The sequence below is a fragment of the Janibacter indicus genome (assembly GCF_900176385.1).
Lineage (GTDB): Bacteria > Actinomycetota > Actinomycetes > Actinomycetales > Dermatophilaceae > Janibacter > Janibacter indicus.
On record NZ_FWXN01000010.1, the window covers coordinates 111,375 to 166,831 of the forward strand.

The 55,457-nt window shown below is 70.8% G+C and carries 57 protein-coding genes and 4 pseudogenes (1 of these 61 only partly in view); 22 read left to right on the forward strand and 39 right to left on the reverse strand.

The window, feature by feature from the left end; all coding sequences use genetic code 11:
* From B9B60_RS13010 to B9B60_RS13025, 4 genes and pseudogenes are all read right to left on the reverse strand, one after another.
* Positions 1–669, reverse strand: partial view of an FUSC family protein gene (locus B9B60_RS13010; RefSeq protein WP_084452014.1) — the 5' portion only. 405 nt of this gene lie to the left of the window's left edge; the window shows 669 of its 1,074 coding nt (coding positions 1–669); it begins with the start codon at positions 667–669; the stop codon falls past the left edge of the window.
* Between the two features lie 27 nt (positions 670–696).
* Positions 697–1,083 (reverse strand): VOC family protein, encoded by a 387-nt coding sequence (locus B9B60_RS13015; protein WP_084452016.1) that lies wholly within the window; start codon positions 1,081–1,083, stop codon positions 697–699.
* A gap of 25 nt (positions 1,084–1,108) precedes the next feature.
* Positions 1,109–1,333 (reverse strand): annotated as a pseudogene (locus B9B60_RS17595) (VOC family protein); the annotation flags it as partial.
* A 35-nt stretch (positions 1,334–1,368) separates the two neighbouring features.
* Complete coding sequence (locus tag B9B60_RS13025) at positions 1,369–1,830, reverse strand: Lrp/AsnC family transcriptional regulator (RefSeq protein WP_200811230.1); 462 nt, start codon at positions 1,828–1,830, stop codon at positions 1,369–1,371.
* A gap of 112 nt (positions 1,831–1,942) precedes the next feature.
* On the opposite strand from B9B60_RS13025, the gene B9B60_RS13030 reads away from it, so the two are divergent.
* From B9B60_RS13030 to B9B60_RS13065, 8 genes are all read left to right on the forward strand, one after another.
* Positions 1,943–2,710 carry a hypothetical protein gene (locus B9B60_RS13030; RefSeq protein ID WP_084452020.1) on the forward strand — a complete coding sequence of 256 codons (768 nt, stop codon included), beginning with the start codon at positions 1,943–1,945 and terminating at the stop codon, positions 2,708–2,710.
* On the forward strand, positions 2,707–3,621 hold the full coding sequence (locus B9B60_RS13035; RefSeq protein ID WP_084452022.1) for a ketopantoate reductase family protein: 915 nt from the start codon (positions 2,707–2,709) through the stop codon (positions 3,619–3,621). Before B9B60_RS13030 ends, B9B60_RS13035 begins: the two co-directional genes overlap by 4 nt.
* A gap of 12 nt (positions 3,622–3,633) precedes the next feature.
* Complete coding sequence (gene arfB, locus B9B60_RS13040; protein WP_084452024.1) at positions 3,634–4,080, forward strand: alternative ribosome rescue aminoacyl-tRNA hydrolase ArfB; 447 nt, start codon at positions 3,634–3,636, stop codon at positions 4,078–4,080.
* Positions 4,081–4,187: 107 nt separating this feature from the next.
* Entirely contained in the window at positions 4,188–5,564 is a 1,377-nt protein-coding gene (locus B9B60_RS13045) for an APC family permease (protein ID WP_084452026.1), read from the forward strand.
* Position 5,565: 1 nt separating this feature from the next.
* Entirely contained in the window at positions 5,566–6,045 is a 480-nt protein-coding gene (locus B9B60_RS13050) for a universal stress protein (protein ID WP_084452028.1), read from the forward strand.
* A 222-nt stretch (positions 6,046–6,267) separates the two neighbouring features.
* Entirely contained in the window at positions 6,268–6,450 is a 183-nt protein-coding gene (locus B9B60_RS13055) for a hypothetical protein (protein ID WP_143445584.1), read from the forward strand.
* Between the two features lie 227 nt (positions 6,451–6,677).
* Positions 6,678–7,511: an NYN domain-containing protein gene (locus B9B60_RS13060; protein WP_084452032.1), complete on the forward strand. Its 834-nt coding sequence runs from the start codon at positions 6,678–6,680 to the stop codon at positions 7,509–7,511.
* 98 nt (positions 7,512–7,609) lie between these two features.
* Positions 7,610–8,977: a M15 family metallopeptidase gene (locus B9B60_RS13065; RefSeq protein WP_084452034.1), complete on the forward strand. Its 1,368-nt coding sequence runs from the start codon at positions 7,610–7,612 to the stop codon at positions 8,975–8,977.
* Here the strand turns inward: B9B60_RS13065 and B9B60_RS13070 are convergent, their stop codons facing one another.
* A complete protein-coding gene (locus B9B60_RS13070) occupies positions 8,978–10,336 on the reverse strand; it encodes an MFS transporter (protein WP_200811231.1) in 1,359 nt (452 codons plus the stop codon). It lies immediately after the preceding gene.
* 252 nt (positions 10,337–10,588) lie between these two features.
* Here B9B60_RS13070 and B9B60_RS13075 point away from each other — a divergent pair, with 252 nt between their 5' ends.
* The gene (locus B9B60_RS13075) at positions 10,589–10,945 is read left to right on the forward strand and encodes an RNA polymerase-binding protein RbpA (protein ID WP_084452036.1); all 357 of its coding nucleotides are present in this window, start codon (positions 10,589–10,591) and stop codon (positions 10,943–10,945) included.
* A gap of 117 nt (positions 10,946–11,062) precedes the next feature.
* On the opposite strand, the gene B9B60_RS13080 is transcribed toward B9B60_RS13075, so the two are convergent.
* From B9B60_RS13080 to B9B60_RS13095, 4 genes are all read right to left on the reverse strand, one after another.
* Positions 11,063–11,518, reverse strand: coding sequence for an FxsA family protein (locus tag B9B60_RS13080; RefSeq protein ID WP_234993869.1), 456 nt, complete (start codon positions 11,516–11,518; stop codon positions 11,063–11,065).
* A 62-nt stretch (positions 11,519–11,580) separates the two neighbouring features.
* Positions 11,581–12,369: a polyprenol monophosphomannose synthase gene (locus tag B9B60_RS13085; protein WP_084452038.1), complete on the reverse strand. Its 789-nt coding sequence runs from the start codon at positions 12,367–12,369 to the stop codon at positions 11,581–11,583.
* A complete protein-coding gene (lnt, locus tag B9B60_RS13090) occupies positions 12,362–13,948 on the reverse strand; it encodes an apolipoprotein N-acyltransferase (protein WP_223277860.1) in 1,587 nt (528 codons plus the stop codon). Before lnt ends, B9B60_RS13085 begins: the two co-directional genes overlap by 8 nt.
* Positions 13,939–14,361: an Lrp/AsnC family transcriptional regulator gene (locus B9B60_RS13095; protein WP_072624604.1), complete on the reverse strand. Its 423-nt coding sequence runs from the start codon at positions 14,359–14,361 to the stop codon at positions 13,939–13,941. Before B9B60_RS13095 ends, lnt begins: the two co-directional genes overlap by 10 nt.
* A 35-nt stretch (positions 14,362–14,396) precedes the next feature.
* Between B9B60_RS13095 and B9B60_RS13100 the strand changes: the two genes are divergently transcribed.
* Complete coding sequence (locus tag B9B60_RS13100) at positions 14,397–15,329, forward strand: 5'-3' exonuclease (RefSeq protein WP_072624605.1); 933 nt, start codon at positions 14,397–14,399, stop codon at positions 15,327–15,329.
* Between the two features lie 14 nt (positions 15,330–15,343).
* Here the strand turns inward: B9B60_RS13100 and B9B60_RS13105 are convergent, their stop codons facing one another.
* The 6 genes from B9B60_RS13105 to B9B60_RS13130 all read right to left on the reverse strand — a co-directional run bounded on the left by B9B60_RS13105 (position 15,344) and on the right by B9B60_RS13130 (position 22,281).
* A complete protein-coding gene (locus B9B60_RS13105) occupies positions 15,344–18,148 on the reverse strand; it encodes a DEAD/DEAH box helicase (RefSeq protein WP_084452042.1) in 2,805 nt (934 codons plus the stop codon).
* Between the two features lie 22 nt (positions 18,149–18,170).
* The gene (locus B9B60_RS13110; RefSeq protein ID WP_084452043.1) at positions 18,171–19,076 is read right to left on the reverse strand and encodes a YegS/Rv2252/BmrU family lipid kinase; all 906 of its coding nucleotides are present in this window, start codon (positions 19,074–19,076) and stop codon (positions 18,171–18,173) included.
* 10 nt (positions 19,077–19,086) lie between these two features.
* Positions 19,087–19,944: a twin-arginine translocase subunit TatC gene (gene tatC / locus B9B60_RS13115; RefSeq protein WP_234993870.1), complete on the reverse strand. Its 858-nt coding sequence runs from the start codon at positions 19,942–19,944 to the stop codon at positions 19,087–19,089.
* A gap of 26 nt (positions 19,945–19,970) precedes the next feature.
* Positions 19,971–20,240, reverse strand: a complete 270-nt coding sequence (gene tatA, locus B9B60_RS13120; protein ID WP_084452045.1) for a Sec-independent protein translocase subunit TatA — start codon at positions 20,238–20,240, stop codon at positions 19,971–19,973.
* A gap of 92 nt (positions 20,241–20,332) precedes the next feature.
* Complete coding sequence (locus tag B9B60_RS13125) at positions 20,333–21,295, reverse strand: helix-turn-helix transcriptional regulator (protein WP_084452046.1); 963 nt, start codon at positions 21,293–21,295, stop codon at positions 20,333–20,335.
* A complete protein-coding gene (locus B9B60_RS13130) occupies positions 21,292–22,281 on the reverse strand; it encodes a helix-turn-helix transcriptional regulator (RefSeq protein WP_084452047.1) in 990 nt (329 codons plus the stop codon). Before B9B60_RS13130 ends, B9B60_RS13125 begins: the two co-directional genes overlap by 4 nt.
* Before the next feature lie 38 nt (positions 22,282–22,319).
* Here B9B60_RS13130 and B9B60_RS13135 point away from each other — a divergent pair, with 38 nt between their 5' ends.
* The gene (locus B9B60_RS13135) at positions 22,320–23,417 is read left to right on the forward strand and encodes a DUF3866 family protein (RefSeq protein WP_084452048.1); all 1,098 of its coding nucleotides are present in this window, start codon (positions 22,320–22,322) and stop codon (positions 23,415–23,417) included.
* A gap of 82 nt (positions 23,418–23,499) precedes the next feature.
* On the opposite strand, the gene B9B60_RS13140 is transcribed toward B9B60_RS13135, so the two are convergent.
* The 8 genes from B9B60_RS13140 to B9B60_RS13175 form a co-directional block, all read right to left on the reverse strand.
* Positions 23,500–23,886: an FKBP-type peptidyl-prolyl cis-trans isomerase gene (locus B9B60_RS13140; protein WP_072624613.1), complete on the reverse strand. Its 387-nt coding sequence runs from the start codon at positions 23,884–23,886 to the stop codon at positions 23,500–23,502.
* A gap of 83 nt (positions 23,887–23,969) precedes the next feature.
* On the reverse strand, positions 23,970–25,004 hold the full coding sequence (locus B9B60_RS13145; protein WP_084452049.1) for an FKBP-type peptidyl-prolyl cis-trans isomerase: 1,035 nt from the start codon (positions 25,002–25,004) through the stop codon (positions 23,970–23,972).
* A gap of 40 nt (positions 25,005–25,044) precedes the next feature.
* A complete protein-coding gene (pafA, locus tag B9B60_RS13150) occupies positions 25,045–26,463 on the reverse strand; it encodes a Pup--protein ligase (RefSeq protein WP_084452051.1) in 1,419 nt (472 codons plus the stop codon).
* Positions 26,464–26,472: 9 nt separating this feature from the next.
* Entirely contained in the window at positions 26,473–27,159 is a 687-nt protein-coding gene (gene prcA / locus B9B60_RS13155) for a proteasome subunit alpha (protein WP_072624616.1), read from the reverse strand.
* On the reverse strand, positions 27,156–27,986 hold the full coding sequence (gene prcB / locus B9B60_RS13160) for a proteasome subunit beta (RefSeq protein WP_084452053.1): 831 nt from the start codon (positions 27,984–27,986) through the stop codon (positions 27,156–27,158). The genes prcA and prcB overlap by 4 nt, the downstream gene beginning before the upstream one ends.
* Positions 27,983–28,180, reverse strand: a complete 198-nt coding sequence (locus B9B60_RS13165) for a ubiquitin-like protein Pup (protein ID WP_084452055.1) — start codon at positions 28,178–28,180, stop codon at positions 27,983–27,985. The genes prcB and B9B60_RS13165 overlap by 4 nt, the downstream gene beginning before the upstream one ends.
* A gap of 35 nt (positions 28,181–28,215) precedes the next feature.
* Entirely contained in the window at positions 28,216–29,712 is a 1,497-nt protein-coding gene (gene dop / locus B9B60_RS13170) for a depupylase/deamidase Dop (RefSeq protein ID WP_084452057.1), read from the reverse strand.
* 9 nt (positions 29,713–29,721) lie between these two features.
* The gene (locus B9B60_RS13175) at positions 29,722–30,282 is read right to left on the reverse strand and encodes a GNAT family N-acetyltransferase (RefSeq protein ID WP_084452117.1); all 561 of its coding nucleotides are present in this window, start codon (positions 30,280–30,282) and stop codon (positions 29,722–29,724) included.
* 224 nt (positions 30,283–30,506) lie between these two features.
* On the opposite strand from B9B60_RS13175, the gene B9B60_RS13180 reads away from it, so the two are divergent.
* From B9B60_RS13180 to B9B60_RS13190, 3 genes are read left to right on the forward strand one after another with little or no spacing between them, the layout of a single operon-like run.
* Positions 30,507–31,475: an alpha/beta hydrolase gene (locus tag B9B60_RS13180; RefSeq protein WP_159451210.1), complete on the forward strand. Its 969-nt coding sequence runs from the start codon at positions 30,507–30,509 to the stop codon at positions 31,473–31,475.
* A complete protein-coding gene (locus B9B60_RS13185; protein WP_084452061.1) occupies positions 31,472–32,476 on the forward strand; it encodes an alpha/beta hydrolase in 1,005 nt (334 codons plus the stop codon). The genes B9B60_RS13180 and B9B60_RS13185 overlap by 4 nt, the downstream gene beginning before the upstream one ends.
* On the forward strand, positions 32,469–33,077 hold the full coding sequence (locus B9B60_RS13190) for a DUF3054 domain-containing protein (RefSeq protein WP_234993871.1): 609 nt from the start codon (positions 32,469–32,471) through the stop codon (positions 33,075–33,077). The genes B9B60_RS13185 and B9B60_RS13190 overlap by 8 nt, the downstream gene beginning before the upstream one ends.
* A 94-nt stretch (positions 33,078–33,171) precedes the next feature.
* Here the strand turns inward: B9B60_RS13190 and arc are convergent, their stop codons facing one another.
* The 3 genes from arc to B9B60_RS13205 are packed head-to-tail and all read right to left on the reverse strand — an operon-like array spanning position 33,172 to position 37,023.
* Positions 33,172–34,833, reverse strand: coding sequence for a proteasome ATPase (gene arc, locus B9B60_RS13195; protein WP_084452063.1), 1,662 nt, complete (start codon positions 34,831–34,833; stop codon positions 33,172–33,174).
* 55 nt (positions 34,834–34,888) lie between these two features.
* The gene (locus tag B9B60_RS13200; protein ID WP_084452065.1) at positions 34,889–35,905 is read right to left on the reverse strand and encodes a tRNA (adenine-N1)-methyltransferase; all 1,017 of its coding nucleotides are present in this window, start codon (positions 35,903–35,905) and stop codon (positions 34,889–34,891) included.
* A gap of 11 nt (positions 35,906–35,916) precedes the next feature.
* A complete protein-coding gene (locus B9B60_RS13205) occupies positions 35,917–37,023 on the reverse strand; it encodes a site-2 protease family protein (protein ID WP_084452067.1) in 1,107 nt (368 codons plus the stop codon).
* Between the two features lie 77 nt (positions 37,024–37,100).
* Here B9B60_RS13205 and metH point away from each other — a divergent pair, with 77 nt between their 5' ends.
* Together metH and B9B60_RS13215 are read left to right on the forward strand one after the other, a co-directional pair.
* Positions 37,101–40,823, forward strand: coding sequence for a methionine synthase (gene metH, locus B9B60_RS13210; RefSeq protein ID WP_200811232.1), 3,723 nt, complete (start codon positions 37,101–37,103; stop codon positions 40,821–40,823).
* Positions 40,820–41,656, forward strand: a complete 837-nt coding sequence (locus tag B9B60_RS13215; RefSeq protein ID WP_084452071.1) for a RecB family exonuclease — start codon at positions 40,820–40,822, stop codon at positions 41,654–41,656. The genes metH and B9B60_RS13215 overlap by 4 nt, the downstream gene beginning before the upstream one ends.
* Before the next feature lie 12 nt (positions 41,657–41,668).
* Here B9B60_RS13215 and B9B60_RS13220 read toward each other — a convergent pair whose 3' ends face one another.
* Positions 41,669–42,358 carry an HAD family hydrolase gene (locus B9B60_RS13220; RefSeq protein ID WP_268766783.1) on the reverse strand — a complete coding sequence of 230 codons (690 nt, stop codon included), beginning with the start codon at positions 42,356–42,358 and terminating at the stop codon, positions 41,669–41,671.
* 34 nt (positions 42,359–42,392) lie between these two features.
* Between B9B60_RS13220 and B9B60_RS13225 the strand changes: the two genes are divergently transcribed.
* Positions 42,393–43,250, forward strand: a complete 858-nt coding sequence (locus B9B60_RS13225) for a PAC2 family protein (RefSeq protein ID WP_072626207.1) — start codon at positions 42,393–42,395, stop codon at positions 43,248–43,250.
* Positions 43,251–43,267: 17 nt separating this feature from the next.
* On the opposite strand, the gene mshC is transcribed toward B9B60_RS13225, so the two are convergent.
* From mshC to B9B60_RS13245, 4 genes are read right to left on the reverse strand one after another with little or no spacing between them, the layout of a single operon-like run.
* Positions 43,268–44,509, reverse strand: a complete 1,242-nt coding sequence (mshC, locus tag B9B60_RS13230; RefSeq protein ID WP_084452073.1) for a cysteine--1-D-myo-inosityl 2-amino-2-deoxy-alpha-D-glucopyranoside ligase — start codon at positions 44,507–44,509, stop codon at positions 43,268–43,270.
* 23 nt (positions 44,510–44,532) lie between these two features.
* A complete protein-coding gene (locus B9B60_RS13235; protein ID WP_234993872.1) occupies positions 44,533–45,321 on the reverse strand; it encodes an SCO1664 family protein in 789 nt (262 codons plus the stop codon).
* A gap of 2 nt (positions 45,322–45,323) precedes the next feature.
* Positions 45,324–45,851 (reverse strand): DUF3090 domain-containing protein, encoded by a 528-nt coding sequence (locus B9B60_RS13240; protein WP_084452074.1) that lies wholly within the window; start codon positions 45,849–45,851, stop codon positions 45,324–45,326.
* Positions 45,848–46,564, reverse strand: a complete 717-nt coding sequence (locus tag B9B60_RS13245) for an MSMEG_4193 family putative phosphomutase (RefSeq protein ID WP_084452076.1) — start codon at positions 46,562–46,564, stop codon at positions 45,848–45,850. Before B9B60_RS13245 ends, B9B60_RS13240 begins: the two co-directional genes overlap by 4 nt.
* Before the next feature lie 47 nt (positions 46,565–46,611).
* Here B9B60_RS13245 and B9B60_RS13250 point away from each other — a divergent pair, with 47 nt between their 5' ends.
* The gene (locus B9B60_RS13250) at positions 46,612–47,616 is read left to right on the forward strand and encodes a magnesium and cobalt transport protein CorA (protein WP_084452078.1); all 1,005 of its coding nucleotides are present in this window, start codon (positions 46,612–46,614) and stop codon (positions 47,614–47,616) included.
* A gap of 24 nt (positions 47,617–47,640) precedes the next feature.
* Here the strand turns inward: B9B60_RS13250 and B9B60_RS13255 are convergent, their stop codons facing one another.
* Positions 47,641–47,949: a primosomal protein gene (locus tag B9B60_RS13255; RefSeq protein WP_318843236.1), complete on the reverse strand. Its 309-nt coding sequence runs from the start codon at positions 47,947–47,949 to the stop codon at positions 47,641–47,643.
* A 38-nt stretch (positions 47,950–47,987) separates the two neighbouring features.
* Here B9B60_RS13255 and B9B60_RS13260 point away from each other — a divergent pair, with 38 nt between their 5' ends.
* On the forward strand, positions 47,988–48,188 hold the full coding sequence (locus tag B9B60_RS13260) for a DUF5703 family protein (RefSeq protein ID WP_072626210.1): 201 nt from the start codon (positions 47,988–47,990) through the stop codon (positions 48,186–48,188).
* A gap of 26 nt (positions 48,189–48,214) precedes the next feature.
* Here B9B60_RS13260 and B9B60_RS13265 read toward each other — a convergent pair whose 3' ends face one another.
* The 4 genes from B9B60_RS13265 to B9B60_RS13280 form a co-directional block, all read right to left on the reverse strand.
* Complete coding sequence (locus B9B60_RS13265) at positions 48,215–49,555, reverse strand: M20/M25/M40 family metallo-hydrolase (RefSeq protein WP_084452079.1); 1,341 nt, start codon at positions 49,553–49,555, stop codon at positions 48,215–48,217.
* Positions 49,556–49,605: 50 nt separating this feature from the next.
* Positions 49,606–49,851: a hypothetical protein gene (locus B9B60_RS13270; RefSeq protein ID WP_084452081.1), complete on the reverse strand. Its 246-nt coding sequence runs from the start codon at positions 49,849–49,851 to the stop codon at positions 49,606–49,608.
* 330 nt (positions 49,852–50,181) lie between these two features.
* Positions 50,182–50,862, reverse strand: a complete 681-nt coding sequence (locus B9B60_RS13275) for a type 1 glutamine amidotransferase domain-containing protein (protein WP_084452083.1) — start codon at positions 50,860–50,862, stop codon at positions 50,182–50,184.
* Between the two features lie 66 nt (positions 50,863–50,928).
* The gene (locus B9B60_RS13280) at positions 50,929–51,507 is read right to left on the reverse strand and encodes a TetR/AcrR family transcriptional regulator (protein WP_084452085.1); all 579 of its coding nucleotides are present in this window, start codon (positions 51,505–51,507) and stop codon (positions 50,929–50,931) included.
* Positions 51,508–51,692: 185 nt separating this feature from the next.
* On the opposite strand from B9B60_RS13280, the pseudogene B9B60_RS17865 reads away from it, so the two are divergent.
* A pseudogene (locus B9B60_RS17865) lies at positions 51,693–51,875 on the forward strand (MEDS domain-containing protein); the annotation flags it as partial.
* A 10-nt stretch (positions 51,876–51,885) separates the two neighbouring features.
* Positions 51,886–52,257 carry a hypothetical protein gene (locus tag B9B60_RS13290; protein ID WP_084452089.1) on the forward strand — a complete coding sequence of 124 codons (372 nt, stop codon included), beginning with the start codon at positions 51,886–51,888 and terminating at the stop codon, positions 52,255–52,257.
* A 293-nt stretch (positions 52,258–52,550) separates the two neighbouring features.
* On the opposite strand, the gene B9B60_RS13295 is transcribed toward B9B60_RS13290, so the two are convergent.
* From B9B60_RS13295 to B9B60_RS13305, 3 genes and pseudogenes are all read right to left on the reverse strand, one after another.
* Positions 52,551–53,621: an alkene reductase gene (locus B9B60_RS13295; protein ID WP_084452091.1), complete on the reverse strand. Its 1,071-nt coding sequence runs from the start codon at positions 53,619–53,621 to the stop codon at positions 52,551–52,553.
* 104 nt (positions 53,622–53,725) lie between these two features.
* Positions 53,726–54,211: pseudogene (locus tag B9B60_RS13300) on the reverse strand (transposase); the annotation flags it as partial.
* A gap of 583 nt (positions 54,212–54,794) precedes the next feature.
* Entirely contained in the window at positions 54,795–55,106 is a 312-nt protein-coding gene (locus B9B60_RS13305; RefSeq protein ID WP_084452093.1) for a putative quinol monooxygenase, read from the reverse strand.
* Positions 55,107–55,213: 107 nt separating this feature from the next.
* Between B9B60_RS13305 and B9B60_RS13310 the strand changes: the two are divergent.
* A pseudogene (locus B9B60_RS13310) lies at positions 55,214–55,457 on the forward strand (AraC family transcriptional regulator); the annotation flags it as partial.

Here is a 55,457-nt window from a genome sequence, read left to right on the forward strand (position 1 = left end):
CAGCGAGTCCTCCGCCGCGTCGATGGCCTCCGTCGCCTCGTCGCGAAGGGGGTGCAGCCGCCGGGCGTCGTGGAGCAGCAGCAGGCGGCCGGGTCGGGTCTTGCGGGAGACGAGCGCATCGGCCAGGCGTTCGAGGGCTTCTGCCGTCTCCTCCCCCAGCAGGTCGAGCGCCGTACGAGCCGGCGCCAGGGCGACGGGCGGGACGAGAGCCAAGTGCACGACGATGCCGATGACGGCGCCGATCATCGTCTCGACGATGCGGATCGTGGCGTAGTCCGGTGTCGATGCTCCGAGGGTGAGCACGAGCAGTGCGGTGATCGCGATCTGGATCCCCGATCCGCTCGTCAGCCGCAGCGCCCACGACAGCACGAGTGCCGCGCTCACCGCGAGCAGCACCACCCACGACGACGTCCCGAGCACGACCCCCATGCCGGTCGCCAGGAAGACCCCGGCCACCACGCCGACGCTGCGCTCGACCCCCTTCGTCAGGGACTGGTTGAGACTCGGCTGGACGACGAGCATCGCGGCGATCGCGCCGAAGACCGGCGGCGGACCGTCGGTGATCAGCAGGTCGCAGACGATCCAGGCGACGATGGTCGCCAGGGCGGTCTTGGCGACCTGCAGGAGTGGGTCGCGTGCGGAGGCGCGCACGGCCGCGGTCAGGCGCATGGCCTCACCGTAGGCGGTCGGTGCGGGTCATCCGCGCTTGGCCACGAGCTCGACGAGAGCGCCGGCCGGGTCCAGCACCACGGCATTGCGGTTGTCGTTGCCGGTGTCGTGCGGCTCGGTGTGGCCGACGACGCCTCGGGACGTGAGGTCCCGGTAGGTCGCGTCGACGTCGTCCACCCAGAAGACGAGGTTCATCGCCGGGCTGCCGACCTGTGCCTCGAGACCGTGCACCCGTCGTGCCGCCTCGGCGCTGCTGATCGCGAGGACGAAGCCGCCCGCGGCGAGCTCCACGTGCTCGGGCACGCCCTCGGTCGGTGTGCGGAAGGTCTCCGTGAGCCCCAGGCGCCCGACGTAGAACTCGAGCGCCTCGAGGACGTCGTGGGTGAAGACGTTGACGAGGCCCGAGGTGATCACGAGTTCACGCTAGCGCCGCGCGCGCTCAGCGCGTCGTCGGGGCGATGGAGAACTCGTTGCCCTCGGGACCGGCGAGCACGACGCACCCCTCCTCCGGGAGCTGCCCGACGTCGACATGCGAGGCGCCCAGCACCAGTGCCCGCGCCACGGTCGAGTCCTGTTCTGCCGCAGTCGCTCTCGTGAGATCGAAGTGGGCTCTGCCCAGGCCTCGACGCACGTCGGACCGTCGACGGAAGTGGATGGGGAGGTCCCTCGGGTCGTCCGGGACAACGGACTGTCGGTTGCCTACTCGAGCCCGGCAAGTCCCCCGGGATCGATCTCGAGGTCGTGCAGCACCATCCGGGACCTGATCGCCACGACGCCGTGGTCGGCGCGCAGGCGGTCGACGATCGACTCGAACTCCTCGGCGTCCCGGCAGGCCAGGCGCAGCTCGTAGTCGTAGTCGCCGGTCAGGCGCGACCCCGCGACGATCTGCGGGATGGCCGACAGGCTGGCGGCGAAGTCGCGCCGCACCGTCGACTCCCTCAGGCGCACCTCGCTGACCATGGTCAGCGGCCGCCCCAGCGCAGAGGCGTCGACCTCCGCCCGGTAGCCGCGGATCACGCCCGACGAGCGCAGCTGCCGCACGCGCTCGGCGACCGAGCTCGCCGACAGACGCACCTCGCGGGAGAGCTCCTGGTAGGTCGCGCGTCCGTCGCGCACGAGATGCCCGAGGATCTTTCGATCGAGGCGATCAAGACTACTCACCGTGACATCATCGCCCATCCTTGGATCTCGCCGCGATCATCATGGATGAATCGTCGTCAGCGTGCTGCAATCCGTGCCATCCTCGGTCACCCCGGGACGAGGGTGGTGTCACGTGGAAACCATCGCGCTCCGTCTGCTTCTCCCGCCCCTCGTCATCGCCGTCGCGAGCCTCGCGCAAGGCCGGCTCGGTGATCGCCTCGGGGGCCTCGTCGTCGGGCTCCCCCTCACCTCCGGCACCTTCCTGTGCCTGCTCCACCTGTCGCACGGTCCGGAGGCACTCGCCCACGGCGCCCTCGGCATGCTCGGGGGCCAGGTCGCGGTCGTCGCCATGTGCGTCACCTTTGCGACCGCGGCCCCACGCCACTCCCCCGCCATCGCCCTCGCCATGGCCCTCGTCGCCTGGGTCGTCGGCATCGCCCTCGTGCGCACGTTCACGCAGGGAGTCCTCGTGACGGCCGCACTCCACGCGCTCGTGGCCCTGGCAGCGCTGGCCTGGTGGCCTCGTGCCGAGGCGGTCGCGATGGCCCGGCCCGGGCGGAGTGCACGGCACGACCTCGTCGTCCGCGTCGCGATCGGCTCCGCTCTCGTCATCGCGCTGACCGCGGCCGTCGAGACCCTGGGCTCGGGTCTCGCCGGGACGCTGGCGGCGGCCCCCCTCGTCGCGCTCGTGCTCTCGCCGTCCACCCACGCGCAGCGCGGGGCGCAGGCCGTGCAGGACCTCCTGGGCGGGGTGGTCCGGGGCTCGCTCGGGGCGGCCGCCTTCGGTCTCGTCGTGGCCTGCACCGCTGGCCATCTCGGGGGGCTGGCCCTCGTCGTGGCGACAGCGGTCTGTCTCGCCACGGTCGCGCTCGTCGGTCGTGTCGATAGCCTGCGGCCATGAGCCAGCCCGTCGAGTCCGTCGCAGTCGTCGGTGCAGGAGCCATGGGGGCCATGTACGCGGCCCACTTCGTCGACGGGGGTCTGCGCACCTCACTCGTCGCCTCGGGCGAGCGGGCCCGACGACTGCGGGCCGACGGCCTGTCCGTCAACGGCGCTCCCCTGCCGGCCGGCGTGCTCGACCCCGGCGCCGATCCTTCCAAGCCGGTCGACCTCGTGCTCGTGGCGGTCAAGCACCACGACCTGCCGGCCGCGATGGCCGACGTCGCCCCCTTCGTCGGCACGGAGACGACCCTCGTGTCCGTGCTCAACGGGCTGGACAGCGAGGAGGTCATCGCCGAGCGGTTCGGGCCGCAGGGCGTGCTGCTGTGCATCGCCCTCGGCATGGCGGCAGGCCGCGAAGGGCGTGAGGTCACCTACCTTTCCCCCGGCCAGCTGACCCTCGGCACGGCCCCCGGCCTCGCGGACCCGAGCCGCGTGCATCGGGTCGCCGAGGCCCTCGACCGCGCAGGTCTGCGCTGGGAGACGCCGCAGGACATGTGCCACGAGATGTGGTGGAAGTTCATGGTCAACACCTGCATCAACCAGGCCTCCGCGGTGCTGCGCAGGCCCTACGCGGACTTCACCGTCGAGAGTCCGGCCCGCTCGCTCATGCTCGCGCTGCGCGACGAGGTCATCGCCGTCTCCGGGCCCGAGGGGGTGCCGCTGGGCGAGGCCGACTGCGAGCGGTGGGAGCAGGTGCTCGCCGGGCTGCCCGGCGAGGGGCGCACGTCGATGCTCCAGGACGTCCTCGCCGGGCGACCCACCGAGGTGGCCCTCTTCGCAGATCGCGTCGTCGAGCTCGGCAGGCGGCACGGGGTGCCCACGCCGCACAACCAGACGATCTCCCGGATCCTGCACGACTCGACGGCCTGAGACCCTGAGGTCATGAGCGAGCTGCGTGTGCCCCCGGGGCCCGGGATCCCCGGCGGGCTCGTCGTGCCCGCGGGCGAGCTCACCGAGCAGTTCAGCAGGGCCGGCGGGCCCGGCGGCCAGGGGGTCAACACGACCGACTCCCGAGTGCAGCTCTCCCTCGACCTCGCCACGACGAGCGCGCTGACCGACCGTCAGCGCGAGCGGGCGATGGCGCGCCTGTCGACACGTCTCGTGGGCACCACCCTCACCGTCGACGCGTCGGAGCACCGTGCGCAGCGACGCAACCGCAGCGCTGCACGTGAGCGGATGGGCGCGCTGCTGCGCGAGGCGCTGGCACCTCCTCCCCCGTCGCGTCGGGCCACGAAACCGACCCGAGGATCGCAACGCCGGCGCCTTGCCGCCAAGTCGCGCCGCGGAGAGGTCAAGCGGGCGCGATCGCGCCCCTCTGGCGACGACTGACGACACGCTGGGGACACCTTCCGTTTGACAGCGGGCCTCATCGGCTGTGGTGTGGATCACACATGACGCCGCCGCACCGGTGGCCCGCTCACGAGGAAGGCCAACGCATGTCCGTCGACACGACCGGACCTGAAGGCGCACCAGCGGTCAACGAGGACTCCGAGCTCAAGCAAGGGGTCAGCGGTCGCCTCCTCTACTTCTACGTGCTCGGGGACGTCCTCGGATCCGGCATCTACGTCCTCATCGGCCTCGTCGCCGGAGCGGTGGGCGGCGCCTTCTGGGCCGCCTTCGCCGTCGGGGTGACGGTCGCCACGATCACCGGGCTCGCCTACGCGGAGCTGGTGACGAAGTACCCGCAGGCCGCAGGAGCCGCCCTCTACGTCAACAAGGCCTTCAAGAACAAGACCCTGACCTTCTTCATCACCTTCTGCATGCTGTCCGCGAGCTATGCGGCGGCCGGCTCGCTCGCGACCGGGTTCGCCCAGTACTTCGGCGAGGTGTGGGAGGCGGCTCCGGCGCTCGTCGTGGCCCTGGCCTTCATCGTCGCGCTGGCGATCATCAACTTCATCGGCATCACCGAGTCGGTCGTCGCCAACATGATCATGACCTTCGTCGAGGTCACCGGCCTGATCATCGTGCTCGTCATCGGGGTCGTCGCGACCGCCCAGGGCAAGGTCGAGTTCGGGCGGATCACCGAGTTTTCGACCGATAGCAACCCTGCCCTCGGCCTGCTCGCGGGCGTGGCCCTTGCCTTCTTCGCGATGACGGGCTTCGAAAACGCGGCCAACCTCGCCGAGGAGACGCGCAACCCTCGCCGCGACTTCCCCCGAGCGCTCATCGGAGGCATGGCGACCGCCGGCGTCCTCTACGTCCTCATCGCCGTCACCGCCGCGGTCACCGTCCCCATCCAGCAGCTCGCCGAGTCCGACGCCGCGCTGCTCGAGGTCGTCAAGACGGGGATCCTGCCGCTCTCCGTCGCCGTGCTGACGATCATCTTCGCGATCATCGCGATGGTCGCGATCACCAACACCTGCCTCGTCTGCCTCGTGACGGAGTCCCGCATCCTCTACGGCATGGCGCGCGAGGACGTCGTCCCCGCCCCCTTCGCCAAGGTGAGCAGCCGACAGGTGCCGTGGCTGGCGATCCTCTTCTCCGTCGTCGTCATCGCCGCGCTGCTCGTCTCCGGAGCCGACTTGGCCCAGCTGGCCAATGTCACGGTCGTCTTCACGCTGCTGATCTACGCCCTCGTCATCGTCTCGGCGGTCAAGCTCGATCGTCATGACCGCACCGACGAGACCTTCAGAGCGCCCCGGGCACTCCTCGCGATGGGTGTCGTCGCCAACTTCCTCATCCTCGGCTACGTCATCTACGACGACCCCGGGTCGCTCCTGTACTGCGCGGCGCTGCTCGGCGTCGGCGTCGTCCTCTTCATCGCCGAGCGGCTGCTCGGCGGCGGCACCCCCACCACCGATCTGGAGAGCTGACATGCACGTGCTCATCGCCACCGACGGCTCCCGCCAGTCCCTGCGGGCCGCCCGCCACTTCAAGTCCTTCGCGGACCCGGGCAAGGTCGAGCAGATCCTCGTCCTGGCAGTCACCAGACCCTTGGCGAGTGTCTCCTTCGTCGACGAGATCTCGGCCGACGCCAAGGCCCCCAGGCAGCTCACGGGGAGCTCTTTCAAGGCGGAGGCTGAGGCAGCGGTCGCGGTCATCGCCGGGGAGTTCGACGACTGGTCGGAGACGACCAGGGTGCGGACCCGGGTGCGCAGCGGCACGCCCTCCTCCGAGATCATCCGAGCGGCCAAGGTGTCGGGCATCGAGCTGATCGTCGTGGCCAGTGGCAGCCGCGGACTGACCGACAAGGTCTTCATCGGCAGCACGGCACAGCGGGTGCAGAGCACCGCTCCCTGCCCGGTGCTCGTCGTCCGCCCGGTCCCCCGACAGCGCCGCCGCACCAAGGCGTGAATTCGGCTGGGGCACCGGTCGCTACTCGACGTGACGGGTGCCCCAGCCCTCGCTCCGGCCCCGAAGGTCGTCACGAGGACCGACCCGCTCGTCGGCGTCTTCCCTCCGAGCAACCCGGTGACCCGACCAGAGCCGTTGCGCACGGTCAGGTCCGGGCCGAAGGAGTGCTCACCGCCGGGGTCGGCGGCGTAGAAGCGCAGCGTGCTCTTCAGGGTGCGCGCCTTGCCCGAGCGCGCGGCGAAGGTCCCGCTCATGTTGGCCGAGCGACCCGTGCTCGAGACGTGGGCCGACGAGGCGGAGTTGCGCATCGGGGTCGTCGCCGCCAGCTCGCACCCGGCCGGGGCGGAACCCGTCGGGGGCACGGTGACCCCGCTGGCGCAGCGGAAGGACTCGACGTTGACGTAGTTCTGCTGGTTCTTGCCGAAGTCGGCGGTGGTGCCGCGCTTCATCAGCACGGACACCCGGTGGGTGGTGCCCGGGAAGCCGGCGAAGGCCCCGTCGTAGATGCCGACGTAGGTGACGGTCGACATCTGGGGCGGCGGATCCGGCGCCCGATCTCACTCCCCCGGGCCCGTCGTCCGGCTGCAGTATGTCCCCCTTCGCGCTCCTGCACCAGAGGGTAGGTTGCGGGCATGGACGACCCCGGCAGCTCGACCCGCATCGCCGTCCTCATCGACTGCGACAACGTCTCCGCCAAGCACACTGCCGCGGTGCTCGAGGAGCTTGCGAAGTACGGCACCCCGACCGTCAAGCGGGCCTACGGCGACTGGACGACCTCGCAGCTCGGCGGGTGGAAGCCTGAGCTGCACCGCAATGCCATCCAGCCGGTCCAGCAGTTCGCCTACACCGTCGGCAAGAACTCCACCGACAGCGCGCTGATCATCGACGCGATGGACCTGCTGTGGCAGGGCAATGTCGAGGCCTTCGCGCTCGTCTCGTCCGACTCGGACTTCACCCGGCTGGCGACGCGACTGCGCGAGTCAGGCAAGCGGGTCTACGGACTCGGTCTGCGCAAGACCCCGGAGTCGTTGCGGCGTGCGGTCGACCAGTTCATCTTCCTCGAGCTGCTGCAGGAGCAGGCCCGTGACGACGACTCCGGCCAGGACGAAGGGAGGTCCCCCTCCCCTGCCGAGGACGGCGGCGAGCCCGAGACGACGATCAACCTCCAGTCCGCGCTGACCAAGGCGATCAACGCGACCTCGGGCGACGACGGCTGGAGCGCGCTCGCACTCGTCGGTCAGCACCTCAGCCGGGCGCACGCCGACTTCGACCCACGGACCTTCGGCCACCAGAAGCTCTCCAGCCTCGTCGAGGAGCAGCCCTACCTCGAGACCCGCGCCGAGGGCTCCCAGCGGCAGGTGCGTCTGCGCACCCGCGCCCGCAAGACCGGTCCCGCCAGCCGGTCGGCGAAGAAGGCGACGGCCACGAAGACCACCTCGGGCAGGTCGGCGGCGTCCACCGACTGACCGCGAGCCGGCTCGACGAGGCCGCGGTCACGCGGACGTGTACGTGGCGCCGCGGCGGGCCTAGGATGACCCGGGTCTGACCCTTCCCAGGAGAACTCATGCGATCTGGCATCCGCCGCCGCGGCGGCGCGACCAGCGCGGCCATCGCGCTGTGTCTGGCCACCGGTCTTGCCGCCTCGTCGGCGTCGGCCGAGCCTGTCGACCCCACGACTCCCGTGACCGAGACGGTCGGGCCGACCACGGCTCCCACGACCGAGCCCACGGACGACGGGACGGCCGCCGATCCCAGCACGGCCTGGTCGGTGGACGAGAGTTCTCCCGTGGGCGATGCCAACGACACCCCGCTCTCCTCCGGGGACCTCGAGGACCAGATCGCCGAGGCCGACCGCCTGACCGCCGACCTGGTCAAGGACAACAAGGACATCGCCGCTGCGGTGAAGTCGCTGAAGTCCTACTCGACCAAGGCCAACCGCCTGTTGCAGAAGAAGGCCAAGGCCCGCGACGAGTACACCGCCGCGAAGTCGGAGGCGGACACCGCGCAGCGCGAGCTCGACAAGTACCGCAACCGCCTGGCCAAGGGCCGCAAGGACCTGCGCAGCTGGGCCTTCGACACCTACACCCAGGCCGGGGGCTACAGCGACACGATGACGATGATCGGCACGCTGACCGACGGCTCGAAGACCTCGGGCGACTCGGCCGGTGACCTGAGCTATCTGACCGACGAGCGCATCCGCACCGTCGACCTGGTCCGCGAGGACACCGTCACCAAGGCGTCGTTGACGAAGAAGAAGGACAAGGCGCTCAAGAAGGCCGCGAGCGCCAAGCGTCGTGCCGACCGGGCCAAGGAGCGCGCCGACGCGGTGCTCAAGGAGCGCAAGAGCGAGCTGGAGTCCCTGCGGCGCAAGCACGCCGAGGAGCTCAAGGAGGCCGGCCCGATCGTCAACGCCCTGATCAGCCAGCCCGACGACCGCGCCCAGGGGGCGAGCGACCGCCTGACCTCCGCGCTCAAGGAGCTCGGTCAGGACGTCAGCCAGTTCGAGGGGTCCAAGCCCTGCTCGACCAACATGGGCACCTACCCCAACGGCCAGATCCCCCCGAGCGGGCTGTGCCCGCTGCTCGGCGGGCCCGGCGAGTCGCTGCGCCCCGATGCCGCCGCGGCCTTCAACGCGATGAGCAAGGCCTACCAGCGGGACACCGGCCACCTGCTGTGCATCACCGACAGCTACCGCTCCTACGCCGAGCAGGTCGTCACCAAGCAGCAGCGTGGCGGGTGGGCGGCCACACCGGGCAGGAGCAACCACGGTCTCGGCAAGGCGCTCGACCTGTGTGGTGGCGTCAACTCCTTCGGCCACCCCGCCCATGCGTGGATGCAGCAGAATGCGCCCCTCTACGGGTGGTTCCACCCGTCGTGGGCGGCCGCCGGTGGCTCGCTGCCGGAGCCCTGGCACTGGGAGTACGCCGGCTGATCAGGCCTGGTGCGAGCCGACCTGCTCCTGCGGGGTCTTGACCGGGATGAGCACTGCCAGGCCGGCGATGAGCACGACCGCGATCCCGAGGATCCCCCAGTACTGGGTGTTGTCGTCGCCGGTGATGACGGCACCGAGCCAGATGAAGAGGGCGAAGGCGGCCGGCGACAGGAAGGACACCACGCGCCCGGTCGTCGCGTAGAGGCCGAAGATCTCACCGGAGTGCCCCTCGGGGATGACCCGGGCGAGGAAGCTGCGGGAGGCCGCCTGGGCCGGACCGACGAAGGCGGTCATCGCCAGCCCGAGCGTCCAGAAGACCGTGGCCCCACCGTCGTGGAGCACGAAGATCGCCAGTCCGAGCACGACGAGCGCCACGAGCGAGATGAGGATGACGCGCTTGGGCCCGAGGACGTCGTCGAGGAGGCCGAAGAGCATCGTGGCGACGCCGGCGACGATGTTGGCGGCGGCGCCGAAGATGATCACATCGCCGGCCGACATCCCGAAGGTCCCCGCAGCGAGCACGGCGCCGAAGGCGAAGACTCCCGCGAGGCCGTCGCGGAAGAGTGCCGAGGCACCGAGGAAGTAGACGGTGTGCGGCGAGCGAGCCCACAGGCGGCGAAGGGAGGCCCACACCAGTCGGTAGGACTCGGCGACCCCGACCCGCGGTGCCTTCTCCCGCGGCTGGTCCTTGAGCACGAAGAAGGTCGGCAGGGTGAAGAGCAGGATCCACAGGCCGCACACGACCATGGAGACCCGGATGTCCAGGCCGTCGGTGTCGGTGACGCCGAAGAGCCCGACCTCGGGCTGGATGAAGACGAAGTACAGCAGGAGCAGCACGAGGATGCCGCCGAGGTAGCCCATCCCCCAGCCGAAGCCGGAGACCCGACCCACGTTGCTCGGTGAGGCGACCTGCTCGATCGAGGCGTTGTAGTTGACGCTCGCGATCTCGGAGATGATCGAGCCGGCGCCCAGTAGGACCAGCCCCAGGACGAGGAAGCTCGGGTCCGGCTGGACGAGGAAGAGCGCGGCCGACACGGCCGCTAGCACCCAGGTCTGCACGCGCAGGTTGCGCACCGTCCGACCGGACCGGTCGGAGTTCTGCCCCAGGACCGGCGCCAGGAGCGCCACGAGCAGCCCGGACAGGGCGGTCGCGATCGCCAGCGCCGTCGACGTGGTGTTGGTCGGACCGAAGCTCGAGCTGGTCAGGTAGACGGAGAAGACGAAAGTCGTGATGACGGTGTTGAAGGGCTGCGAGCCCCAGTCCCACATCGCCCAGCCGAGGATCCGGCCGAAGCCGCCCTGCGGCTCGGCTCGCAGCGCGGTCGTCGGCTCCACGGGGGATGTCGTCGCATCGGTCACGAGGCGAGGCTAACCGCCCCGAGCGCCTCGATGTGCGCGACACGGTGGGGAGACGCTATCCTGTGGGGTCGCCCCAGGTCGTGCCGCGAGCCGACCACCAGATCGGGCCCATCCGGAAGGCCCGCCATGGGCCACGGCGCCGCAACGACGCGAGCAGCCGGAACAGATGATGCTCATTGAGCGTTGTCATGTGACGAGGGGCCCGCGCGGCAGGGGCGCGGACATCGCGAGAGACACCAGGAGACTTGCAACATGGCAGAGCGCACGCTGCGCGGAACGCGCATGGTCAGCTTCAGCATGGAGACGACGGACAACGTCGTCCCGAGCGACCGTCAGATCACGACCTACGTCTGTGACGACGGCCACCGCACCGAGCTGCCCTTCTCCGTCGAGGCCGACATCCCCGGCACCTGGGAGTGCCGCTGCGGCAAGCTCGGCAAGCTCCTCGACGGCCCCGAGCCGGAGCTCAAGCCGGCCAAGCACGTCCGCACCCACTGGGACATGCTGCTCGAGCGCCGCTCGATCCCCGAGCTCGAGGAGCTCCTCGAGGAGCGCCTGGAGCTGCTGCGCGCCTCCCGTGGCGAGAAGCCGCGCAAGCGCAGCGCCTGAGCCTCGGCTCCCCGCACCACGAAGGCGCCGCACTGAGGAGCGAGCGCCAGCGAGCCTCGAAGGGGGCGGCCCACCGATCACGGTGGGCCGCCCCCTTCGTCATGTCGTACGCACCCCTCAGTCGTCGACGATCTCGCCCTCGACGACGTCGTCATCCCCACCGTCGTGGCGCCGCCGACGCCGCACCCGCGCCTCCCCCGGCGCCACCGGCATCCCCGCGGCGAGCAGCCGCCGGGCGATGACGGCCTCGAGCCCGATGCGGGCCACCGGCCGGGTGAAGGGCAGCACGAGCACGAGGCCCAGCACGTCGGAGACGAAACCGGGCAGGGTGAGCAGCGCGCCCCCGAGGAAGACGAGGATCGCGTCGGCGATCTCCCGCGAGGGCATCTCGCCGCTGCGCAGGGCGACCCGCAGGGACTGCCAGGTCCGGCGCCCCTCGCGTCGCAGCAGCCACACGCCGAGCGCGGACAGCGCGACGAAGAGCAGGAGCGTCCAGCCGACGCCGATGAGTCGTGCGAGGCCGTAGACCGCGAGCACCTCGACGACGAGCCACAGCACGATGGCCAGCGGCACCCACGCCACCCGACGGCGGCGGCGCGGTGCGGGTCCGGGCCCCGTCGGCCCGGACCCGAAGATCACAACCGGTGCCACGTCGGCTCTCGATCGACCAGTCGGCGCAGCTGCTGGCGGCGGTGGGCCAGGCCCCAGCGGGTGATCCGGGTCATCGACTCGCGCACGACGTCGCCGTCCATCTTGGAGTCGCCGATCTCTCGCTCGACGAAGGTGATCGGGACCTCGACCACGCGCAGCCCGGCACGCACCGTGCGGACCGTCAGGTCGGTCTGGAAGACATAGCCGGCGCTCTCGACCTCGTCGAGGCCGATCGTGCGCAGGGTCTCGGCGCGGTAGACGCGGTAGCCGGCGGTCGCGTCGTTGACCGGCATGCCCAGGACGAGCTTGATGTACATGTTGCCGGCCATCGAGATGGCCTTGCGGTCGGCGGGCCAGTTGACGATCTTGCCGCCGCGCACGTAGCGCGAGCCGATCACCAGGTCGGCGTCGGCCGCGACGTCGAGCATGTGCGACAGGTGCTCCGGGCGGTGGGAGCCGTCGGCGTCCATCTCGACGATGGCGTCGTAGCCGCGCTCGAGCGCCCACCGGAAGCCGGCGAGGTAGGCGGCACCTAGGCCCTCCTTGCCCTGGCGGTGGATCACCATGACCTGCGGGTCGGCTGCGGCCATGGCGTCGGCGACCTCGCCGGTGCCGTCGGGAGAGTTGTCGTCGAGGACGACGACATCGGCGGCAGGCACCGATTCGCGGACCCGCTCGACGATGAGCGGCAGGTTGTCGCGCTCGTTGTAGGTCGGGATGAGCACCGCGACCCGCTCGATCGGCGGTCGCTGGGCGTGGGGCTGGTCAGGCACCGGTGGTGGCTTCCTCGGTCTGCTCGGTCGGGCTCGGGTCGGTCCGTGGCTCGCCTCCGACACTACCCGTCGCCCGGTGGCGCAGCCGCCACCCCACCGCGACGAGCAGGCCGAGGCCGCAGGCCCACTCCACCCACGGCCCGAGCCGGTCGGAGAGCGTCAGGCCGCTGCGCAGCACGACGTCGTCGACGGGCTGGGCGGCGGTGAAGAGCTCGGTGGTCGGCGTCGTGCTGCCGTCGGGGTTGACGAATCCGGAGACGCCGACGGTCGACACGTGGGCGACGCTGCGGCCGTGCTCGATGGCCCGGATCCGGGAGATCGCGTACTGCTGCGTGGACTCGGCCGTGTAGCCGAAGGTGGCGTTGTTGGTCTGCACGACGAGGAGGCTGGGGTCCCCCTTCGCCTCCGCGTCCTTGACAGCCGAACGCATCAGACCGTCGTAGGCCACCTCGAAGCAGATCGTCGGCACGGCGGAGAAGTCACCATCGCGGCCGGGGACGGTGAAGGCGGCGTTGCGGTCTCCCTTCGCGAAGCCGACCCGCACGAGGTCGACCTTGGAGCTGAAGAGCCGGTAGAAGTCGCGGTGGGGCACGTACTCGGCGAAGGGGACGGGGTGCTGCTTGACGTAGCGTTCCGGCTCCCCTCCCCCGGGCCGGTAGTACAGCGAGGCATTGGACACCGCCGGGGCCGGCTCGTCGAGGATCGCCCCGACGATGACCGGTACACCGGCCGCCTCGAGAGCCCGCTGCACCTGGGCTGCGGCGTCGGGGTTGCGCAGGGGGTCGATGTCGGAGGAGTTCTCCGGCCAGATGACCAGGTCGAGGTCGTCGTGCCGCTCGGCGAGGCGCTCGGTCCCGACGACGTGGTTGTCGAGGACCTTGCGACGCTCGGCGTTGAAGTCCAGGCCCGTCCGCGGCACGTTGCCCTGGACCAGCCCGACCCGGGCACTCGCGTCGCCGCTCGTCGGCACGGGCACGACGAAGGCGCCGGCCGTGGCCGCGACGGCCAGCCCGAGGGCCACCCACGGCGGGCGGCGGGTGACGACGACGAGGACGAGCGGTACCGCGACGAGGGCGACCGCGAGCGTGATGAGCGGCGCTCCCCCGACCGCGGCCCACCGGGCGAAGGGAGTGTCCGCCTGGCTGAAGGCGATGCGGGCCCACGGGAAGCCGCCGTAGGGCAGCGTGCCCCGCACCCACTCCTGGAGCACCCACATCACGGGGACGAGCAGCGCGGCCGGCAGCGGGTGCCCGCGGCGCAGCAGGGGCCGCTGCACCGCGGCGAGGACCGCGCCCATCGCGGCGACGTAGAGGGACTCGGTGACGGCCAGGGCCATCCACGGGAAGGTCCCGACGAAGATGCCCGACCAGCTGAGGGTGGGGACGAAGCAGCCGAGCCCCGCGACGAGCCCGAGCAGCGCACCCACGCGCGCGGTGACGTCCCACATGGCGATGCCGATGAGCGCCACCCCGACGACCGCCATGAGGGCCAGGTCGTGGTCCGGGAAGGAGAGCCACAGGCACAGGCCCCCGACGAGGGCCAGGGCCAGACGTACCGGGAGCCGCGAGATCACTCCCACGGCGTCGAGAGCACGACCGTCGTGCGGGTCGAGACGCCACCGCGGTTGCGGACCGTGGCCAGCAGCTCCTCGAGGTCCTGCGGGGTGCCCACCCGCACACGCAGGAGGTAGTTGGCGTCGCCGGCCACCGAGTAGCACGCGTCGATCTCGGGGATGTCGCGCAGGCGGTCGGGGATGTCGTCGGGCTCGCGCGGGTCGAGAGGCGTCACCGAGACGAAGGCGGTGAGCGGCGTGCCCACGGCGGAGGGGTCGACGACGGCCGCGTAGCCGGTGATGGCCCCGCGCTCCTCGAGGCGCCGCACCCGCTGGTGCACGGCAGAGGTCGACAACCCGATGGCCTTGCCCAGGTCGGTGTAGCTCATGCGTCCGTCCTCGCGCAGGAGGTCGATGATCCGTCGATCCGCCGCTTCCATGGATGAAGCATAAGCGAGAGCCGTAGGGTCAGGGCATGTCCGACTCGGCGCCCCGCCTGCTCCTGCTCGACTCCGCCTCCCTGTACTTCCGCGCCTTCTACGGCGTGCCGGCGAGGGCCGAGGTGCCGTCGGGCATCCCGACCAATGCCGTGGCCGGATTCCTCGACATGATCGCCACGCTCATCACCCGCTACCGCCCCACCCACGTCGTGGCGTGCTGGGACGACGACTGGCGGCCGCAGTGGCGGGTCGACGCGATCCCGACCTACAAGGCGCACCGCGTCGCCGACGACCCCGCGGAGGGCGAGGAGGTCCCCGACGAGCTCAGCCCGCAGGTGCCGGTCATCGCCGAGGCCCTCGCTGCCATTGGCATCCCCCGCATCGGCGCCGCCGGCTACGAGGCCGACGACGTCATCGGCACGCTCGCCATGGCGCACCGCGGGCAGATGCCGGTCGACGTCGTCACGGGCGACCGCGACCTCTTCCAGCTCGTCGACGACGCCTCGGGCACGCGGGTCATCTACACCGCCCGGGGTGGGGTGCGCGACCCCGACGTCGTGACCCAGACCTTCCTCGCGGACAAGTACGCCGTCGCCTCGGGTGACGCCTACGCCGACATGGCCGCGCTGCGCGGCGACACCAGCGACGGGCTGCCGGGGGTCAAGGGCATCGGCGACAAGACCGCGGCCGCGCTCATCGCGGACTTCGGATCTCTCGCCGGGGTGCGCGAGGCCGTCGCCTCCGGTGACCCCCGGATCAAGGGGGCGCGCCGCGCCAACCTCGAGGCCGCGAGCGACTACCTCGACGTCGCCCCGCTCGTGGTGCGGGTGGCCCACGACGTGCCGATCCCCGACGTCGACCTGCGCCTGCCGTCCGACATCGCCGACCCGGCCACGATGAGCCGGCTCGCGGTCGACCACGGCCTGACCTCCCCCTTCGACCGGATCGCGACCGCCCTGCGGGGCTGAGGCCGAAGGGGAGGTCAGTCCAGCCGGTCGGCGGCGACGACCCCGCGCATCACCTTGTCGACGGCCGTGCGGGCCACGCCCCGCAGGTGCGGCTCGGGCGCGGCGTCGGCCACCTGGTCGAGCAGGTCGACGACCTGCTTGCACCGCCGCACGAAGTCACCTGCGGTGAGGTCCGACCCCGACAGCACCTCGTCGAGCCGGCGCCCGCTGGCCCACCGGTGGACCGCCCAGGCCAATCCCCCGTCGGGCTCGCCGGTCGCGGGCAGGGCATTGGCCTGCTCGAGGTCCTCGAGCTCGCTCCAGCGGCGGACCATGTCCTGCCACGCGTCGGAGACGTTGTCCGTCGGCATCCTCGGGAAGGGGTCGTGCTCGTCGTGCCGGGGCTCGTGGACGAGCATCGAGACGACGGCCGCCAGCTCGGCGGGGTCGAGGCGCTTCCACGCTCCCCCGCGCAGGCACTCGGCCGCGAGCAGGTCCTTCTCCGTGTAGAGCCGGCGCAGACGGGTGCCGAGGTCGGTGACGCTCTCGCCGTCGTCGCCGAGGTAGCCCATGCGGGTCAGCACGACGCAGATCCGCTCGAAGGTCTGCGCCACGGAGTTGGTCCGGTGCTCGACCTTGCGCTGCAGGGCGGAGGTCTCCCGCTTGAGCTTCCACCAGCGCGCCGCCCAGCGGGCGTGCTCCTCGCGCTCCGGGCACTGGTGGCAGGGGTGCGACTTCAGCTCGCGGCGCAGCTGCTCGAGGCGCTCGTCCTCCCCCTTCGCGCTCTCGACGGCGTGCGCCCGCACACTCGGGGCGTCCTCGTGGGGCGCCTTGATCCGCAACGTGGCGGCGAGGTCGGACCGCTGCTTCGCCGACTTCGGGTTGAACCCCTTGGGGACGGCCAGCCGCCCGAAGGGGGTGACCGGACCGTCGAGGTCGGCGGCGGTCAGCCGGCGGATCTGCTGGTGCTCGGTGAGCACGGTCGGTGCCGTCAGCTCGCCCTTGTAGGAGCGTGGCGGGGCGACGACGATCGCGATGCCCGACCGGCGGCCCCCGATGCGGACGATGTCGCCGACGGACAGGGCCTCGAGCGAGACGGCGATCTCGGCGCGACGGTTGGCATTGCGCTTGCGCGAGCCCTCCTTCTCGACGTCGGAGATGCGCCGCCGCAGCGCGGCGTACTCGCGGAAGTCGCCCAGGTGGCAGTGCATGGCCTCCCTGTAGGCCTCGAGCGACTCCTGCTGCTCGCGCACCTTGGTCGCCAGCCCGACAACGGCGCGGTCGGCCTGGAACTGCGCGAAGGAGGTCTCGAGCACCTCCTTGGCCGTCTGGCGGCCCACCTGGGCGACGAGGTTGACGGCCATGTTGTAGGTCGGCCGGAAGCTGGAGCGAAGGGGGTAGGTCCGGGTCGATGCGAGACCGGCCACCGACATCGGGTCCAGCCCGCGTGACCACACGACGAGGGCGTGACCCTCGACGTCGATGCCGCGACGGCCGGCGCGTCCGGTGAGCTGCGTGTACTCGGCCGGGGTGATCTCGACGTGCGACTCGCCGTTGAACTTCACCAGCTTTTCCAGGACCACCGTGCGCGCGGGCATGTTGATCCCCAGGGCGAGCGTCTCCGTCGCGAAGACCGCCCGGATGCGTCCCGCGGTGAACAGCTCCTCGACGATCTCGCGGAAGAGCGGGAGCATGCCGGCGTGGTGGGCGGCGAAGCCGCGGGAGATGCCCGCGACGAACTGGTGGTAGCCGAGGACGTCGAGGTCCTCCCCCTCGAGGACGGCAGCCCGCTCCTCGACCGTGCGTCGGTTGAGCTCGCCGTCGCGCTCACTCACCAGACGCACGTCGTTGCCCAGCAGCTGACCGACGGCGCCCTCGCACCCGGCCCGGCTGAAGATGAAGGTGATCGCCGGCAGCAGCCCGTCGCGATCGAGCTCCCGGATAACCTCGGTGCGCGAGGCGGCCCCGCCGAAGCGTCCGCCACCGCCACGTGGCCCCGGCCAGTGACCGCCCCTGCCCCGGCCGCCGTCCCGGCGGTGACCGCCGCGTCGGTCGCGGCCACCTCGCGGTCCGCCTCGCCCGCGCCCGTCGTCGTCGGTGCCACGGACCCGGGCCCGGATCGCGTCGAGCAGCTCGGGGTTGACCTTGGCCGGGGTGCCGGCGGACCCGTCGTCGACGAAGAGGTCGTGCACCTCGCGCCCCACCTGCATGTGCTGCCACAGCGGGACCGGACGCTCCTCCGAGACGATGATCTCGGTGCCGCCGCGCACCTCGGCGAGCCAGGCGCCGAACTCCTCGGCGTTGCTCACGGTCGCCGAGAGGGAGACGACCTGGACCGAGCGGGGCAGGTGGATGATGACCTCCTCCCACACAGCGCCTCGGAAGCGGTCGGCGAGGTAGTGCACCTCGTCCATGACGACGAAGGCCAGCGTGTCGAGGGTCGAGGAGCCGGCGTAGATCATGTTGCGCAGGACCTCGGTCGTCATGACGACGACCGGGGCCTCGCCGTTGACCGAGACGTCACCGGTGAGCAGACCGACCCGGTCGTAGCCGTGGCGGGCCGCGAGCTCGTGGTACTTCTGGTTGCTCAGGGCCTTGATCGGCGTCGTGTAGAAGGCCTTCTGCCCGCGCGAGAGCGCCAGGTGCACGGCGAACTCGCCGACGATCGTCTTGCCGGCGCCGGTGGGTGCCGCGACGAGCACGCCGTGACCGGCCTCGACGGCCTCGCAGGCCTCGCGCTGGAAGGTGTCGAGCTCGAACCCGACCCCCTCGGCGAAGTCGGTCAGCTCCCCTTCGCGACGGCGTCGGGAGGCGGCATAGCGTTCGGCGGGCGAGGACATGACCCCACGCTATGCCAGCGCGTCAGCGCACGATCGACAGCGCGCCGCGGGCCGCCTCGACGGTGGCCGGCAGGGGTGCGACGCGCTCGCCGTCGGCGTAGCTGACGATCCGCTCGGTCGCGATGCTCACCCGCGCGCCCCGCACGATCTCGACGGCCGGGTGCGTCGTGTGGGTACCGGAGAAGACCTTGGGGAAGACCGACAGGAAGGTCGGGATGGGGATGTCGTGGACGATGACGACGTCGAGCAGACCGTCGTCGATGTCGGCTGCCGGGGCGACCTTCATGCCGCCGCCGAAGGCCCGGCCGTTGGCGATGCACACGAGCATCCCGTCGACCTCGCGCTCGACACCGTCGATCGTCAGGTCGTAGTGGATGGCACCGAAGACCGGGAGCTCACGCAGGATCGCGAGGTTGTACCGCTGCGGCCCCCGGGGCCAGGACATACGGTTGGCCCGCTCGTTGACCACGGCGTCGAAGCCGCAGGACAGGACGCCGAGGTAGTCGCGGACCGGTTCACCGTCGGGGCCGCTCACCCGCCCCAGGTCCATGGTGCGCACCGAGCCCTGCAGGATCCGCTGGACCGAGGTCTCGACGTCCTGCACGGGCAGCCCGAGCTCACGGGCGTTGTCGTTGCCGGTGCCGACCGCCACGATGCCGAGCGGGACGTCGGTGTCGGCGCAGATGTTGGCACCGAGCCCGGCGGCCCCGTCACCGCCGGCGACGGCGAGCAGGTCGATGTCGCCCGTGGCCACGGCTCGGCGTGCCTTGGCCTCGGCCCGCGCGGCGTCGAGGCCGGTGAGATCGACGACCTCACGTCCGCCGGCCTCGAGGAGGTCGGCCACCCGGGTGCCGATCCGCTCCCCGCGGTGCTTGCCGGCGGTGGGGTTGACAAGCAGGCCGATGCGTTCGGGGGTCACACGGGTCATGGACCCGACCCTAGGTCAGCGGCGAGGCCTGGTCGTCCGGGAGGTCCGACCAGTCGGGCTCCTCGCCCCGCTCGACCCGGCGGCGGTCGATGAGCAGGCAGACCCCCACCGCCGCGAAGTACAGCAGGACGAGCGGACCCGCCAGCAGGAACATCGTGAAGGGGTCCGGGGTCGGCGTGATGACCGCCGAGGCGATGAAGATCAGCAGGACCGCCATCCGCCAGGTCCGCAAGAGGCCCTTGCCCGTGAGGACACCGATGGCGCACAGCCCGACGAGGAAGACCGGCAGCAGCCAGGCCAGCCCGAAGGCGAGGATGAAGCGGGTGATGAAGGTGAAGTAGTCGCTCGCCTGCTGGATGTTGCTCGACTTGCCGTCGTCCGGGGTGAAGCCGAAGAGGATGAGCAGCGCCTTGGGCAGGGTCTGGTAGGCGAAGAAGCAGCCCGCGAGGAAGAGCGGCAGGGCGGTGCCGAAGACACCGAGCGACATCCGCTTTTCGCGCTTGGTCAGGCCCGGGAGGATGAAGGCCCAGATCTGCCAGACCCACACGGGGCTGGAGATGATGACCCCGGTGAAGAGCGAGAGACCGAGCTGGGTCGTGAAGGCCGAGGTCGCGTTGCCGAAGTTCAGCGTGACGACGCTGTCCGGGTTGCTCGCCTTGTACTCGTCGAAGGGGTAGGTCAGCTGCTTGTAGACCCCGGCATAGCTCCACGACCCGATCTTCACGCCGTCGTAGATGATCCACCCGATGACCGCACCGACGACGATCGCGGCGGCAGCCTTCATCAGCCGGTTGCGGAACTCGAGGAGGTGCTCCTTGAGCGGCATCCGCCCTTCGGGGTCCTTGGGCGTGCGGGGGCTACGAGCCATGCGGGTGGAGGGCGAAGGGGATCGGGTCAGGAGACCGGGCCGGACTGGTTGTCCGTCCGGGGCTTGGCCTCATCGATGACGGCATTGCCGTCAGCGGTGGGCGTGCCGGTCTCGCGGGCTTTCTTGGCCTCCTCGCGCTGCCGGTCCTCTTCCTTCATCTCGTTGACCTCGGACTTGAAGACGCGGGCCGACTTGCCAAGGCTGCGGGCGGCATCGGGCAGCTTCTTGAAGCCGAAGAGCAGGAGGATGACGAGGGCGATGAGGATCCACTCAGCGCCGCCGGGCAGAAAGCCCATGACAGTTCCCTTCGATTGATCTCGCCGTTCCCCTCGAGCATACGCGCTGCGGTAGGACGGTCGGCGTCGGTCTCATGGCCTGCGGACGGGGCTCAGCCGACGTCGTAGGCGGCCAGAGCCTGCGTCGCGTGTGCCGTGACCGCGGTGCGCAGCGCCTCGGGCTCGACGACCTCGGCCGCGCCGCCCAGACGCAGCACGAGCCGGCGCAGGAAACCCTCGTTGCTCGTCGGCAGGGTGACGACGAGGTCTTCACCGGACGTTTCGCGAGATGTCACCGGGTAGTACTCCGCGACCCAGTGGGCGGACGGTCCCAGGCGCAGGGTGACGGGCAGGTCGCCCTCTCCGCGCTGGTAGGCGCCCGCGCTCAGGTCGCGACGCACGGCGTCGGCGGGCGGCTCGGAGGGAACGTCGAGCACCTCGACCGACTCGATCCGGTCGGTGCGGAAGAGCCGCACGTCCTGCGCCCGGTGGCACCACCCCTCGAGGTACCAGTGGCCCTCGACCCGGGCCAGGCGCATCGGGTCGACGTCGCGCTCGGTGCGTTCGTCGCGGCTGGGCACGTGATAGGTCAGGTGGACCCGGCGACCGGCGGAGAGCGCGTCCTGCAGGACCGAGCGGGTGCGCCCGGCCTCGGTGTCGTCGTCGACGACCATGACGCGCTCGACCCCGGGGATGGAGCCGGCGACCTCCTCGAGCTTCGCCAGGGCGCGCTCGACGGCACCGGACTCCCCCGCCCCGAGTGCCGACAGGGAGCGCAGCCCGACGATGAGCGAGATCGCCTCGTCAACGCTCAGGCGCAGCGGTCGGGCGATGGTGTCGGCGTTGGTGACGAAGACCCGCCCGCCCTCGTAGCTGACCTCGATGAGCTCGTCGGTCATCGGGCCGTAGCCGCACACGAAGAGCAGGTCGAGGTCCTTCTTCAGCTGGTCCTCGCTGATGCCTAGACCTTCGGCGGCCCTGGAGATCTCGATGCCCTGGCGGCCGACGAGCCACGGGACCATGGTGAGCAGCCGCTCGACCCGGCTCGTCGCGGTCTCGACCTTGGGACGGCTCATCGGGCGCTCCCTTCATGGGCGGTGGCGACGGCACGCAGGCGGCCGATGACGGCCTCGCGCAGCTCGCTCGGCTCCTCGACGACGACATCGCCGCCGTGGCTGACGACCTCGCTGACGAAGCCGTCGAGGTCGGCCCCGTGGACGTCGACGTGGTCCCACTCGTCGTCGACCCGCACGACCTCGTGGGCCCGCCGACGCAGCCCGTGGCCGGTGCCGACGCGCACGCGCAGGCGCGCCGCGACGGTCTCGGAGGGGCTCGGGTCGGTGGCGGCGATCATCCGCACCGGGTCGACGTCGTCCGGCACCGGCACGGTGAGCGCGTCACCCGTGGCCGTCACCGACGAGGTGATCCGGCTGAGTCGGAAGACGCGCGCGGCCTCGCGGTCGAGGTCGTGCCCGACGAGGTACCAGCGGCCGTGCCAGGCGGTGAGGTACCACGGCTCGACGTGACGGGGCCGCGAGCCGCCGGTGCCGGGGCGTGCGTAGTCGAAGCGGACGGCCGTCGACGACAGCACCGCGTCCTTGAGTGGCTCGAAGGCAGGCTCGGTCCCGCCGAGCTGCGGCTCCAACCCGACGAAGGGGTCCTCCCCCACCTCGTCGCCCGCAGCCACCTTGCGCCAGGCCGTCGCGGCGGGGCCGGCCATCGTCGCGTGCGCCCACACCCGGCTGGCCAGCCCGACGACGGCACGCTCGTCGGCAGCGAGCTCCACGGGCGGCAGGGCGTAGTCGCGCCGGTCGATGCGGTAGCCCTGCTCGTCCTCGAAGACCCCGATGTCCTCGGTGACCAGTGGGATCCCCATGGCCCGCAGGTCCTCCTTGTCACGCTCGAACATCCGGTCGAAGGCCTCGTCGGACTCGATCGCCCGATAGGCCTCGACCATCTGGCGAATCCGCTGCTTGGGCGCCGGCATGCGGGCGTAGAGCAGGGTCATCGTGAGGTTGAGCAGTCGCTCCGTCTTGGCCGCGGGCGTGTTGGGTGCTGCCACGTCGCTCCCTTCGTCGTCCTGAGGCTAACCTGCCGCACATGATCCACTGGCGCAGCGGCACGGTCCGCGAGATCGGCGGCGCCCGGCGTGGCGCGGTGCGCCTGACCGTCGTGGTCGACGGTGCCGACACACCCGCCCTCGCCCTGCCGGAGCTCGTGGGCACCCCCGAGATCGGCGACACCGTCCTGCTCAACGTCTCCGCGCTGCGTCGTGGGCTGGGCACGGGCGGCCACGCGCTCGTCGTCGCCAATGCGACCCGTCCTCCGGCCGACCCGCCGCCGGCTCCCGGGCACATCGTCAAGGCGCGCTACACGCCCCTGCAGCAGATGGTGCTGGCGCTCGAGGAGCAGGAGTCGCCGCACCACGAGGCGATGCGCGAGCACCCCGCGGTCGCCGCCGGCGACCTCCAGGGGATGCCGGTCGTCGTCGCCGAGCTGCACTCGGCCCTGCCAGCGGTCCTCGCCGGCCTGCGGTCTGCCCAGCCGGGCGCACGCGTGGGCTACGTCATGACGGACACGGCAGCGCTCCCCTTCGCCCAGTCCGATCTCGCTGCCGGACTCGTCGACGCCGGCTGGCTCGACACGACGATCACGGCGGGGCAGGCCTTCGGCGGGGAGCACGAGGCGATCACCGTGCATTCGGCTCTGCTCGCCGCGAGGCACGTGCTCGGCTGCGACGTCGCGGTCGTCGCGCAGGGCCCCGGCAATGCCGGCTCGTCGACGACATGGGGCTGGTCGGGGCTGGCCACGGGTGACGTGCTCAACGCCGTGCACGTGCTGCGCGGTCGGGCCGTCGTCGTGCCGCGGGTGTCCGCCAGCGACCCGCGCGAGCGTCACCTCGGACTCTCCCACCACACCACGACGGTCCTGTCGCGGGTGCTGCTCGGCAGCGCCGACGTCGTCGTGCCCGACGACGCCACCGCACCGTGGCCGCAGGTGCGGGCCCAGCTCGACGCCGCCGTCGCGTCCTCGAGCGGGACGCCGCGGGTCGTGGAGCTCCCAAGTGCGGGAGTCGGCGACGACCTCGCGACGAGCCCGGTGCCGCTGTCGAGCATGGGCCGGAGCGCGACGCAGGACGTCACCCCCTTCGCCACGGCTGCCCTGGCCGGCCGCCACGCCGCCGCCCTCCTGACCTAGCCGACTCCCGTCCCCCTCCGGACGACGAGAACCCTGCATTGCCGTAGGGCAATGCAGGGTTCTCGGGTGGAGAAGTGGCGGGTCAGCCGACCTGGACGAGGTCGACGACGAAGATCAGCGTCTCGCCGCCCTTGATCGCGGCGCCGGCGCCGCGGTCGCCGTAGCCCAGGTGCGGCGGGATGACGATCTTGCGACGGCCACCCTCCTTCATGCCGAGCAGGCCGTCGTCCCAGCCCTTGATGACCTGGCCGATGCCGGCGGTGAAGGCCAGCGGTGCGCCGCGGTTCCACGAGGCGTCGAACTCCTCGCCCGTGGAGAAGGCGACACCGACGTAGTGCGCCTGGATCGGCGAGCCGGCGGTCACCTCGGCACCGTCACCGACGGTGATGTCCTCGACGACGAGCTCGGTGGGAGCCTCGCCCTCGGGGAAGTCGATCTCGGGCTTGGTCGTGGTGGGGTCGAAGGGCATGTGGGTCTCCTTGTCGTGGGGTGGGAGGTACAGCTCGGTCCCTGAGGAGCGAGGCCGTCAGCGGCCGAGCGTCTCGAAGGGGGTCAGGGTGCGCCGAGGACGTCGATGGTGAAGACGAGGGTCGAGTTGGGCTTGATCGACCCGTCGGGCGTGCCCTCCTTGCCGTAGCCCTGGTCCGGCGGGACCACGACGAGCAGCCGGTCGCCGACCTTGGCGCCCTCGACGGCCTTGTCCCAGCCGGGGATGACGCTCTGCTGGCCGACCGGGAAGGAGAAGGGGCCGCGACCGTCCTTGAGCGAGGAGTCGAAGACCTTGCCGTCGTCCCAGGTGACGCCGGTGTAGCTGACGTAGACGGTGTCGCCCTTCTTGACGGTCTTGCCCTTGCCCTCGATGAGGGTCTCGGTGACGAGCTTCTTCGGCTTCGTCGCGCCCTCGGGGATGGTGATGTCGGCCGGCTTGCCCTCGTTGTACTTCACCTGGGGCAGGTCCTTGTCGACGGACTTCTGCTTGCCCTCGGCCTTGTCGGGGAGCTGGCCGCGCACGTCGTAGACGAGGACGAGGTTGTCCTTGCCGTCGACGCCGTACTCGGGCATGCCCTTGTCCCCGAAGAGGTCCTTGGGCGGCATGACGGAGACGCCGCTCGCGCCGACCTTCTGCCCCTGGATCGACTTGACGAGGCCCGGCAGCGCCTCGGCGTTGCCGAGGTCGAGCACGATCGGCGAGCTGGTGTAGGTCTCGGAGCCCTCGATGACCTTGCCGTCCTTGCCGGAGAACATCGCGAGGTCGACCTCGACGTAGGCGTCGTCGGACAGCTCCTTGCCGTCACCCTCCTCGCGAACGTCACGGGTGGTCTCGGAGACGCTCACCGGCTTGTCGGCAAGCGTGATCGAGGGGCCCTTCTTGCCCTTGGCCTCGGTGACCTCGATCGCCTCGACAGCCTTGGAGTCCTCCTCCTTGGGCTCGGCGAGGGTCACACCCGGCGAGGACGAGGCCGAGGACTTCTTGTCGTCCTGGCCGGAGTCCGACGAGTCGTCGGAGTCGCCTCCGCAGGCGCTCAGGGCGAGGACGGCAGCGGCTGATGCCGCGACGGCGGTGGTCAGGCGGGGAGCCTTCGGCACGGTCTACCTCAATGTGTCGGGGACAACGATCTGGCTCACCCTAACCACGGAGTCTGGGTGGTGCCTGACTCATCGGTCCGCTCGGCGTGGGCCGCGAGGAGAGGATCTCGATGAGCTTGTCGACGCGGGCGTCGACCGCTGAGAGGGGGTCCTTGCACAGCACGGTGCGCTGCGCCTCGTCGTTGATCTTCAGGTGCACCCAGTCGACGGTGACGTCGCGGCCGTGCTCGCGGGCGGCGCGCACGAAGTCGCCCCGCAGCCTGGCCCGGGTGGTCTGGGGCGGGGTGTCGACGGCCTCGGCGATGGCCTCGTCGCTCACCACGCGCGCGATCCGACCGGCCCGCTGGAGCAGGTGGTGGACGCCGCGCTGCGGGTTGATGTCGTGGTAGGCGAGGTCGAGCTGCGCCAGCCGCGGGTCGGAGATGTCGAGTCCGTGCTTGGCGGCGTAGGCGTCGAGGAGGCGGTACTTGATGACCCAGTCGATCTCGGTGGCCACGGCGGACAGGTCATCGCCCGCGATGGCGTCGAGGGTGCGCTGCCACAGGTCGAGCACCTGACGGCTCACCGGGTCGTCGACGCCTTCGCGGTCGGCGTACTCGAGGGCCCGGGCGAGGTACTCGCCCTGGATCTCCAGGGCGCTCATGCGCCGGCCGTCGGCGAGCTTGACCGGGGTCCGGCCGGTGCGGTCGAGGCTGATGTCGCGGATCGCGCGGATCGGGTTGTCGAGGGTCATGTCGGGCAGCGCGACGCCGTCCTCGAGCATGCGCAGCACGAGGTGGGCGGAGCCGACCTTGAGCAGCGTCGTCGTCTCGGTCATCGTCGAGTCGCCGACGATCACGTGCATGCGGCGGTAGTGCTCGGCGTCGGCGTGCGGCTCGTCGCGGGTGTTGATGATCGGGCGCGAGCGGGTCGTCGCGGAGGAGACCCCCTCCCAGATGTGGTCGGCGCGCTGGCTGACGGAGAACTGCGTGGTCCGGCCGGTCGACATCAGCTTGCCCGTGCCGGCGACGAGCTGGCGGGTGATGAGGAAGGGCAGCAGGCCGTCGGTCACGGCCGAGAAGTTGGAGGTGCGCGCGACGAGGAAGTTCTCGTGGCAGCCGTAGGAGCTGCCGGCGGAGTCGACGTTGTTCTTGAAGACGTAGATCTCCCCCGCCACCCCGTCCTCCTCGAGGCGTCCCTGGGCGTCGTCGACGAGGTCCTGGACGATGCGCTCCCCCGCCCGGTCGTGGGCGATGAGTGTGGGCAGGTCGTCGCACTCGGCGGTCGCGTACTCCGGGTGGCTGCCGACGTCGAGGTAGAGCCGGGAGCCGTTGGGCAGGAAGACATTGCTGGAGCGGCCCCAGGTGACGACCTTGCGGAAGAGGTAGCGCGCCACCTCGTCGGGCGTCAGACGCCGCTGGCCGTCGGAGACGGCCGTGATGCCGAACTCGGTCTCGATCCCGAAGATGCGTCGCTCCACGTCTGCAGGCTAACCGTCGGCGCGAAGGGGGGCGCTCACCCGGCGGAAGCAGCGCCGCGTCGCGGTCCGCTCGAGCACCGCGATCTCGAGGGCGGCGTCGGGCAGGAGGTCTCCCCCTTCGTCACGCAGCGACAGGACGTCGCGGGCCAGGTCGAAGGCATCGTGCAGGTCCATGCCGGGCACCCAGCGGGAGCCGAGGGCGTCGTTGAGCCGCTCGCTGTCGCCGCCGATGGCGACCCACCCGCGCTCGTCGGTCACCGAGCCGTCGTAGGCCAGCCGGTAGATCCGGTCGCCGGCGAGGAGCCGGCCCACCTCGGCGACGACGATCTCCACCTCGTAGGGCTTCTGGTCCTGGGTGAAGACGGTGCCCAGCGTCTGCGCATAGGCATTGGCCAGGGCTCGGGCGGTGACGTCGGATCGGTCGTAGGAGTAGCCCCGCAAGTCGGCGTAGCGGATGCCGGCCACCCGCAGGTTTTCGAACTCGTTGTACTTGCCGACGGCGGCGAAGGCGATCCGGTCGTAGATCTCGCTGAGCTTGTTGAGCGAGCGGCTGCTCGGGTTGTCGGCGACGAGCAGGATGCCCTCGTCGTAGCCCAGGACGACGACCGAACGGCCGCGGGCGATGCCGGCGCGCGCGAACTCCGCCCGGTCGGCCATGACCTGCTCGGGCGAGACGTAGAAGGGAGGCTGGGTCATCGCGGGCCCGCCTGACCACGACGGTCGGCGAGGATCGTCTCGACGACCCGCTCGCTCTCGGCCTCGTCGACGAAGTCGACCCCGCCCGCGTCGACCACGCCGACGACCGGCCAGATCCGGCGGTGCACGTCGGGCCCGCCCGTCGCCGAGTCGTCGTCGGCTGCGTCGTAGAGGGCCTCGAGCGCGACCCGGACGGCCGCGGCGCGGTCGAGGCCGGGCCGCCAGAGCTTCTTGAGCGCGCCGCGGGCGAAGAAGGAACCGGAGCCCACGCTGTGGTGCTCCTGCTCCTCGTAGCACCCACCGGTCACGTCGTAGGAGAAGATGCGCCCCTCGCGGCGCTCGGCGTCGAAGCCCCCGAGGACGGGGACGACGGACAGCCCCTGCATCGCCAGACCGAGGTTGCCACGCAACATCGCGGCGAGGCGGTTGGCCTTGCCCTCGAGCGACATGACGACGCCCTCGATCTTTTCGTAGTGCTCGAGCTCGACCTGGAAGAGCCGCACCATCTCGACGGCGACGCCGGCCGCGCCCGCGATGCCCACGAGGGAGCGCTCGTCGGCGGCGAAGACCTTGCGCATGTCGCGGTTGGCGATCAGGCTGCCGAGCGTGGCGCGGCGGTCACCCGCCATGACCACGCCGCCCTCCCAGGCGAGGGTGACGATCGTCGTGGCGTGAGGGGCCTCGAGGGGCTGCCCCGTCGTGGCGCCAGCGGCGCCGGCTCCGGGGAGCAGGCGCGGGTCGTGCTGGGCGACGAAGTCCGTGAAGGAGGACCCGCCGGCCGCCAGGTAGGCGGCGGGCAGGCGCCCCTGCGCGGCATCGCGGCTCACTGGCCGCCCTTCTGCACGAAGCCCTTGACGAACTCCTCGGCATTGGACTCGAGCACCCCGTCGATCTCGTCGAGCACCGAGTCGATGTCCTCGTCGCGGGCGGCATTGGTCGCGCCCACCTGACCGAAGCCGTCGTCGGGCTGGGCGTCGTCGCCCCCGCCGCTGCTCTGGGGTCGGATCTGCTCCTGCGCCATCGTCTGCTCCTGTCGCGTCGGGTCGTGCCCCGAGCCTATGCTCCGAGACCGGCCACGAGGTCGTCCACGTCACCTGCTGACACGAGGTCTTCGGTGGCGGACCGGCCGTGCGCCAGCGGGTCGAGGAGCGGGACCCGGGCCACACGCCCCGCGCGGGGCAGACGCAGCACGAGCGAGTCCCACGACGCCGAGACCACCGCGTCGCCGAAGCGCTCGACGACCCGGCCCCGCAACCAGGCCCGCGTGTCCTCGGGCGGCTCCGCCACGGCCCGGCGCACCTCCTCGTCGGTCGTCAGGCGGGTGATCCGCCCCGCCGCCTCGAGCTTGTGGAAGATGCCCTTGGCCGGGCGCACGTCGGACCACTGGATGTCGATGGCCGTGAGCCGCGGGTCACCCCACTCCATGCCGTCACGGTCCCGATAGCGCTGCAGGAGAGCGAGCTTGGCGACCCAGTCGATGTCCGCGGCCGCGTCCATCGGGTCGCCGGCGAGGAGCCCGAGCAGCCGCTCCCAGTGACCGAGCACCTCGTCGGTGGCCGGGTCGCTGCCCTCTCGCTCGACGAAGGCGCTCGCCATCTCGAGGTACTCGGTGAGGATCTGCACGCCCGTGAGCTCACGACCGTCTCGCAGGCGGACAGTGGCCCGGCACGTCGGGTCGTGGGAGATCGTGCGCAGCGCGGTGACCGGGTGGAGCAGCGCGAGGTCGCGGTCGATCGCGTCGGCCTCGATGAGCCGGAGCACGAGGGAGGTCGAGCCGACCTTGACGAGGTTGGACACGTCGGCCTGGTTGGCGTCGCCGATGATGACGTGCAGCCGGCGCCAGACGTCGGGGTCGGCGTGGGGTTCGTCCCGGGTGTTGATGATCGGCCGCTTGAAGGTCGTCTCCAGCCCCACCTCCGCCTCGAAGAAGTCGCTGCGGGAAGAGATCTGGTAGCCGGTGCGCTCGCTCTCCTGGCCGACGCCGACGCGCCCGGCGCCGCACATCACCTGGCGGGCGACGAAGAAGGGCGTCAGGCTGCCCACGATCCGGTCGAAGGGAGTCGCCCGGCTCACGAGGTAGTTCTCGTGGGTGCCGTAGGAGGCCCCCTTGCCGTCGGTGTTGTTCTTGTAGAGGTTGATGCCCGGCGGGCTGTCGGCGAGGCGCTCGACGACCTCACGCATGACGAGCTCGCCCGCCCGGTCCCAGACGACGACGTCCCGGGGGGAGGTGACCTCCGGCGAGGAGTACTCGGGGTGGGCGTGGTCGACGTAGAGCCGGGCACCATTGGTGAGCACGACGTTGGCCAGGGTCGGGTCCTCGGCATCGGTCAGCTGGGAGATGTCGGCGCGGGCGCGGGGCATCTCGAAGCCGCGCGCGTCGACGAGCGGGTGCTCGTCGCTGTAGTCCCACGCCCCGTGTCCGGCCCGCAGCCCGTGGGCGCGGGCATAGGTGGTCACGACGACTCCCGAGGCGGTCATGGGGTTGGCCCAGGGCTGGCCCGGGACCGCGATGCCGTACTCCGTCTCGATGCCCATGATCCGCCGCACGCTCATGGGCCCACCCTAGGTCCGGTCCCTCGCGAGCAGCCCGAAGACCCACGAGTCGGAGACGACGCCCTCGACGACGCAGTCCTCCCGCAGCGTGCCCTCGTGGACGAAGCCCAGCTTGTGCAGGACGCGCCCGCAGGCGGTGTTGCGGGTGTCCGCCATGGCCTGGACCCGGTTGAGGTCGAGCACCTCGTAGGCCCAGTCGAGCAGGGCCGAGGCAGCCTCGGTCGCGTAGCCGTGGCCCCAGGAGGCCTCCCCGAAGCACAGGGTCAGCTCCGCGCTGCGGAAGGTCGGGTCCCAGCTGCTCACCCCGCACCACCCCAGGCGGGCACCGTCCGCCACCCTCTCGACCATGACCCGGGCGCCACTCCCTTCGGACGCAGCGCTCCGCGACTGGTCGACGAACCTCTGGGCCCGCGACGGATCGGTCCACGGCGGCTCGTCCCAGTAGCGCAGCACGAAGGGGGACGACATCAGCTCCCAGAGGAAGTCGCCGTCCTCGTCCTCCACTGGGCGCAGCCGCAGCCGCTCGGTCACCAGGGTCGGGGTGTGCAGGGTCGGGGTCGTCGGACTCATGACGGCCATGCTCGTGCAGCGGGCTCGGGGGCACCACCGACATTCGCCCGCGCGCCCGCGCTCCCCGGGGTGGCCGGGATGCCCGGAGATGGCCGGGATCTCCGGTGATGACCGCGCAATTGCGCGGCCATCACCGGGTTTCCCGGCCATGCGCGGGTTTCCCGGTCATGAGCGCCTTTCCCGGCCAGTCGCGCCTCGACCACCGAGGGTGTTGGAATGGGGCCGTGAATTCGACGTGGATGCCGTGGCGGACGCGGGTGCTGGGCTGGTTGACGCGCAAGGGGGTCCCGGCCGAGGAGATGACGGCGGCGCAGCTGTCCCGGATGCGCGCCAACATCCCGATACGGGCGCCCTACACGTGGTTCTTCGGTCGCCCCGAGCGCGGCGTGACCTCGCAGACCCGACGGATCAGCGCCCGTGATGGCCACCAGCTGAAGATCCGGGTCCACCGACCCGAGGCCGACGGTCCGCTGCCCCTGCTCATGCACTTCCACGGCGGCGGCTTCGTCCTCGGTCACATGGGGGTCTATGACCCGCTGTGCACGCGGATCGCCGCTCAGGCGCAGGTCGTCGTCGTCACGGTCGCCTACCGCATGGCCCCCGAGCACCGCGCTCCCCTGGCCGCGCACGACTCTCTCGACGCCACCCGCTGGGCCATCGAGCACGCCGCCGAGATCGGCGCGCGCACCGACGCCGTAGGGGTCACCGGCGACTCGGCCGGCGGCAACCTCGCCGCCGTCGTGGCCCAGTCCCTGCGCGACGAGGGCTTCACCGGCCTGCGGCACCAGGCCCTCGTCTACCCGGCGCCGGACCTCTCCGACCGCGAGACCGAGGACCTCCAGCTGCTCACCCAGCGCTACCCCGTCCTCACCCCCGACATGATGCGTTCCTTCCGCAGCCTCTACCTCGGCGAGGAGGGTGACGACCGCGACCCGATCGTCTCCCCCGCCTTCGGCGACCTCACCGGCCTGCCGCCGGCTCTCGTCCAGACGGCGGAGGTCGACCCCCTTCGTCCCGACGGCGACGCCTACGCCCAGGCGCTGCGCGACGCCGGGGTCGAGGTCCGCCACACGACCTATCGCGGTGCGCCCCACGGCTACCAGACCTTCCCGGGGCTGGCTCCGGCCGCACAGCCGGCGCTCGAAGAGCTCATCGGCGAGGTCGCCCACCACCTGCACGAGGAGCGGTCATGAAGCGTCCCTACCCCGGCCTGCCCCCCCTCGTCGCGGCCCTGACGACCTTCCTCGACAACATCGGTCGGGTCTCGATCGTCGACGCCACGCTCGAGGACATCCGGGACGCCCGCGCCAAGGTCTACCCGACGTCGGCCCCCTTCGCCTGGATCACCGGTCGGGTGCACGCGGACGTGACCATCGACGACGGGAGCGCGCCGGTCCGCGACGGCGCGAGCATCCCCCTTCGCTGGTACACGCCGGCCGGCCGAAGGGAGGACCGCCCCCTCCTCGTCTACCTCCACGGTGGTGGCTGGGTGCAGGGGTCGACCCGGATGTACGACCCGCTGTGCACACACCTCGCGGCCGAGCTCGACGCCGTCGTCGTGAGCGTCGACTACCGCATGGCCCCGGAGCACCGGGCACCGACGGCGAGCCACGACGCGATCGACGTCGTCCGCTGGCTCCACGAGCACGCCGACCACGGAGTCGACCGCGACCGCATCGGCCTGTGCGGTGACTCCGCCGGGGGCAACCTGTCGGCGATCGTCGCCCAGCATCTGCGGGACCTGCGGGCGGCCACCGGCGAGCCGGTGATCCGCCACCAGGCCCTCATCTACCCGGCCACCGACCTGACGATGGCCTCCCCGTCGATCCGTGAGCACTCCGAGGGCGCGATCCTCACCGAGGCCAAGATCATCGCCTTCCGCGCGCACTACGTCGGCGAGGCGGACGACGCCGTCGCCCACGACGACCCGATCGTCTCGCCGCTCTTCGGTGATGCCTCTGGGGTGGCGCCGGCCCTGATCCAGACCGCCGACCTCGACCCGATCCGCGACGACGGGCTGCGCTACGCCGAGGCCCTGCGGGCTGCCGGGGTCGAGGTCCGGGTCACCAACTACCTCGGGCTGCCGCACGGCTTCGCAAGCTTCCCCGGCGTCGCCCGGTCCGGGATCCAGGCGCGGCACGAGCTCGTCACCGAGATCCGCCGCCACCTCGTGGGGAGGAGCTCCGGTGCGTGACCGTGACGAGCCCTTGATGTCGCCCGGTGGGCGGACCGCACTCGCCGCCGGTCTCGACGTGTTCGTCGTCGCGGTCTTCACGCTCATCGGGCGACGCACCCACGACGAGCCCCTCGATCCTTCCGGTTGGTGGGACACCGCCTGGCCCTTCCTCGCTGGCCTGGCCGTCGGCTGGGTGGTCGTCGCCGCCTCGAGCCAGACTTGGCCGACCCGCTGGTGGCACGGCCTGACCGTCTGGATCGCCACGGTCTTCGGCGGGATGGCCCTGCGGGACATGGTCGGTCAGGGCACGGCCCTGCCCTTCGTCATCGTCGCCACGGTCTTCCTCGGCGTCACGCTCGTCGGGTGGCGGCTGGTGCTCTGGGCCGTGGACCGACGGCGACCCGAGCCGACGCGGAGGACTGATCCGCGCCGCGGGCGCGGCCGCCCGCCGGTCGAGCACACCCGGGTGGGTGACCCGCTCGGCCTCGAGGACCTGCACGGTCCGTCCGACCGGACACGGGGCCGCGGCGTCGTCCCGCCGGGCGACCGGGACCGGGTCGCCGAAGAGCTCGACATCCGGCAGCCGCGGACGCCCGAGGACCCTCGGCCGCAGGGCTAGGCTTCGCCTGGGTCGTCGCGCTGGGCACCCTGTGCGCCCTCTGCGGTCTCGTGCTGGCCCTGGTGCTCGCCCGACGCTCGCCGCCCTGCGGTGACTAGAGGTACTGCCCCGTCCGCGAGCCGGTGTCGATCGATCGACCCGGCTCGGCGGCCCCGGACTTGCCGCCGATGAGCGTGCGGATGTAGACGATCCGCTCGCCCTTCTTGCCCGAGATCTTGGCCCAGTCGTCGGGGTTGGTCGTGTTGGGCAGGTCCTCGTTCTCCTTGAACTCCGCGATGCACGCGTCGAGCAGGTGCCCGACCCGAAGGCCCTCGGCACCGGTGGTGATGAGGTCCTTGATCGCGGCCTTCTTGGCGCGGTCGACGATGTTCTGGATCATCGCGCCGGAGTTGAAGTCCTTGAAGTAGAGGATCTCCTTGTCGCCGCCCTGGTAGGTCACCTCGAGGAACTGGTTGTCGTCGCTCTCGGCGTACATCCGCTCGACGACCGCCTCGATCATCCCCTCGACGGTGGCCTGCCGGTCGCCGTCGTGCTCCTCGAGGTCCTCGGGGTGCAGCGGCAGGTCGGCGGTGAGGTACTTGCTGAAGATGTCGCGCGCGCCCTCGGCGTCGGGGCGCTCGATCTTGATCTTCACGTCGAGCCGCCCGGGCCGCAGGATCGCCGGGTCGATCATGTCCTCGCGGTTGGTCGCGCCGATGACGATGACGTTGTCGAGGCCCTCGACACCGTCGATCTCCGCGAGCAGCTGCGGGACGATCGTCGTCTCGACGTCGGAGGAGACGCCCGAGCCGCGGGTGCGGAAGAGGCTGTCCATCTCGTCGAAGAAGACGACCACCGGGGTGCCGTCGCTCGACTTCTCGCGGGCCCGGTGGAAGATCAGTCGGATGTGGCGCTCGGTCTCGCCGACGTACTTGTTGAGCAGCTCGGGCCCCTTGATGTTGAGGAAGTAGGCCGTGGCGCGGTCCTGCCCGGTGCGTTCGGCGACCTTGCGGGCCAGCGAGGCCGCGACCGCCTTGGCGATCATCGTCTTGCCGTTGCCGGGCGGTCCGTAGAGGAGCACCCCCTTGGGTGCCTTGAGCTGGTGCCGCTCGTAAAGGTCGGCGTGCAGGTAGGGCAGCTCGACGGCATCGCGGATCGCCTCGATCTGCGTGCTCAGGCCACCGATGTCGTCGTAGTCGAGGTCGGGGACCTCCTCGAGGACGAGGTCGGCGACCTCGGCCCGCGGGATCCTCTCGACGGCGATGTTGCTGCGCTGGTCGACGAGCACGGCGTCGCCGACGCGCACCTGCTTGCCGGTGACCCGACCCCCGCTGCGCACGACCCGCTCCTCGTCCTGGCGCATGAGCACGAGCAGGCGGTCGTCCTCGAGGACCTCCTTGACGACGACGACCTCGCCGGCGACGTCCTCCGGGTGGACGGACACGATGTTCATCGCCTCGTTGAGCCGCACCTCCCGGCCGACCCCGAGCTCGGCCGGCTCGACGGCCGGCGAGACGGCCACGTGCATCTTGCGCCCGCCGGAGAGCACGTCGACGGTGTTGTCCTGCTCGTGGACGTCGACGACGACGGCATAGGACGACGGGGGCTGGGCGAGCCGCTCGATCTCCTCGCGGAGGGTGACGATCTGCTGCCGGGCGTCCTTGAGCGTGCGCACGAGGCGCTCGTTCTGCGAGGCGACGGTGGCCATCTGGGACTTCTGCTGGGTCAGCTTGTCCTGCAGGGCCCGCAGGTCCTGGGGCGTGGGCTCGGTCGTCATCGTCGTGCTCCCTTCGGCCGGTCGTGTCGGCGCGGCTCCAGTCTCCCCTGTCGACTCACCGCGGCGAAGGGGGGACCACCCCTCGGGCGAGCTTGCGCATCTTCTTCTCCGACGCGACCCGCTCCCCCAGCGCCTCCGAGGTCCACTCGGCGTCGTCGGCGCCCGGCGGCACCTCGGCCGGCGTCGTCGTCTCGTCGCCCTCCTGGGCGGCGTAGCCCTTGCCCGGGCGGCGCTTGCGCATCGGCGGGGTCACCCCGGGGGCGAGCCGGCGGGTGGTGATGAGGAAGCCGGTGTGCCCGTGCATGCGGTGCTGCGGGCGCACGGCCAGTCCCTCGAGGTGCCAGCCGCGCACGAGCGACTCCCACGCCTCGGGCTCGGTGAAGTTGCCGAAGTCGCGCATCGCCTCGGCGACCTTGCTCAGCTGGGTGGCCGTCGCGACGTAGCAGATGAGCACGCCACCGGGCGCCAAGGCCTCGGCGACGACCTCGAGGCACTCCCAGGGCGCGAGCATGTCGAGCACGACCCGGTCGACGCTGCCCGGCTCGACGGCGCCCGGCAGCTCTTCGACGAGGTCGCCGACGCTCACGGTCCACGCCGGGTGGTCCTCGCCGAAGAAGGCGCGCGCATTGGCCCGGGCGATCTCGGCGAAGTCGGCCCGGCGCTCGAAGGAGTGCACCCGCCCGGTGTCGCCCACCGCGCGCAGCAGCGACATCGACAGGGCACCGGAGCCCACGCCCGCCTCGACGACGGTCGCGCCGGGGAAGACATCGGCCATCTGGACGATCTGGCCGGCGTCCTTGGGGTAGACGACGGCCGCGCCCCGCGGCATCGACATGACGTAGTCCGACAGCAGCGGCCGCAGCACGAGGTACTCGGTGCCAGCCGTGTTGGTGATCGTCGACCCGTCGGGCGCCCCGATGAGGTCGTCGTGCTTGACGTGCCCTCGGTGGGTGTGGAACTGCTTGCCCGGCGTCAGGGTGATCGTGTGCATCCGCCCCTTGGGGTCGGTCAGCTGCACGCGGTCACCCTCACGGAAGGGGCCGCGACGGTAGGCGGATCCGGTGGCGGTCATGGTGGGCGAGTCTAGTTGCGCGACAGGGCGGCGTTGACCCGCTCGACGCGCACGATGCCCCGGAGCACTCCCCCTTCGCTCACGGCGACGACCCGCGAGCGTGAGGACTGGAAGGCGTGGACGAGCTCGACGGCCTCGCGGCCCGGGGGCAGGTCGACCGCCCAGCCCTCCGGGGCCGTGGACACGACGGCGGAGACCGGGGTCGTCGCGACGGCTGCCGGCGGCACGGCCCGCAGCGCGTCGTGGTCGACGAGACCGATCGGCACCCCGTCGGGCGTGGTGACCACGGGCAGGGCACGAAGGGAGGTCAGCTCGGCCACCGACGCGTCGGCACGGATCGCGGCGGCCGGCTCGATCAACGCGGCGACGTCGAGGCCCGAGAGCTGGCCCAGCGCCCGGCCGTGGGCGATGGCGGAGCTGGCGCCGGACCACAGGAAGGCGGCGATGAGCATCGTCCAGACCATCGTCGACAGCGACGGCTGCTGCCCGCGCAGCAGCGGCAGACCCACGATCGCGACGACGATGACGATGACCATGGCCCGGCCGAGGAGACCCGCGGCGACCCGGGCCCGGCCCTGCTCACCCGTGACGCCCCACACGAGCGACTCGACGATCTGGCCGCCGTCGAGCGGCAGGCCTGGCAGCATGTTGAGCACGGCGAGCGCGGCGTTGACGAAGGCGATCCCGCCGAGGACGGACGCCACCAGCCCGGTGTCGAGGGCCGCCGAGGCGAGGAAGCACGCGAGGGCGAGCAGGGCATTGGCCAACGGACCGACCACGGCGACCGCCGCCTGGGTGGCCGGGGTCGCGCGCGAGGCCTCGAAGGCCGTGTGCCCGCCCCAGAGGTCGGCCACCACGCGGTGGACGGTGTGCCCGAAGGACCGCGCCGTCACGGCGTGGGCTGCCTCGTGGGCCAGCACGCTCAGCAGCAGCGACAGCGCGTAGACCACGGCGACGCCGTAGCCGGTGACCGGGCCATGGGTGCTGGCGACGCCCGGGCCGATGAGGAAGACGATGAGGCCACCGATGATCAGCCAGGACCACCCCAGGTAGACCGGAACACCACCGATCGTCGCCAGGCGGATCCCGCGGGGAGTGTCGTCGTGGGGGGCCGCCATGGACACGACCCTAGGCGAGAGGACCGGATGGGGATAATGGCAGGTCCACCCGCCCCCTTCGGACAAGGATCTACCCGGTGACCGACACCGACCTGCGCCCCGACGCGACCACCGAGCTGCGGGAGGCGCTCACCGAGCGCGTCCTCATCATGGACGGCGCCATGGGGACGATGATCCAGCAGCAGGGGCTGTCGGAGGCCGACTTCCGCGGAGAGCGCTTCGCCGACTGGGGCAGCGACCTGCAGGGCAACAACGACCTGCTCGTGCTCACCCAGCCGGAGCTCATCGTCGACCTGCACCACCAGTACCTCGCCGCGGGCGCCGACCTCGTCGAGACCAACACCTTCAACGCGCAGCGCATCTCGCTGGCCGACTACGGCATGGCCGACCTCGCGCACGAGATCAACCTCGAGGCCGCGCGCCTGGCGCGCCGGGCCGCCGACGAGGCCATGGCCGCAGACCCGACGCGACCCCGGTGGGTCATGGGCGCCCTCGGCCCGACCAACCGCACCGCGTCGATCTCGCCCGACGTCAACGACCCGGGCCTGCGCAACATCACCTTCGACGAGCTCGTCGAGGCCTACCTCGAGCAGGCGAGCGGTCTCGTCGAGGGTGGGGTCGACCTGCTCATCGTCGAGACGATCTTCGACACGCTCAACGCCAAGGCGGCGATCTTCGCGCTCGAGACGCTCTTCGAGCAGCACGGCCGCCGCTGGCCGGTCATCATCTCCGGCACGATCACCGACGCCTCCGGGCGCACCCTCACCGGTCAGACCACCGAGGCCTTCTGGAACTCCGTGCGCCACGCGCAGCCTCTGGCCATCGGGCTCAACTGCGCCCTCGGCGCCGAGGAGCTGCGCCAGTACGTCGTCGAGCTCGGCCGGGTCGCCGACACCTTCGTCTCGGCCTACCCCAATGCCGGCCTGCCCAATGCCTTCGGCGAGTACGACCAGTCGCCCGAGTACATGGCCGAGCTCGTGGCGGAGTTCGCCACGTCCGGGCTGGTCAACCTCCTCGGTGGCTGCTGCGGCTCCTCCCCCGAGCACATCGCGGCCATCGCCCGCGGGGCCGCCGGCGCCACGCCGCACGTCCCTGCCCACGTCGAGCCGGCCCTGCGCCTGTCCGGTCTCGAGCCCTTCAACGTCACCGCCGACTCGCTCTTCGTCAACGTCGGCGAGCGGACCAATGTCACGGGGTCGGCGAAGTTCCGCAAGCTCATCGAGGCGGCCGACTACCCCGCGGCGCTCGCCGTCGCCCAGCAGCAGGTCGAGAGCGGCGCCCAGGTCATCGACATCAACATGGACGAGGGCATGCTCGACGGCGTCGCCGCGATGGGCACCTTCGTCAACCTCGTCGGCTCCGAGCCCGACATCTCCCGCGTGCCCCTGATGATCGACTCCTCCAAGTGGGAGGTCATCGAGACCGGGCTCAAGCGCACCCAGGGCAAGCCCATCGTCAACTCCATCTCGATGAAGGAGGGGGTCGAGACCTTCGTCGAGCAGGCGCGGCTGTGCCGCAAGTACGGCGCCGCGGTCGTCGTCATGGGCTTCGACGAGGAGGGCCAGGCCGACAACCTCGAGCGCCGCAAGGAGATCGCGCAGCGCGCCTACACGATCCTCACCGAGGAGGTCGGCTTCCCCGCCGAGGACATCGTCTTCGACCCCAACATCTTCGCCCTGGCGACGGGCATCGAGGAGCACGCCGAGTACGGCACCGACTTCATCGAGGCGACCCGCTGGATCAAGGCCAACCTGCCGCACGCGCTCGTCTCCGGCGGTGTCTCCAACGTCTCCTTCAGCTTCCGCGGCAACAACCCCGTGCGTGAGGCCATCCACGCCGTCTTCCTCTTCCACGCCATCGAGGCGGGCATGGACATGGGCATCGTCAACGCCGGTGCCCTCGTCCCCTACGACACCCTCGACCCACAGCTGCGCGAGCGGATCGAGGACGTCGTGCTCAACCGGCGCGAGGACTCGACCGAACGCCTCCTGGAGATCGCCGAGGAGCACCGCGGCACCGGGGTCAAAGCCGAGGAGGCGACGCACGAGTGGCGCTCGCTCCCCCTTCGCGAGCGGATCACCCACTCGCTGGTCAAGGGCATCGACACCCACGTCGTCGAGGACACCGAGGCGCTGCGCGTCGAGATCGACGCCGCCGGCGGCCAGCCCCTCGAGGTCATCGAGGGACCGCTCATGGACGGCATGGGCGTCGTCGGTGACCTCTTTGGCGAGGGCAAGATGTTCCTGCCCCAGGTCGTGAAGTCCGCCCGGGTGATGAAGAAGGCCGTCGCCCACCTCATCCCCTACATCGAGGCGTCCAAGGAGCCGGGCGACGCCTCGCGCTCCAAGGGCCTGATCGTCATGGCCACGGTCAAGGGCGACGTGCACGACATCGGCAAGAACATCGTCGGCGTGGTCCTGCAGTGCAACAACTACGAGGTCATCGACCTCGGGGTGATGGTCCCGACGCAAAAGGTCCTCGAGACCGCCCGCGAGCACGACGCCGACGTCATCGGGCTCTCGGGTCTGATCACCCCCTCGCTCGACGAGATGGTCGGGGTGGCCTCCGAGATGCAGCGCCAGGGCTTCGACATCCCGCTCCTGCTCGGCGGGGCGACGACCTCCAAGGCACACACGGCGGTCAAGGTCGACCAGCAGTACGACGGGCCGGTCGTCTGGGTCAAGGACGCCTCCCGCTCGGTGCCCGTCGTCAGCCAGCTGCTGAGCGCCACGGGCAAGGACAAGCTCCTCGGCGAGATCGCCGCCGACTACACCTCGCTGCGCGAGCGGCACGCTGCCAAGCAGGGTGATCGGCCGATGCTCTCCTACGAGGAGGCGCTCGAGGCCCGCACCCCGGTCGACTGGACGGTCGAGCAGCCGCACCTGGCGGGCGTCACACCGACGCGACAGGTCTTCGCCGACTACGACCTGGCGGAGCTTCGGGAGTACTTCGACTGGCAGCCCTTCTTCAACGCCTGGGAGCTCAAGGGGTCCTTCCCCGACATCCTCAACAGTCCGTCGACGGGTGAGGTGGCCCGCAAGCTCTACGACGAGGCCCAGGAGATGCTCGACCGGATCATCGCCGAGCAGTGGCTGACCGCCAAGGGCGTCATCGGCCTCTTCCCGGCCAACTCCGTCGGCGACGACATCGAGGTCTACACCGACGAGTCGCGCTCCGCGGTCGCGCACACGCTGCACATGCTGCGGCAGCAGGGCAAGCACCGGCCGGGCGTGCCCAACCGTTCGCTCGCCGACTTCGTCGCGCCCCGGGACACGGGCATCAAGGACTGGATCGGCGCCTTCGCCGTGACCGGTGGCATCGGCGTCCAGGACCGCATCGCGCAGTTCAAGGCTGACAACGACGACTACAACGCGATCCTCCTCGAGGCCCTGGCAGATCGCTTCGCCGAGGCCTTCGCCGAGCGGATGCACGAGCGGATCCGCACCGAGATCTGGGGATACTCCCCCGACGAGGACCTCGACAACAAGCAGCTGATCAAGGAGCAGTACGACGGCATCCGGCCGGCACCGGGCTATCCCGCCTGCCCCGACCACACCGAGAAGCGGACCCTGTGGCAGCTGCTCGACGTCGACGAGATCGGCATCGAGCTCACCGAGGGCATGGCCATGTGGCCGGGCGCCTCGGTCTCCGGCTGGTACTTCGGTCACCCGGACAGCCAGTACTTCGTCGTGGGGCGCCTCGGCAAGGACCAGGTCGAGAGCTATGCCGGGCGCAAGGGCTGGACGATGGCCGAAGCCGAGCGCTGGCTCGGGCCCAACCTCGGTTACGCCCCGGAGTGAGCCCGAGTCTCTCGCCGTCGCGCGCGGCCGACTTCAAGCAGTGTCCGCTGCTGTACCGCTTCCGGTCGATCGACCGGCTCGACGAGGCGCCCTCCCCGGCCGCCGCGCGCGGCACGCTGGTGCACGCCGTCCTCGAAGAGCTCTTCGAGCTGCCGGCGGCCGAGCGCACCCCGGAGGCCGCGGTCGGGCTGGTGCCGGGGCGATGGCAGGCACTCGTCGAGGAGCGTCCCGAGCTCGCCGAGATGATCGCGGGCGACGAGTCGCGCACCGAGGACTCGTGGTTCGCCGAGGCGGCCGCGCTCGTCGAGCGCTGGTTCACCCTCGAGGACCCATCGAGACTCGAGCCGTCTCGACGTGAGGTCAAGGTCGAGGTCGAGCTCGAGGGGCTGACCCTGCGGGGCATCATCGATCGGGTCGACGTGGCACCGACCGGGGAGGTGCGCATCGTCGACTACAAGACCGGCCGCTCCCCCTCGGAGCGCTTCGAGGGCAAGGCCCTCTTCCAGATGAAGTTCTACGGCCTCGTCCACTGGCGCACCACGGGCCGGGTGCCGGACCTGCTCCAGCTGGTCTACCTGCGCGACGGCCAGGTGATCCGCTATGCCCCCGACGAGGCCGACCTGCTCGCGCTGGAGCGCAACGTGCGCGCCGTGTCCAGCGCCATCCAGCAGGCCAGTGTGACCGGCGACTTCCGGCCCAGCCCGTCGCGCCTGTGCAGTTGGTGCGACTTCAAGCCGCTGTGCCCGGCCTTCGGTGGGACACCGCCGCCCTTTCCCCCTTCGGCACCACCCGAGGCCACGGCCGGCGATGACCAGGACTTTGCATTGCCGTAGGGCAATGCAGGCTCAGGTGCGCGCGGGCTCCTCGGCGCCGGTGGTGAGCGGCACCAGGTCGAAGGGGGTCAGTCCCGCCAGGCTGTCGACGCGGACCGAACCCGGGATGGCCGGGATCTCGACGATGTGCGGGACGGCGAGCGTCGGCACACCGGCGGCCGTCGCGGAGCGCACGCCGGTCGGCGAGTCCTCGATGGCGATGCAGGCGGCCGGGTGCACACCCAGCTGCGCGGCGGCGGTGAGATAGGGCTCGGGGTGGGGCTTGCCGTGGGTGACCACGTCGCCTGTGACCATGAGCCCGAAGGAGCCCGCCTCGGTGGCGTCGACGACGGCCCCGGCGAGGTCGGTCCACGACATCGTCACGAGCGCCTGCGGGATGTCGAGCTCACGGCAGGCAGCGAGCAGCTCACGTGCGCCGGGGCGCCACGGCACCTCCTGGGCGATCTGCTCGACGACCCGGGACTGCAACCGGTGGACGACCTCCTCGGGGGGCAGGTCGACGGGCGAGTTGTCGAGGATGAACTGCGCCGAGACGAGCAGCGGGTTGCCGACGAGCTGGACGGCCAGCTCGTGGGTCCACGTACCGCCGAACTCCTCGACGAGCTCGTGCTCGGCGGTGATCCAGTAGGGCTCGGTGTCGACGAGGGTGCCGTCCATGTCCCACAGGACGGCGGCGGGCAGGGCGGCGGGCTCGGTGCTCACAGGCGCCAAGATTACGCGTCGTAGGGTGGTGGTCGTGATCGAGATCGAGGACCTGCCCGAGCTGCACGACCCGGTGATGATCTGCGCCTTCGAGGGCTGGAACGACGCCGGCGAGGCTGCCTCCCGGGCGATCGAGCACCTCGGGATGCTCTGGGACGCCGAGACCGTCGCAGCCATCGACCCGGAGGACTACTACGACTTCCAGGTGACCCGCCCGCGGGTGATCAACCAGGGTCAGGGGCGCGGCATCCACTGGAACACCACGCGCATCCTGCTGGCCTCCCCCGACAGCCTCGGCCGCGACGTCCTGCTCGTCACCGGCATCGAGCCCTCCTTCCGCTGGCGCGCCTTCACCACTGAGCTGCTCGACCTGGCCGCGGCCAACGGCGTCACGACCGTCATCACCCTCGGTGCCCTGCTCGCCGACGTCGCCCACTCCAGACCCATCCCGGTCGTGTGCACGAGCGAGGACGAGGCGGTCGCCTTCAAGCACGACCTCGAGCCTGCCCGCTACGAGGGCCCCACGGGCATCACGGGCGTCGTCGCCGACGGGGCCCACCAGGCGGAGATGGTCTCGATCTCGGCCTGGGCGAGCGTGCCGCACTACACCTCGCAGGTCCCGTGCCCCAAGGCCTCGCTCGCCCTGCTCAGCCAGCTCGAGGACCTGCTCGACACGGTCATCGACCACGGTGACCTCGAGGAGGAGGCGCAGGCGTGGGAGCGCGGCGTCGACGAGCTGGCCAACACCGACGAGGACGTCGCCGAGTACGTCTCGGCTCTCGAGAGCGCGCAGGACACCTCGGAGCTGCCCGAGGCGAGCGGCGACGCCATCGCCAAGGAGTTCGAGCGCTACCTGCGTCGTCGCGGAGACGGCACCGACAACCCCGCCTAACCGCTCCAGAGCATCGGTCAGAGGCGAACGCCGAGGAGTGCGTCGATCGCCCGCGCCAGCTCGCCCGGGGCCGAGCGCACCTCGCCAGGGCCCGCGAGCGACTGCTCGACCCACGTGTCGACGGCGCGCAGTGCGGCCGGGGTGTCGAGATCGTCGGCCACCGCGGTCCGGATCTGCGCGATCGTCCCCGTCGCATCGGGACCGCCGTCCGTCGATAGTCCACGACGCCAGCGCTCGAGCCGCTCCTGGGCCTGCGTGAGGTCCTGCGCCGTCCACTCCCACTCACCGCGGTAGTGGTGCGCCAGCAGGACGAGCCGGATCGCCATCGGGTCGACGCCTTCTGAGCGCAGGGTCGAGACCCGCACGAGGTTGCCCTTGGACTTGCTCATCTTCTCGCCGTCGTAGGCGACCATCGCCTGGTGCGCTGTGTGCCGGGCGAAGGGCCGCTTCCCCGTGATGGCCTCGGCCTGGACGACCGACATCTCGTGGTGCGGGAAGACGAGGTCGGTCCCGCCGCCCTGGACGTCGACGTGGTCGCCGAGGTGCTCCATGGCGATGGCCGTGCACTCGATGTGCCAGCCGGGTCGGCCGCGCCCGAGCGCGCCTGCGTCCCAGGCGGGCTCGCCCTCGCGCTCGCCGCGCCAGAGCATCGGATCGAGCGGATCACGCTTGCCTGGGCGCTGCGGGTCACCGCCCCGCTCGGCGGAGAAGGCGAGCATCGTCTCGCGGTCGAGGTGGCTGAGCTCGCCCAGTCCGCCGGCGGCGGTGAGGTCGAGGTAGGTGTCACGCACCCCGTCCTCGACGACCTCGTAGGTCACGTCGCGGTCCACGAGGCGCTGCACGGCCGCGATGATCTGGGGCATCGACTCCATGACGCCCATGAAGTGATCGGGCGGGATGACCCCGAGCGCCGTCATGTCCTCCAGGAAGAGCGCGATCTGCTCGCTGCCGAGGTCGCGCCAGTCGACACCGTCACGCGCGGCGCGCTCGAAGAGCGGGTCGTCGACGTCGGTGACGTTTTGCACGTAGGTCACCGGACGTCCGCCGTCACGCAGCGCACGCCCGACGAGGTCGAAGGTCACGTAGGTCGCCGCGTGGCCCATGTGGGTGGTGTCGTAGGGCGTCACACCGCACACGTAGAGGCGGGCCGCGCCCTCGGGCTCGACGGGAGCCACCTCGTCACGTGCCACGTCGTGCAGGCGAAGGGAGATCGGCTCTCCGGGGACGACGGGCAGGTGGGGGGCAGGCCAGGCTCTCACGCGGACAGCCTACGAGGTGGCACTCACAGCGCCGGCCACGGGATCGGCGGCCAGTCACCGTGCGGCACGGGGTGGGTGCGCCTGGCCAGCAACCGGTTCACCCGGCGGCGGAGCGCGTCGAATTCGGTGGGCGTGATCAGCCCGGCCAGCTCGGCCTCGACCTCGGGTCGCGCCAGCTCGGCGTCGAGCCGGGCCAGACGCGCGAGATCGCCGTCGGGCAGGGGCTCACCGGCCCATCCCCACAGCACCGTGCGCAGCTTGGGCTCCTCGTGCAGGCTCACGCCGTGGTCGATGCCCCAGAGGCGGCCACCGTGGTCGAGGACGTGACCGCCCTTGCGGTCGGAGTTGTTGAGGACCGCGTCGAGCACGGCCATCGAGCGCAGGCGCGGGTCGTCCGGGTGCGACAGCAGGACCGGTGCGCCCCCTTCGTCCTCGCCATCGAGGACCACGAGGTTGCCGTCGGGCACCTCGTCGGGGCGCGTCACTGTGACGGGCGTCGGGCACAGGCTGGTGATCTCGCCGATCCACTGCTGCACGGCACCGGCGCCGGCCGGCCCGTCGCGCCAGACGGTCGGCGGCACCAGGTCGAAGCCGCCGAGCGCATCGATCCGCGACGCCGCGACCTCACGTGCGGCGAGGCTGCCGTCGGGGAAGTCCCACAGCGGTCGCTCACCGTCCACCGGCTTGTAGGCGACGGCGACAGTGGGCTGGTCGGGGCCCCGCACCTCGGCGACGAAGACGGCATTGCTCGCGAGGGGGTGCCGGCCGAGGACGACCAGGTCCCCGCCGACGAGCGAAGGGGGTGCCGCCACCGTCAGCGCTTGTAGCCGTTGGCCCGCGGGCAGATGTGCCCGTCGGCGTCGATGGCGCCACCGCAGAAGGGGCAGGCGGGTCGACCGGCGCGCACGACGGTCTCGCAGCGGCGGGCGAAGGCTCGCGCCTGCGCGGGACCGAGGGAGACCCGCAGGCTGTTGAGCTCGGGGGTGGCCTGGCCCTCGTCGATCTCGTCGGGATCGTGGTCGTGGGCCTCGATGAGGACCACGTGACGCTCCCCGTCCCACGAGAGGGCCAGCGCCTGGACGCGGAAGTCCTCCGCGATGGGTGTGTCGAGCGGTGCGTTGTCAGCGGCCTCCGCAGCCGCCGCGACGGTCGCCTCGAGGCCGGCGACCTGGTCGAGCAGCTCGCCGATGCGCTCGGCGAGGACCTGGGCGTGCAGCTTTTCGAGGGAGACCTGCACCCGACGGGTGGCATCGCTCGCCTGGAGGAAGAAGGTCCGCTGGCCCGCGGGGCCGACGGTGCCCAGGATGAAGCGCTCCGGGGGATCGAACTCGACGACGGTCATGGTGTCGACCCTAGTCCTGCACCGCCGCCGACGGCCGCGTCGCCCGTCGCCGGGGTGTCCTGCGTCGGTTTCGGCGGACGCAACACTGCGGAGCCGGTGTCGTTGGTGCGCAGCACCATCGGCCGCGTCGAGGTGTAGTGGACGACCGAGATGGAGGCGGGGTCGACGTGCAGCCGCTGGAAGTCGTCGAGCGGGGTGCCCACGGCATCGGCGAGCACCGCCTTGATGACGTCTCCGTGGCTCACCGCGGCCCACACGGCGTGCGCGCCGTGCTCCTCGGTCACCGCGGCGTCGATCTCGCGGACGGCGGCGACGGCGCGGTCGGACATCGCCTGCATCGACTCGCCGGGGAACTCCTCACCCGAGGGGAAGGTCGCCCGGCTCGGGGTGTCCTGGACGACCCGCCACAGCGGCTCGTCGGCGAGCTCCTTGAGGCTCCTGCCGGTCCACGCGCCGTAGCGGCACTCCCCCAGCCCGTCGTGCACCTGCGCCTCGAGCCCGTGGGCCTCGAGCAGCGGACCGGCCGTCTCGCGGCACCGTTGGAGGGGTGAGGTCGCCACGTGGACGAAGGGGGTCTCCCCCAGCCGGTCGACGAGGCCCGAGGCCTGCCCCCGCCCGGTCTCGTCCAGGGCGACACCCGGGGTCCAGCCCGCGAGGATGCCCTGGCTGTTGGCGGTGGACCGCCCGTGCCGGATGAGGATGCAGTACGCCACGCCCACACCCTAGGCGCCGGGGCCCCCGGCCCTGAGACGATGCCCGGGTGATCGTCGACCAGGCCCGCTACAGCGCAGGGCGCAGACTCCCGTGCACCGACATCGGAGCGACCCTCCACGAGATCCGGTCCGAGGCGAGCGAGGACTATCTCTGGATCGGCATGCGCGACCCGTCGGCCGAGACCTTCGACGAGGTGTCGGAGCAGCTCGGGCTGCACGCCCTGGCGATCGAGGACTCGGTCAAGGGCGACCAGCGTCCCAAGATCGAGCGCTACGGCGACGGGCACTTCGTGGTCCTGCGGCCGCTGCGCTACGTCGAGGAGACCTCCGACGTCGAGTCCGGCGAGATCATGGTCTTCCTCGGGCCCGGCTACATCGTGACGATCCGCCGCGGTGAGGCCAGCCCCCTCGCCGGGCTGCGCAGCCAGCTCGAGGAGCACGACCACGAGGTCCTGAAGCACGGCCCGTGGGGTGTCTTCCACGCGATCATCGACTTCGTCGTCGACCAGTACCTCGACATCGAGGACGAGCTGCAGATCGACCTCGACGACATCGAGGCAGGGGTCTTCTCACCCGACCAGGTCGTCGGCACCGAGGAGATCTACGCCCTCAAGCGCGAGGTGCTCGAGTTCAAGCGGGCCGCACTCCCCCTCGCCCGACCGCTCTCCCAGCTCGTCGGGCCGAGCACCCCGGTGCCGACGGAGGAGCTGCGCCTGCTCTTCCGCGACGTCCACGACCACGTCTCGCTCGTCGTCGACAACACCGAGTCGCAGGACCGCCTGCTGTCGGACGTGCTCAACGCCCATCTCGCGCAGGTGGGGGTGCAGCAGAACCAGGACATGCGCAAGATCTCCGCGTGGGCGGCGATGGCGGCCCTGCCGACGATGGTGGCCGGGATCTACGGGATGAACTTCGAGGGCATGCCCGAGCTGTCGGCGAGTGTCGAGCTCGCTGGGCGTGACGTCTACTACGGCTACCCGCTGGCCCTGCTGGCGATGGTGCTCATCTGCCTCGGGCTCTACCGCCTCTTCAAGCGCTCCGGCTGGCTCTGAGGTCGGGCCTCGCCCGACCGGGCCTCAGGAGCGGTCGTCCGCGTCGTAGTCCTCGTCGTCGAGCCCGGAGTAGGACTGGTCGTCCTCGTCGTCGTCGTAGTCGTCGGACTCGTCGTCGTCATCGACCATGAACTGCTCGTCGACGACGACGAGCGGGGTCATCTCGCCGGTCGCGTCGTGGAGCGCGTCGTCGTAGGCCTCGAAGGCGTCGGCGAGGTCCTCGTAGGCGGCGACGACGGTCGGGTCGTCCTCGCCGCGGCGCTGGGACGAGGCCTCGAGGTGGCGCTCGAAGGCGGCGATCAGCTTGTTCAGGGCGGGGCGCGGGTCGCTCATGGGCATGACGCTACCGGTCATGGGCGACAATGGCACCGATGCCTGAATACGAGTTCCGCACGATCGTCTTCCCCCGCGGTGCCGCGCGCTCCGCGATCCGACAGGAGCTGGCCGACCACGCCGAGTACGGCAGGTGGGAGCTGCACCGCACCGTGGTCTACATGAGCGGCAAGCAGCGAGCGTGGTTGCGCCGCAAGATCATCCGCGTGCCGCGCCCGCCGGCCCTGCCGTCACTCTGACGGCACCGCGCCGTCGGCAGGCCCGCTCAGCAGTCCTCGACGAGCCGCCACAGCACGCGGGCACCGAACTCCAGCGACTCCAGCGGCACCCGCTCGTCGATCCCGTGGAACATCGGGGCGAAGGGTAGGTCCGCCGGGAGCCGCAGTGGCGCGAACCCGTAGCCGGTGACCCCGAGCGTCTCGAGCGCCTTGTTGTCGGTGCCGCCCGAGAGGCAGTAGGGCAGGATCGCCGCCTCTGGGTCCTCGGCGAGCAGCGCGGCCCGCATGCGCTCGACGAGGTCGCCCTCGAAGGGCGAGTCCAAGGAGATGTCGCGGTGCTCGACAACGACGTCGACGTGCTCGCCGGCGAGGTCACGGATCGTGGCCATGAGGTCCTCCTCGTGGCCCGGCAGGAAGCGGCAGTCCAGGGCCGCAGTCGCCGTCTGCGGGACGACGTTGTGCTTGTAGCCGGCGTCGAGCATGGTGATGTTGGCCGTGTCCTGCAGGGCCCCACGGACGAAGCCCGCGGCGGGCCCGATGCGCTCGAGCAGCGCCTCGGCGTCCTCGTCGCTGTAGCCGACCCCGGTGATCTCGGACAGGCCGTCGAGCAGCCCACGGACGCTGGCGATGAACTCCCGGGGCCACTTGTGGGCGTTGATCCGGGCGATGGCCTCGGCGAGATGGACGATCGGGTTGTCCGAGGTCGGGACCGACCCGTGCCCGGCCGTCCCCTGGGCCTCGAGCTTGAGCCAGGCGATGCCCTTCTCCGCGGTCTGGAGGAGATAGGCCCGGCGGGGCTCTCCCTTCGCGTCGTCGACGGTGACGCTGTAGCCGCCGACCTCGCTGATCGCCTCGGTGACCCCGTCGAAGACCTCGCGGTGCTCCCGGACCATGAACTGGCTGCCGAGCACTCCCCCGGCCTCCTCGTCGGCGAAGAAGACGAAGAGCAGGTCGCGCGGCGGGACCGTCCCCGTGCGGGCGAGGTGGCGGACACAGGCGAGCATCATCGCGACCATGTCCTTCATGTCGACCGCGCCGCGGCCCCAGAGGCACCCGTCACGCTCCACGGCGTCGAAGGGGGGAACGCTCCAGTCCTCGGCGTGCGCCGGAACGACGTCGAGGTGGCCGTGGATGCACAGCGCTCCGCGGTCGCGGTCGGCTCCGGCGATGCGCACGGAGACCGTCGTGCGGCCCGGCTCGGACTCGAAGACCTGCGGCTCGAGGCCCACCTCACGCAGCTGCGCGACGACGTAGTCCGCCGCCTCCCGCTCGCCCGGGCCGTCCTGGCCGGGACCGTAGTTGCTCGTGTCGATCCGCAGCAGGTCACGGCAGATCCGGACGACCTCCTGCTCGGGCGCGGTGGGGGCACCACCCTCAATCTCGCTCATGTTGCCACCCTACGTGCGGGCCTACGGCCCGGGTGCCGGGCACCGTGGCCTCAGGGGGCCAGGTACGGGTTGGGCGGCTCCTCGCCGAGGGTCCACCACTGCGCGTCGCCCCACTGCCGGGCCATCTCGCGGCCGGCCTCGAAGCCCTGCTCCCAGGCCACCGCCGGGTCGGGCAGGCACCCGGCATCGCGCAGCGCCTCCGCCACGGCCAGGCTCTCGTCGAGCCCGAGGAAGGTCACCTCGGCCACGGCACGCCGGACCACCTCAGCCGCGTGCTCGATGCGGGGGTCGGTCATCGTCACTCTCCCTTCGCGTGATCGTCCGTCCTACCAGAGCGGCCACACCACGGCGCGACGACACGACGACGGCCCCCCGCTCCGAAGAGCGAGGGGCCGATCCTGCCGCAGGTGCTCCTCGACGCCCCCCTGCCACAGTGCCCGATCGAGAGCAGTGGACAGCCTCTGCGCGTCCTTCGCGTTTAGCCCGTCGCCAGTGGCCAGTACGCTCCCCTCGCTGGGGTCGACGGACGTCGAAATGCCGCCGGGAACCCGGACGGGACAGCATGGCGGACTCCGTCGCTACAGTCGCCGGGGCAAGGCACTCGTGTTCAATGCTCTCGAGCCGCTCTACGCGCCGAGCTTGGCGATCAGCGCGTCCGCGGTCGCGGCCGACGAGGCCGGGTTCTGCCCGGTGAGGAGCAGCCCGTCCTCGACGACGTACGGCGCCCAGTCGTCGGACTTGGAGTAGTCGGCGCCCAGGCGGACCAGCTCGTCCTCGACCAGGAACGGCACCACCTTGTCCAGCCCGACCCCGACCTCCTCGGAGTTAGTGAAGCCGGTGACCTTTTTGCCACGCACGAGGGGTGTGCCGTCCTCGTGGGTGGTGTGCCGCAGTACGCCGGGGGCGTGGCAGACCAGGGCCACCGGCTTCTCCGCCCGTAGTGCCGTCTCGATCAGGCGGATCGAGTCCTGGTCCTCCGCGAGGTCCCAGAGCGGTCCGTGACCGCCGGCGTAGAACACCGTGTCGAAGTCGGCAGCCGAGACCGACGCGAGCCGAACCGTGCTCGCAAGCGCCGCGACGGCTTCGGAGTCGGCCTCGAAGCGCCGCGTGTCGTCGGTCTGGAACTCGGGCTCGTTGCTCTTCGGATCCAGCGGCGGCTCACCGCCGCCGGGGGAGGCGAGCGTGATGTCGTACCCGGCCTCCTTGAACCGGTAGTAGGGGGCGGCAAGCTCCTCCAGCCAGAAGCCGGTCTTCTTGCCGGTGTCGCCGAGCTGGTCGTGCGACGTCAGGACGATGAGCACCTTCATGATTCCTCCAATAGACCGGTCGTCTCCTTGTCGCCCGCGCGGCCGGCCGTCCGCGCGAGAAGATCTTCATGCCGGGCGAAGCACCCGTTCTGTGTGCGCGAGCGCGTCATCCATGGGCGTCGGGTCACGATGGATCTTCGTCAGGACGCTCGCGCCGACCCAGAGGCCGTAGAGCGACTGCGCGACGGCCTTGGAGTCGCGGAAGGCGACGACCGAGCCGTCGATGGCTCCCGCCTCGAGCATCGCGGCGATCCGCTCGACGATCGCTCCCGTGCCCTGCTCGAGGGCGCGGCGCATCGGCTCGGAGAGGTCGGCGACCTCTGCTCCCAGCTTGACCGCCAGGCACTTCCCTTCACAGTCGTTCAGCGACTGCGTACGGCGCCAGCCCTGCCAGTAGTCCATCAGTCGGCGGACCGCCGTCTCGTCCTCATGCGCGAAGGTGGCGTCCATCTCGGCCAGGTAGGTCGCGAAGTAGGCCTGGAGCATCGCTTCACCGAAGGCGTCCTTAGAGGCGAACCAGTGGTAGAAGGATCCCTTGGGCACCCCGGCCGCGCCGAGGATCTCGGTCAGCCCCACGGCGGCCCACCCCTTGTGTGCGACGGCGCGCTGGCCGGCGTCGAGGATGTTCTCCCGGGCATCGAGCATGACTGGACCGTACCAAGTATTAGACCAGTCGTCTAGCCCCAACCCCAAAGCGATAGCAAGTCGACCGCCGATCCCGGCGATCGCGTCGGCATCACCGGGCACGCCGGGCTGCCACGGGATGGTCAACCCGTCCTTGTCCTTCGCGGAGGAGCGAGGGATCACATGGAGGTGGAACCTCGGTCGCGGACCTGCTCGCCTACGAGGCCCGGCTCAACGACTTCGCCCCTCGGCACCCCCAGTCGATCCTGTGCCTCTACGACATAGACGCTTTGGGCACCGGCGTCGTCTTCGAGGCCATGAGGGTGCACCCCCGAATCTGGCTGTCCGGTCTCGTACTGGAGAACACCCTGTACGAACGGACCGGCTAGGGATCCAGCGATGACCTTCTCGGAGCCTCCCTCAACTGAAACTGCGGCGACGGACAACGAACTGGACCTGCGGCGGGCCCTGACCGGGCTCCATGAGCTGCTGGTGATGTCCATGCTGATGCTGGACCGTCACGACGTGGACGAGGTCATCGAAGGGCTGGCTAACGCGGTGGAGTCGGTGACCGGCTGCCAGCTGGTTCACGTCACGTTCCAACGACATCACGAGTGGACCATCTGGGCCCCCGGGCACCCGACGACGTCGAGCCTGCGGCCCGGGGAAACGCGCGTTCATCGAGAATCACGGCGACCATTGGACGTGTACGACCGCCGTCGCGGCGTTGTCCGGCTAACCGGGTCAGCTGGTCCTGAGACACGCCACTAAGCCCGACGCCGAACAGATGTTCGTCATCGCACGGTTAGGCCACCTCCTCGGAGCGGCGCTCGTGGACGCGGAGCTGCACGAACGCAACGAGTACATCGGAACACCAAGGGTCAGATTCGATGGCGGTCGCAAGAGTTGGGGCACCCCGAGGTCGTGGTCGGCGAGACTGCGGTGCTCTACGCCGAGGTCGCTGACGTCATCGTGCACCCGGGCGGCGAGTTGAGACGTTCCGACTGCCGATGACCTAGGTCGGGGCGAAGGTCGGAGGTACTGGAAGTTTCGCTCGGGTCAGATCAACTGTCGAGGAACGGGTAGTCGGTGTAGCCCTCGGCGCCACCGCCGTAGAAGGTGTCGGGGTTCGGCTCGTTGAGCTCCGCGCCGGTGCGCCACCGGGCGGGCAGGTCCGGGTTGGCCAGGAAGGGTCGCCCGACGGCGACCGCGTCGGCGAGGCCCTTGTCCAGGATCTCCTGCGCCGACTCGCGCGTGGTGATCTCGCCGAAGCCGTCGTTGGCGACGACGACGCCGCCGAAGGAGCGGCGCAGCTCTTGGACCAGGTCCTGCTTCGGGTCGGCGAGAATGCTCAGGTAGGCCAGGCCGAGCGGAGCCAGGCCCGCGACCAGGAGCCGGTAGGTCGCGGCGACGTCGACGGGGTTCTCCTCGGTGGCGCCCTGGATGTTGTGGGCCGGCGAGATGCGGATGCCGACCCGGTCAGCGCCGATCGCGTCGGCGACCGCACGCGTGACCTCGAGGGCGAAGCGGACCCGGTTCTTGGGCGATCCGCCGTACTGGTCGGTGCGATGGTTGGAGCCGGGCGCGAGGAACTGGTGGATGAGGTAGCCGTTGGCGGCGTGCACCTCGACGCCATCGAGCCCGGCCTCGATCGCGTTGCGGGCGGCCTGCACGTAGCCCTCGACGATTGAGGGGATCTCCTCGACGGTGATCTCTCGTGGGGTCGGATACGGCTTCATCCCGTCGGCGGTGAACATCTCGTCGGGAGCCGCCACCGAACTCGGCGCGATGATCTCCTCACCGCCGGTGTTGTCGGGGTGGGAGATGCGACCGACGTGCATCAGCTGTGCGACGATGCGGCCGCCGTTTGCGTGTACGCCGTCGGCCACTCGGCGCCATCCGGCGAGCTGCTCCTCGGTGTGGAAGCCGGGCGTGTTCAAGTAGCCCTGGCCCTCGGCGGTGGGCTGGCTGCCCTCGGTGATGATCAGGCCGGACGAGGCGCGCTGGGAGTAGTACCCCACCGCGAGGTCGCCCGGCACTGTGCCCTCGGCGCGGTTGCGGGTCAGCGGTGCCATCACGAGCCGGTTCGGGAGCGTCCAAGCGCCAACGGTCAGGGATTCGAAGAGATCAGCCATGTCTCCTGCAGCGCTCCCGACTCCCATTCTTGTTCCAACCGGCATCGGTGAGGAGACTCACCGCTTGATCTGGCAGCGGGCGAGCTCGCCGCTCGGAACGCGCCTTATTCGCGGGCACGAGACTGAGTTTTCCACCGCAGCAGAGCGTGACCACAGCACGATGGCCAGCCGGTTGGTAGATGCATGGTCACGCATCGGGCTGAGGACGCGATCCGAGCTGGGACGGCGATGAGCTTGCGGCGGATCGTGGCGGTAATCGCGCGTGCGAGGCCTGGTCCGGCGAGGGTGGCGGCGGCGCGGGTGAGGTTGAACGCCATCACGGCGAGCACCAGCCACGCTGCGTTCGCGGTGAACTTCCCGGACGGCAGGTGTGCCAGCGCGGAGCTCTTGAGGTCGGCGTGGACCTGTTCGATCATGGTGGTGAAGAACGCGCGGAAGCGCCAGATGTCGAACAGCGTCTCCTGCCCGTCCTTGCCTGCCGTGTTGAGGTCCGGGATCCGGCGGACCACGAGCCGGCCACCGACCTGCTCGGCCTTCTTCCTCGAGGTGAACGCGGTGAAGGGAATCTCGGCGGCCTCGGCCCGGGAGACCTCGACGTCTATCTGCGGACCGACGCGCCCGGCCGACCTACACCGTCATCTGAGAAGACCCCTGAAACGTCTTCGACGACGACGGGACCGGCGAGGAGGAGGGCGCGGTGAGCTAAAGGAACGGAGCTTGCTCGGCTTCGACGCCGCCGCAAGCTCCGGTGAAGCGGTCGGTACTGGTCGGTCGTCGTCGGTCACCACCGGATGGCGGCGTCCCCCACGCTCAGCGTTTGCGCAGGTCAGCGGCTCGTTCGGCCAGTGGGCGCATTAAGCGATAGACGCAAAGCCGACGTGATGAGGTCGTCGGTTCGATTCCGACAGGCGGCTCCGGCGAACAGCCCCTGACCTGCGGAAATGCAGGTCAGGGGCTGTTCGGTTCTGGTGGTCGCGCGATGCGCTGGCCTCACGGCTCTGCCCGACACCGACGTCGCTCTCCTGTGCGACGGACCCCTCGCCGGCTGAGCGCTCGCGGCCGGCATCCTGTCCGTGTGCCGATGGGCCTCGCACCGCTCGGCAACGCAGCATGGCGTTGCGTCGCGACCTGGCGACGGCTCGGCGGGGCGCGATCGTCTCGTGCGTTGGCGGACTACGGGAGCTTGGACGCGAGGACGTCGGCCGCCAGGATCTCGGGTGCTGCGCCGAGGAGGTGCTGATTGGCCATCAGGGCTGCGACGATGGCGCCGTTGGCGTGGGCGTCGCGAGCGGCCTCGTCGGGGAATGCATCGAAGATCCAGAAGGTGTCGGCGTCGGTCCTGACCGCGAACCAGACAATCGTTCCTACTTCTTCGTTGGCGAGTGCGACAGCGCCGGCGAGCAGATCGGCGAGCGCGTCGTGCTGTCCATCGGCCGCGACGATCTTGGCGACGAAGGCATACGGAAGTGATGCGGGTGTGGACATGAGGGACTCTCCTTGAAATCGGGGTTCTTCGTGGGACGAGTTCAGCGTATGACGAGCGAGGGCCGGTGGGGAGTGGCGTATACGGCAGTATTGCTATTGTTCGCGTCATGCGTATCGGACTCATCGCGATCGACGGCTGCTTCGGTTCGGCTATCGCGTCGATCATCGACATCGTGCGGGTGGCCGACGGAGCCCGCGGCGACGTCGACCCGCGGATCGACCCGATCGAACTCGCCATCCTCGGACCGAAGCGGCGAGTGACCACGACGGCATCGATGACCCTGTCGGTGGACCACCCGCTGTCGGAGTCCGCAGAGTTCGACGTGGTCGTCGTCCCTGCGCTTGGAACCC

What these genes read in the sequence shown, in the direction of transcription:
- B9B60_RS13280 (WP_084452085.1), bottom strand. Translation starts at nt 51,507, where the DNA reads ATGCTCGATGCCCGGGAGAACATCCTCGACGCCGGCCAGCGCGCCGTC.
- B9B60_RS13060 (WP_084452032.1), top strand. Translation starts at nt 6,678, where the DNA reads ATGGACGACCCCGGCAGCTCGACCCGCATCGCCGTCCTCATCGACTGC.
- arc (WP_084452063.1), bottom strand. Translation starts at nt 34,833, where the DNA reads ATGACGACCGAGCCCACGCCCCAGGACCTGCGGGCCCTGCAGGACAAG.
- B9B60_RS13105 (WP_084452042.1), bottom strand. Translation starts at nt 18,148, where the DNA reads ATGTCCTCGCCCGCCGAACGCTATGCCGCCTCCCGACGCCGTCGCGAA.
- B9B60_RS13165 (WP_084452055.1), bottom strand. Translation starts at nt 28,180, where the DNA reads ATGGCGCAGGAGCAGATCCGACCCCAGAGCAGCGGCGGGGGCGACGAC.
- B9B60_RS13240 (WP_084452074.1), bottom strand. Translation starts at nt 45,851, where the DNA reads ATGACCGTCGTCGAGTTCGATCCCCCGGAGCGCTTCATCCTGGGCACC.
- B9B60_RS13275 (WP_084452083.1), bottom strand. Translation starts at nt 50,862, where the DNA reads ATGAAGGTGCTCATCGTCCTGACGTCGCACGACCAGCTCGGCGACACC.
- B9B60_RS13265 (WP_084452079.1), bottom strand. Translation starts at nt 49,555, where the DNA reads ATGAGCGAGATTGAGGGTGGTGCCCCCACCGCGCCCGAGCAGGAGGTC.
- B9B60_RS13305 (WP_084452093.1), bottom strand. Translation starts at nt 55,106, where the DNA reads ATGTCCACACCCGCATCACTTCCGTATGCCTTCGTCGCCAAGATCGTC.
- B9B60_RS13175 (WP_084452117.1), bottom strand. Translation starts at nt 30,282, where the DNA reads ATGAGTCCGACGACCCCGACCCTGCACACCCCGACCCTGGTGACCGAG.
- B9B60_RS13260 (WP_072626210.1), top strand. Translation starts at nt 47,988, where the DNA reads ATGCCTGAATACGAGTTCCGCACGATCGTCTTCCCCCGCGGTGCCGCG.
- B9B60_RS13050 (WP_084452028.1), top strand. Translation starts at nt 5,566, where the DNA reads ATGCACGTGCTCATCGCCACCGACGGCTCCCGCCAGTCCCTGCGGGCC.
- dop (WP_084452057.1), bottom strand. Translation starts at nt 29,712, where the DNA reads ATGAGCGTGCGGCGGATCATGGGCATCGAGACGGAGTACGGCATCGCG.
- B9B60_RS13140 (WP_072624613.1), bottom strand. Translation starts at nt 23,886, where the DNA reads ATGCCCTTCGACCCCACCACGACCAAGCCCGAGATCGACTTCCCCGAG.
- B9B60_RS13295 (WP_084452091.1), bottom strand. Translation starts at nt 53,621, where the DNA reads ATGGCTGATCTCTTCGAATCCCTGACCGTTGGCGCTTGGACGCTCCCG.
- B9B60_RS13125 (WP_084452046.1), bottom strand. Translation starts at nt 21,295, where the DNA reads ATGAGCCGTCCCAAGGTCGAGACCGCGACGAGCCGGGTCGAGCGGCTG.
- B9B60_RS13270 (WP_084452081.1), bottom strand. Translation starts at nt 49,851, where the DNA reads ATGACCGACCCCCGCATCGAGCACGCGGCTGAGGTGGTCCGGCGTGCC.
- tatA (WP_084452045.1), bottom strand. Translation starts at nt 20,240, where the DNA reads ATGGGCTTTCTGCCCGGCGGCGCTGAGTGGATCCTCATCGCCCTCGTC.
- B9B60_RS13065 (WP_084452034.1), top strand. Translation starts at nt 7,610, where the DNA reads ATGCGATCTGGCATCCGCCGCCGCGGCGGCGCGACCAGCGCGGCCATC.
- B9B60_RS13035 (WP_084452022.1), top strand. Translation starts at nt 2,707, where the DNA reads ATGAGCCAGCCCGTCGAGTCCGTCGCAGTCGTCGGTGCAGGAGCCATG.
- B9B60_RS13100 (WP_072624605.1), top strand. Translation starts at nt 14,397, where the DNA reads ATGTCCGACTCGGCGCCCCGCCTGCTCCTGCTCGACTCCGCCTCCCTG.
- B9B60_RS13200 (WP_084452065.1), bottom strand. Translation starts at nt 35,905, where the DNA reads ATGACCGCCACCGGATCCGCCTACCGTCGCGGCCCCTTCCGTGAGGGT.
- prcA (WP_072624616.1), bottom strand. Translation starts at nt 27,159, where the DNA reads ATGACCCAGCCTCCCTTCTACGTCTCGCCCGAGCAGGTCATGGCCGAC.
- B9B60_RS13095 (WP_072624604.1), bottom strand. Translation starts at nt 14,361, where the DNA reads ATGGAAGCGGCGGATCGACGGATCATCGACCTCCTGCGCGAGGACGGA.
- B9B60_RS13110 (WP_084452043.1), bottom strand. Translation starts at nt 19,076, where the DNA reads ATGACCCGTGTGACCCCCGAACGCATCGGCCTGCTTGTCAACCCCACC.
- arfB (WP_084452024.1), top strand. Translation starts at nt 3,634, where the DNA reads ATGAGCGAGCTGCGTGTGCCCCCGGGGCCCGGGATCCCCGGCGGGCTC.
- B9B60_RS13045 (WP_084452026.1), top strand. Translation starts at nt 4,188, where the DNA reads ATGTCCGTCGACACGACCGGACCTGAAGGCGCACCAGCGGTCAACGAG.
- B9B60_RS13205 (WP_084452067.1), bottom strand. Translation starts at nt 37,023, where the DNA reads ATGGCGGCCCCCCACGACGACACTCCCCGCGGGATCCGCCTGGCGACG.
- B9B60_RS13075 (WP_084452036.1), top strand. Translation starts at nt 10,589, where the DNA reads ATGGCAGAGCGCACGCTGCGCGGAACGCGCATGGTCAGCTTCAGCATG.
- tatC (WP_234993870.1), bottom strand. Translation starts at nt 19,944, where the DNA reads ATGGCTCGTAGCCCCCGCACGCCCAAGGACCCCGAAGGGCGGATGCCG.
- B9B60_RS13185 (WP_084452061.1), top strand. Translation starts at nt 31,472, where the DNA reads ATGAAGCGTCCCTACCCCGGCCTGCCCCCCCTCGTCGCGGCCCTGACG.
- B9B60_RS13255 (WP_318843236.1), bottom strand. Translation starts at nt 47,949, where the DNA reads ATGAGCGACCCGCGCCCCGCCCTGAACAAGCTGATCGCCGCCTTCGAG.
- B9B60_RS13290 (WP_084452089.1), top strand. Translation starts at nt 51,886, where the DNA reads ATGACCTTCTCGGAGCCTCCCTCAACTGAAACTGCGGCGACGGACAAC.
- B9B60_RS13135 (WP_084452048.1), top strand. Translation starts at nt 22,320, where the DNA reads ATGATCCACTGGCGCAGCGGCACGGTCCGCGAGATCGGCGGCGCCCGG.